The following is a 57,671-nucleotide window of genomic DNA, read 5'->3' on the forward strand; positions in this document are numbered from 1 at the left end:
GCATTCGAGCGCAGACCATACTTCTGTCCACCAATATATACAGCATCCGCCCCGTAGTGGACGGCAAATTTCAGCTTCTCCAGATTACCCGCCGGTGCCAGCAGCTCCGGCTTATCCAGGCGGTGGCGTTGTCCCTTATACACAGGCTGTGCCATAGCTTCCAAGATGCTCACTCCTTGCTTGATGTGTTTCAATGTCTTTGATAGACACCTGTTAATATACCTGCTCTTTATAGAAGAACCCGAATGACAGCTCACGCTCTGGATCCTGCACGCGGCGAATGTCCACCATCCACTGCTCCTGATACTCATATTGCTCCGGATTTGCCATATAAGCGTCAATGGCCTTGCGATACGTTCGCAGCACGATTTCATTATAGGTGCAAGGCTTCAGCAGCGTCTCCACCTTCAAGCTGTGAATCCCGGCCTGCAGCAGCAGATGCAGATCCTCCAGAATACAAATATCATCCGAGCTCATGATATGGGTGCCGTTCACGTCTTCATAAATCGGAAACTTCTCTTCCGCCCGTTCTGCTTCCACAAGAAACAAACCCCGGTCTTTCCCCAGGCTGCCTTCAGTTATGGGACGTCCTTGATGAGCCATATAGCTCTTTACGAGGCTTCGCTTGGAATGATAAATATTGGTCATCCCGTGCACCTGAACCTGTGCTTCTATCTCCAGAAGCGGCTTCATTTCCGTAATCTCATCCATGTTGAGCTCCCGGGCAAGAATGATCCGTGATGCTCCTCTCCGGCCCCAGTAGTTCGCTGTGGAGAAGTTGGTAGAGGTCATTTCAGCATTCCAGTACAGCGCAATGCCCGGTGCGTGAGCCTTCACCGCCTGCAGCACGGAAGGATCATTAAATTCTACAGCATCGACGCCAATGCGTCCCAGCTCTTTTACATATTGTGACATGACCTCAAGCCGATCGTTCGGCATCAGATTGTTCAAGCTTACGTACAGGCGGGCTCCCTGTTCATGGGCAAGCTCTGCAGCCTCCCGAATTTCATTCAGCTCCATACTGCCGGGGAGACGCATGCCGTAGAGATCCTCTCCCACCAGCACCGCATTTGCACCTGCAGCCAGGTATGCCTGCACTTCATGTATCGATCCCGCCGGAGCCAGCAGCTCTGGTGAATAATTCATATGGATGTCCTCCTACTGACCTTGTGCCATATTGTTGCTGATCTCAATATTTTTCAGATGCTCTTGATAAGTCTTGGCAAATAAATGCTCCTGCGTACCGTCCTTCTTCGTCACATAGAACAGATACTCTGACGCTTCAGGCTTCAGCACTGCCTCAATCGAGGCCAGACTCGGGCTGGAGATGGGACCGGGCGGCAGACCCGGATTGCGATACGTATTGTACGGACTCTCCACCTCTAAATCCTTAAACAGCAGCCTCGCTTTGGGCTTGTCCAGCAAATATTGAACCGTGGCATCGATCTCCAGCTTCATGCCTTGCTCCAGCCGGTTATAAATCACTCCTGCTACCAATGCCCGCTCCTGATCGGCCACAACCTCTCGTTCCACGAGGGAAGCGATCGTGAGCAGCTCGTGGATACTGAGCCCTTTTTCCTCTAATAAAGACTCCAAATTCGGGATATCCTCCAATCGCTTCTCCGTTTGGCTCAGCATACCCTGAATAACACTTAGAGCAGTGAGTCCTTCCTTCGGCAGCTCATAGGTTGCAGGGAAGAGATACCCCTCCAGCTGGTGACGCAGCTCAGCCTCTGCCGGTATGCCTTCTACAAGGGAGGAATCCCAGCCGTTGACGGAATCCATAAGCTCCAGCAGCTCCTGCTCCTCAAGGCCCGTAGCTTCAGCAATGGTTTGGGCGGTCTGCCGCACGGTATAGCCCTCCGGGATTGTAAATTTCACCATTTCCTTGGGCTTGACCTCTCCATTGTTCAGCATCGTAATCAGCTCTTGATAGGTCGTTCCCGGAGAAGCCTCGTAGGTGCCCGCCATAAAGCGGCTGCCTTCTTCATTCAGTCTCAAATACCCTTTGAACAAAAGATCATTCTTAATGAGTCCGTTTTCCTCCAGCAGCTCTGCAATCCGGGACGTGCCCGTTCCGGGCTCAATCGTAAATTCTACCGGCTGTCCGCCGCCCTCAACAGGCTGAATTCCATTCCACACATACCATCCTGCCCCTCCAGCAATTAGAAGCAGCAAGAACAGTGTGATGCCCAGTTTCTTCATGAAGCACTCTCCTCCATACCAAAAAGGGCGGACTGCTCCGCCCTTTCCTTAGCTGTTTGAAGCTGGGACATGCCGCGCCTCAGAGGCTAAGCATGACCCGCTCACTTCTTAGTACTCGTCTTCTTCCGGGAAGGTCAGCTCGTCGTACAGCTCCGAGATATTCTCCCATTCCTCGTCATCATCAATGGTTGCCAGCTCTAGACTGCCATCGCCAGCCTTCACGATTCGCAGCACTTCGTATTCTTCATCTTTACGGTCTGGCTGAACCAGAATAGCATAGCCTACCCCGTCCACCTCAAACTCTGCTGCGATGTCGAACACTTCTGTCTGACCGCTCTCATCCTGCAGCTCGACGCTCTCACCAAAAGCTTCTCTCAGCGATTGTGTCCAAACGACCTGCTCCGGAGAATAATTAGTCATCTAACTGGCTCCCGTCCATTTGCTCTACGAGCGTATTGAAGGTTTCTTCCACAATGCTCCATTCCTCGTCATCCTCAATCATATACAGCTTCAGATCGTCCCCGTCTTCCTCGTAGCGGAAGGCATACACCTCATCGCTATCCTCGTCGGCACCTTCCACCGGGACAACCATCATATATTTGGCATCGGAGTCATCCACTTCAAACTTCATGATGACTTCAAACTCTTCCTCATTGCCCTCTTCATCAGGGATATAAATAATTTCCGGTTCATCTTGCATGTTCATTTGTTCATTGGCCATTGTTATCACCCTCACCTTTACCTTTTAGAGTCCAAGTAGTTTTGCAAAATTAAACTTGCAGCCATCTTGTCTATGACTTGCTTGCGTTTTTTGCGGCTGACATCGGCTTCCAGCAGCGTCCGCTCAGCAGATACCGTGGAGAGCCGCTCATCCCAAAGGTGAACGGGCAAGCACAGGGATTCCCGCAGCAGGACTGCGAACTCCATGCAGATTTCACCCCGAGGACCGATGCTGCCATTCATATTCTTGGGCAGCCCGACCACAATTTCACTTACCTCATGCTCTTTCACCAAGGCAGTGATGCGATCCAACCCGGTGTCTTCTCCGCGCCGTTCAATGACTTCGAGCCCTTGTGCTGTCCATCCGAACACATCGCTGAGCGCCACACCGATTCGACGGTCCCCGTAATCCAATCCCATGATCTTCATCCTTGCACTCCTAACGGTGACTGGCTAGGTAGAACCGGACCAGCTCTTCAATCAATTCGTCTCGCTCTTTCTTGCCGATCAGGCTTCTGGCATTATTGTGCCGCGGTATATAAGCGGGGTCCCCGGAAAGCAAATAACCGACAATCTGATTGATCGGGTTATAATCCTTCTCGGTCAATGCGTCATATACCGACAGCATAATATCCCGGGCGGAAGCCTCCTGCTCATCACCTTTTACATTGAACTTGACTGTCTTATCCATTGAGTCCATGCGTGACACCTACCTTCTTCAAAGAACATGTTGCAGACCATCTTCGTTGAAAAAATATTTACCAGCTTGATCTAGTTCTATCATAACACACACGCCGTCGCCTTTGGAAATGCAGGAGCAAAATTTCAGCGGATTATTCCCGCTGGGATGCAGCAGGCGCCGCATTAAGCGCCCGCTACCAGCTCCTCCGCCCGCTTCAGGGCTGCCTGCAGCTTGGAAGCATCCTTGCCTCCAGCCTGGGCCATATCCGGACGGCCGCCGCCCCCGCCGCCGCAAACCGCAGCTACCTCTTTCACCAATTTGCCCGCATGAAGCCCTTTATCTACAAGCTCTTTCGGCACGGATACGACAAAGTTCACCTTATCACCCATAACTGCACCAAGCACAACGACCGTCTCGCTCAGCTTGCTCTTCAGCTCATCCGCTACCGTACGCAAGGCATCCATGCTTCCAGCCTGCACTTCAGCGGCCAGCAGCTTGGTGGTTCCCGCTGTGATAACCTTGTCGCTCAGCTGTCCGGCTTCGATCGCGCTCAGTTTGCCCTGCAGGGATTCATTCTCACGGGAAAGCTCCTTCAGCTGCTGCTGCAGAGCCTCCACCCGCTTCGGCACATCCTGGAGGCTACTCTTCAAAATAGCTGCGGACTGCTTCAGGATATCGACCTGGGATTCCGCAAAATGGTAGGCCGAGCGACCGGTGACAGCCTCAATCCGGCGAACACCCGAGCCAATTCCGCTTTCACCGATCAGCTTGAATATGCCAATTTCAGAGGTGTTCTGGACGTGACAGCCTCCGCATAGCTCCAGGCTGTAATCGCCAACCTGAACGACGCGGACCACTTCACCGTACTTCTCGCCGAAGAGGGCCATCGCTCCCATCGCTTTGGCCTCGTCGATGGATTTCTTCTCGATCACTACCGCAGTGCCCTTCCAGATTTGCTCGTTCACGCGGCGCTCGATATCCGCGAGCTCCTCCGGCGTAATGCTGCCAAAGTGAGAAAAGTCAAAACGCAGACGCTGCGGCTCTACAAGAGATCCGGCCTGATTGACATGATCCCCCAGCACTTCCTTCAGCGCTTTATGCAGCAGGTGCGTTGCCGTATGATTCTTCACAATGTCGCGGCGCTTGTCGGAATCCACCTGTGCTTGCACAGCGCCATGAACCTTCAGCTCGCCCGCTTCCACGGTGACCAGATGGACATGCTGACCATGCGGTGCCTTGAACAATCCTTCCACCCGCGCGCGGACGCCTTCGCCTTCCAGAACCCCCTGGTCGCTGACCTGACCGCCGCTCTCGGCATAAAATGGCGTGGCATCCAGAATGACCTGACAGGACTGGCCTTCACCAACCTGCTCCACAAAGCCTTCCTCTGTAACTAGGGCGATGACATTAGCAGCACAAACGGTGTCATTATATCCAATAAATTCACTTTTAACCGTGTAATCGGACAGCACACCGCCCTGCACCTTCATGCTCTCGGTCTCTTGACGGGCACTGCGCGCACGATCACGCTGTTCCTGCATCGCGGCATCAAAGCCCTCTCGGTCTACCGTCAGGCCATGCTCCAGTGCATAATCCTCCGTCAAATCGAACGGGAAGCCATACGTATCATACAGCTTGAACGCATCACCGCCACTGATTTGAGCTTGTCCCTGCTCCTTAGCACGTGCACTGATGTCCGCGAGAATACCTAGTCCGTCTGACAGTGTTCTGTGGAACTGCTCCTCTTCCGTTGCAATGACCTTCTCGATGAACTCGCGCTTCTCCACAACCTCCGGATAATACACGCCCATAATGTCTCCCACAACCGCCGTCAGGCTGTACAGGAATGGCTTGTCCAGGCCGATCACCTTGCCGTAGCGAACCGCACGGCGCAGCAGGCGCCGAATCACGTAGCCTCGTCCTTCATTGGAAGGCAGCACCCCGTCACCGACCGCAAACGCCACCGTCCGGATATGATCGGCAATCACCTTGAACGCAACATCGGTTTCTGTGCTGTGGTTGTACTTGACGCCTGCCAGCGCGGCGGTCTGCTGAATAATCGGCTGGAACAGATCAGTATCGAAGTTGGAATCTACATTCTGAAGAATGATGGCAAAGCGCTCCAGGCCCGCCCCGGTATCAATGTTCTTATTCGGAAGCGGTGTATAGCTGCCATCTTTGTTATGGTTGAACTGGGAGAAGACGAGGTTCCAAACCTCCAGATACCTTTCATTTTCCCCACCCGGGTACAGCTCAGGATCCGAAGCGTCATTCCCGTAAGCTTCGCCGCGGTCATAGAAAATTTCCGTACACGGACCGCAAGGCCCCTCGCCAATATCCCAGAAATTGTCCTCCAGCTTCACAATGCGGCTGGCTGGCAGCCCGATTTTCTCATTCCACAGCTTGTAGGCTTCCTCATCCTCCGGGTACACCGTAACCGACAGCTTCTCGGGATCAAAGCCGATCCATTTGCGATCCGTCAGAAACTCCCACGCCCATGTAATGACCTCTTCCTTAAAATAATCGCCGATCGAGAAGTTGCCCAGCATTTCAAAAAACGTGTGGTGACGGCGCGTTTTGCCGACATTCTCAATGTCATTGGTCCGGATGCATTTCTGCGAATTCGCAATCCGCGGATTGTCCGGCTTCTCACGCCCGTCAAAGTAGGATTTCAGCGGAGCCATACCGGCGTTAATCCACAGCAGCGACGGGTCGTTGTGCGGTACCAGGGAGGCACTGGGCTCAACCTTATGTCCTTTCTCTGCAAAAAACTCCAGCCATTTGGAGCGGATTTCACTTGCTTTCATGTTCTTCATCCTCCGTTTATTTAGGTTATTTAGGAATAAAAAATGGGATATGCCGGGTTTTGAGCATAAAAAAAGCCCCTGAATAGAATCAGGGACGATGTTTATCGCGGTACCACCCTGGTTATCTCCTTGCCTTCCAGCACTTCTTGTCCTTAAGAAGCAAAGCTTCGGACAGGCTAAAAGAGATCGCCTTGTTGCGGCATTAGATAACGGCTGCCAGCCGGTGAGGTTAGGCTCACACTCGGAAATCTGCTTTCGATCAGCGATGCTTTGAAGCTCTTGCACCCAACGCTGCAGCACGCAGCAGGAGCTTCTTCTCTGGTAAAGCATCCGTCAGATCTACTTCTTTCCCTCATCGATTTAGGTCATATGGACTTAATATTTTCAAGTATATCCATGCCCTCTGCTTCTGTCAATGAAGGGCAATCCCTTTTATAGGGTCAGGTTTTCCGGCGAACGGCATAGGCGAAAAAATGCTGCAGCAGCACCTTCATAACCGCAAAGACCGGTACCGCCAAAATCAGTCCCACCATGCCGGCAAGCTGGCCGCCGACGAGAAGCGCAAAGATAATTAACAGCGGATGCATATGAAGCTTTTTGCCGACAACCTGCGGAGAAATCACATTGCCCTCCAGCATCTGACACACAACATTCACCAGGGCCGCCAGCAGCAGCAGCTTCAGTGAAATGGTTGACGCCATCAGCAGGGCCGGAGCCGCACCGAAGAACGGGCCGACGTACGGAACAATGTTAAACAGAGCCACAATGCTGGCAAACAGCAGCGCGTACGGCATTCCGATAAGCATATAACCGATATATGCCAGCACTCCGATGATCAGGCAGACGATAAACTGCCCCCGAACATAGTTGCCCAGCGCTGTATCAATCTCCCGCAGCATGGTTACAATCGACTTTCTGCGGCTCCGTGGCAAATAAGAAACTGCCGTTCGTTGGAACACTTCGAAATCCTTCAAGATGTAAAAAATCAGAAAAGGTACCACCAGAATGTTAAACAGCACACCGATCGTCGTGCCGATATTGTCCATAAACTGCGAAATACTGCCAGCGACACGGGTTTCCATATGGTACAGCCAGCTGTTCATGCCCGTGCGAACACCGGGCGGCAGTATTTTGCTGTCTAGGCTGCTCATCAGGCTCTGGGCATGCATCGTAAATTCGGGAAGATGCTCATTGAGCTCCTCCAGCTGGCGGATCAGCATCGGAATCATGTTGATGATGATAACGGCCAGGCAGGTCAGAAATACGGCATAAATGAGCAGCACTGCTATGCTTCGAGGCATCTTGCGCTCCGAGAGCAGACAGACGATGGGATTTAACACATAGGATATGATCATGGCAATTAAAAAAGGCGCCAGCACGGCCTTTAAGAATCGGTATACGTCCATCAGCATCGGCCGCAGCAGCCATACGAAATATAAAATAATCAGGGAAAGCAGCACCCAGATCAGCAGCCTGAACCATTTGCTTGCACCCAGCTGATCCACAAGACATCCTCTCCTTCCACAGCTTTCAGAAGCCACCTGCCTTGTAAGTATATGTACGAGCCCTGCAAATTATAAAAAAAGAATCACACCCTGTGAGCGCTCATGCGCCATAAGGGTGTGATTCCCGTCATGATTCTATGTAAATCTGCGTCAGTTAGAAGCCTGCATGGGAGGAAAATCCTGCGCATATTCCTCGCCAAAGAACAGATCATCCAGCGAGCTGAGCGTTCCATCCTCTTCCACCTGATATACAGACATTTTCTCACCATTGACAGTTAATTCAATAAAGCATCCCCAGCAGTAAAATTGGTGCGAGCCAATCTTACCAATATCCTTGGAATTGCAATTTGGACATTTCAACATCCTAACCTCACCTATCCATTCACAGAATTAATGGCTTTCTCCAGTCGCTGTTCGCTGAGCGGGGGCACCATAACGGCACTTTCTCCAATACTCATCTCCGGGGTGCAAGGCAGCCATCTGCGGCCTTCAATCAAGTCCGATACAAATCCGTCTGAAATTTCGAGTCCTAGTACTTTATTGCCCTGTTCCTGCTCAAAATAAACATCCGAAATGCGTCCGAGCAGCATCCCGTCCTCTGTCAGCACCTGCATCTCTTTCAATTTCCGCCGCCCCAGCAGATAGGTATAGGGTATTTGGTCAGCATCCGTCTTCTCGATCACTTCTTCACTCCGGATCATGACGGCATCCTCTCCATAAGCCTCAATGTTGTCCCATGATACGGTTTTCACATGTGAGGAAAAGAGAGCCTTGCCTTCCAGCTCAAAACCGGTAATATTCCATTGTTCATCTAATATAAAATCGTGGATTTTCCCAATCTCCTTGCCGTTCTCCACGTCGAATACAGCGAGTCCAATCATTTCCTGAAGCTTCATAAGACTTGGATACCTCCTCATCCCTTTACGAATTCGCACGATGATAGCGATGGCCGCTGCTCGTGCTAAGGATGAAATGGACTACTGACACCTCCTGACCCATTTCAAGAGAGAATCCTTGAGGGTTATTTACGCAGCCGTTTCAGGAAGGTTCCAATTTTTTGTGATGTGTACTCCATTTCTTGAGTAGTATTACCCAAACCAAAACTAAAGCGAATCGCGGAGCGATAAACATTTTCAGGAAGGTTCATTGCCAGCAGAACATGTGAAATTTCAAGGGAGCCTGACGTGCAGGCGGAGCCGCTCGCCGCAGCTATGCCTGCCATATCCAGATTCATCAGCATCGTTTCTGTAGGGATGCCCGGGAAGCTGATATTCAGAATATGCGGCATGTAGTGCTCCTCGCTGCCATTGATGACGAACGCTTCTTCGCCGATTTCGGCGCGAAGTCCGGTTAGCAGCGTGCTGCGCAGTTCTTCTGCATGACCCCGGCGTTCGGAAAGGGAGGGCACGGCAAGCTCCAGAGCCTTGGCGAAGCCGGCTATGCCCGCCATATTCTCGGTGCCTGCCCGGCGCTTCTTCTCCTGCAGGCCGCCGTGCTGACGCGGTGCCAGGGAAGTTCCTCGGCGATGGACGAGCGCACCGATTCCCTGCGGCCCGTTCACCTTATGTGCCGAGAAGCTCCATAAATTCACCGGCAGCTCCCGGCACGAGATCTCCTCCATCCCCAGCGCCTGAACAGCGTCCGTGTGCATGACAATGCCGCGGCTGCGCGCCAGCTCCCCAATCTCGGCGATAGGCTGAAGCGTGCCCACTTCATTGTTGCCATACATAATCGTAATCAGCGCTGTGTCATCTTGAATGCTTGCTTCTACATCACTTACAGATACCCGTCCTGTCTTGTCCACCGGCAGATAAGTTACCTCCCAGCCCTGCCGCTCCAGCTCATGACAGGTGTGGAGCACCGCATGGTGCTCCACAGACGATGTGATGATATGCTTGCCGCGGGCATGATCTGCCGCCAACGTTCCCAGAATAGCCAGGTTGTCGCTCTCTGTACCGCCAGATGTAAAGATTAGCTCATCCGGATCACAGCCGAGCAAGGCTGCAATCCGGTCACGGGAGCCATTCACGATCTTTTTGGCTTCGCGGCCGAAGCCGTGAACGCTGGAAGCATTCCCGAAGTGCCCGGTCATGACGGACATCATCGCCGCTGCGGCCTCCGGGTGCATTGGAGAGGAAGCCGCGTGATCCAAGTAAATTTTGTTCATTCCTGCACCGCCTATATATAGAACATATAATTGTCCGAAGCGGACTGTTCCTGATAGTGAATCATGTTGTCCAGCGTTGTGGAGTCAAGCACCTCGGCAATACTGTCCCGAATGCGCAGCCACAAATCCCGCTTAGCCGGGTCATCCTCTTCCGTAAAATCGACCGGGGAAATCGGTCCCTCCAGCACGCGGATAATGTCACCGGCCGTTATGCTTTCCGGCTCCCGGGACAAAATATAGCCGCCGTAGGCACCGCGGATGCTCTTGACGAGCCCGGCATTGCGCAGCGGAGCAATGAGCTGCTCCAGATAATGCTCAGACAGCTGATTTTTCTCGGCAATGCTCTTCAGCGAGGTTGGCCCTTCTCCGAACTTGGCCGCCAGCTCCATCATAATCGTCAATCCATATCTGCCTTTTGTTGATATCTTCATTAAGGGGACACCTCTCTACAATGGTTGTTATATGTTTATTTCTTCCTTGATTTCATCGGAAAATGGAAAAGATTTCACACCCTCATTAACATAACCTCTTTATTCCGATCAAATACCTCTGTATATGGTAACATACCATTGCCGTTTGTGGGGAATTTTCAGGAGCTGTTCATCAAATTGTTCACCTGGAGTGGACAAATCATGTCCGTGTAGAGCTGGACAGGTTGTGATAGAATACAGGTATGGGCACAATTCAAATTAGAAAATGGTGATCAACAATGACAGAACAAGCAACTCGCAAGCGGATCGTCGTCGGTATGTCCGGTGGTGTCGATTCTTCCGTGACCGCGCTGCTTCTGAAACAGCAGGGCTATGAAGTGATCGGCATCTTCATGAAGAACTGGGACGATACTGATGAATTCGGCTATTGTACCGCAGAAGCGGACGCCGAGGACGTACGCCGTGTCTGTGAGCAGCTGGATATCCCGTATTACACCATCAATTTCGAAAAGGAATATTACGATAAAGTATTTTCCTATTTTCTGGATGAATATAAGGCAGGCAGAACCCCGAACCCGGATGTCATGTGCAATCGTGAAATCAAGTTTGGCGAGTTTCTGAACAAGGCTATCGATTTGGGTGCGGATTATGTGGCCACCGGCCACTATGCGCGTGTTGTGGAGAACGACGGAGTGTATTCTCTTCTCCGCGGCGTGGACAGCAATAAAGATCAGACCTACTTCCTGAACGCGCTCAATCAAGAACAGCTGTCCAAAGCGATGTTTCCAATCGGTCATTTGCCGAAGCCGGAGGTTCGCCGCCTCGCAGAGGAAGCAGGACTGTACACGGCCAAGAAGAAAGACAGCACAGGCGTCTGCTTTATTGGCGAGCGCAACTTCAAAGAATTTCTGGGACAATACTTGCCGGCGCAGGGCGGAGATATGGTCGATATTGTGACAGGGGACGTGAAGGGACGGCATGACGGGCTGATGTATTATACGCTAGGTCAGCGCCAGGGCCTCGGCATCGGCGGCTCTGGCTCCGGAGAGCCTTGGTTTGTGGCCGACAAGAACCTTCAGGATAACATCCTGTACGTCGTTCAAGGTGACCACCCAAGCCTGTATTCTACCGGCCTTGTTGCCTCCGGCCTGAACTGGATTGCAGGGGAAGCGGCTGTGCCCGCCGCGTCATTCACCTGCACCGCCAAATTCCGTTATCGTCAGCCGGACCAGGAGGTTACCGTCACCCGCCGGGAAGACGGGACTGCCCATGTGGCCTTTGCCTCTCCGCAGAAAGCGATCACGCCGGGGCAGGCCGTCGTCTTTTATGACGGAGAAACCTGCTTGGGCGGCGGAACCATTGAATTGTCAGAGAAAATCTCGTATTAACACAAAAGCACGGCCCGCAGATGAACTGCTGGGCCGTGCTTTTGTGTTAAGGATCATTTATTCATGCATCATCTGGGCGTTTTGGTACAAGAGGCAGAATAGATCATCCTTGTCTTTGGGCATATCATTCCCTCCGAAACAACACAGCGTCATAAGCTTCTGATATTACCGATGCAAAAAATCCGCACGATGCTCCCAGCCTTGCCCGGGATACATTGTACGGATTCTTCACTCCAGCTTTAAGAGAAACGCAATTTAGACCTTAGTAATTATTTTTCTGTTGGGTGGAGCCGTTAATGCTGATTGTGCCCTTAGTGTTCTTAACCCCATAAGTACCGGTTTGGATTGTGGCTCCCGTCATCGTAATATTCGCTGTTCCGCCAGATGGGTTTAACTGGAACAGTTTAGCGCCCGGAACCTGAATATCTACATCACTGATCGTGATGTTTTTAGTTGATGTGTTATTATTGTTCAACCAAGTAAATACGGCGAGATTGTAATAGTTGTTCGGACTTTTCCCGACCACCTTGAGGCCTGTAATGGTAGCAGTCACATTCTGATTGTCGTCATCATTCCATCCAAACTGGATGGGTGCGCCATTACGAAGCATGTGGATTTCAACATTTTCAATCGTCATATTGCGGTACAATTTAATGGAATCGTCGCCGGTTTTAATGAAACTGTTCTTGATCGAAGAACCATTAGATCCAATAAAACCGTCACTATTGTTCTGATCTCCACCACGATCATCAATCAGGCTTACACGGTCTGCATGGATCACTGTTGCAGATCCATACCCTGAAATATGATATCCTCTAGGATTCAGGGTCTTCAGATTTTTGACGTTCAGTGTCGCATTTGACATTAGAGCAATGGCATTATGCTCCCACGGATTCAGTCCGCGATTCTGAGTGTACTTTTGCTCCGGTGTACCATAAATGACCGAGGTGTTCTGGTTTTCCCCCTCAATTGTAGCATTGCCATAGAATTTAAAGGCGCCAGTAACCGTAACATTGCTTTTGATCACTACCTTCTTAACGGTAGTGGGCACGTCGTAATAAAAACCTTGGATGCTTCCTGTTCCTGTGAATGTCAACGTGCCTGTGGATGAATTCCAGGTTAATCCGCCCGAATAATTCAGTCCTCCCGGACCCGTAGCCGCATGAACATTTCCTGTAGCGCTCAACATGGATGCGCTGATCATAGAGAACACGAGGAACAATACGAGTGAATACCGGCTGTTTTTTAACAAAAACATCATTTCACCTCATCCTGTATAATTGAATGCGTTTTCACCGCGGCTGAAAACAACTTCATTATAACCCTCTTCCAAAATCAATATAAAGAGGAAAGATTATGTTTTGGAGGAAAATTGGTTGCTGCTTATAGAATCCTCATCCTTATAGATTGGTAATTTGAGAGTGACTCTGGCTCCATCTGCATAAGATGCATCCACCTCAAGTCCATAAGTATCGCCGTAAGTGAGACATATCCGTTCGTGCACATTAACCATTCCAAACCCATTGAGGTGCTCTTGATCTTGCTGGAAGGACGTATTCAAACTAGCAGGCTTGAATCCAGGTCCCGTATCTGTTACTTGAATAAAGTATGTATCCCCTTCAGCATAAACTTTAATTGTAATCTGCCCTTCAGGAATACTAGATTCCAATATGCCATGAATTACAGCATTCTCAATAATAGGCTGGAGCGTTAGCTTCGGCAGCATACAGGACAGAAGCGATTCAGGCACGTCTATTGATAAATTGCATGAATGCTCAAACCGGATATTTTGAATTTCTATATAAGCCTCAACATGTTTTAATTCATCCTTGAGACTCACCATATCCCTGCCCTTATTAAGTCCAAGCTTGTAATAGGTTGTCAGCTGCTTCACGGTATGTGATATTTCAGAAACACCATGCTCAGCAGCCATAATATTAATGACATCAAGGGTATTATACAAAAAATGCGGATTAATCTGAGCTTGAAGCGTTCTCAGTTCAGCATGCTTCAGAGCTTTACCAGCTTCAAATTTATCTTTCATCAACCTCTGGATCTGCTCAATCATATAATTATAATTGTCGATCAACTCTCCGACCTCATCCCTGCCGTGATATCCCTGTATGGAGAGAAACCGCCCCTCTGGCAGCCCTTTCATTCGCTGGATAAGCTTAGTAATACGCAACGTAGTAAGATTTGCAGTATATAAGGCCATTACATAGCCGATGACAGCAATGATGAGCATAGACCACAGCATTTGTTGGTTAAGCGCTGTGATATTCTTGAGGACACTGTTCATAGGAACAATGGTTGTCAAGTTCCAGGGTGTACCGCGAATACTAGCCTGGTTAACAAGCATCTGCTGATTATCATAAGTGTATGGTTCCCAAGACTGTTCGGGTTCAATTTTGCCGAGAAAGGAGGCCGCTTTGTCGATATCTGGCGTCAAAATCCCGGCTCTTAGTAGGATATGCCCTGGTGAATGCTCCAAGAAAACCTGGCTATCTTGATGAATAATGCTATTTTCAAGTATAGAGAGGACCATCTCCTCTTCTATTTTAATTTTGATAATGCCAACCTGACGGTTTAAATTGTTCAAGTCCCAGATTTTTCTGCTCACACTCAGGTACTTAACTCCGTTTTTAACATTTTGTTCGTTAAACCAGTAGGTGTTTAGTCCTTCACGCTCCATGATCTGGTACCAGTTTTCCTGCCGAGCACTGTAATATGTAAACGTATTCACATTATCAGACGTTTGCTCAAAAGAATCCTTCATATAGAGCTCAAGCCGAAGAGAGAACCGATTCGATTCGTATTCTTGAAGAGTATTCTCAATATAAAAATAATCCGCAATTTGTTGATACAATGTGGAATACTCATTTTTAGACAGAATCGTGTTAATCCCTTTATTAAGACTGACAGAGTTTAATATCTGATCCATATACTCTGTAATGTGATGCACCCCATTAACGGCCTCATCAAATGCCTGATCTGCATTTACAATAGTCTGATTTCTTAAGATTTCAGCAGCTTGATTGTATGAAATGACCGTGTAGATTCCCAAAGGTAGTACTAGAAACAAAGTAAAGCTAATAACCAGCTTGGTCCTTAGCTTTAGATTATTGGTAATTGACCTGATCCACTGGAGTACATACATCATGACCGCGCACGCTTCTGGTATTCCGAAGGGGTCACCCCTTCCGATTTTTTGAATACTTTCGTGAAATATTTAGGATCGTTGTAACCCACTCGCTCGGCCACTTCATGCATTAGCAGTTCCTCCTGAAGAAGCGCTTTAGCCAGCTTTATTCGAGCGTTCGTAATATAGTGATTGATTGTAACTCCTGTTTTTCTTTTAAAGGCTTGGCAAATATAAGATGGTGTCAAATAAAGCTCATGCGCCATTGTGCTGACACCCAGATTAGCATCTGAAATACGATGATTGATGATATTCAATACTGCGTCTGCCGTTTCATTAGATCCTGGCTCCTTGATTTTACCGAAAATCCAAGCGGTTAGACGCTCAACATAGTGTTTAAAATGATACATAGTAGGAAATTCAGCAACCATTTCCCACAAGTATTGATGCTCCGTATCCATGTCCTCTTCATGAAACTGTTTCAGATTTAACTGGTTACTATTGATATACTCTTGTATTTCAACCAATAACATGTAAAAGAACTGGCGAACCTGGGTCACTTGCTCCACTTCAGCTTCTCTAAGTACCTCAAAAAGCTGCTGAAAAAAAAGCTCTGTCTGCTCTGGCTGGTTTTGTTTGATGGAGGAGATAATGCTCTCGATCAACTCTTCGATGTTCAGGTTTGCCAGAGACCGCTCCCTTTCACCCCGCTTTTCTTGACCCGTTACACAGGCTTCCCCCAGGAAAAAGCTTTTACCCAAACCCTTTTGTGCTGCTGCAAAGGATTGCGGGAGGTTCTTGCAATCGGCAACCCGTGTGCCGACGCTTATAAACACGGAGGTCCCATGTGCTGATGCTTGCGTTAAGAGACGCCGACACATATCCTTTATATCCTCCATACTTATCGCAGAAGCCGCTGTGCAATGTACAACAATAACATCACCCTCTACAGCCGATGGAGCGAATATCATCTTTACATGGGCCATGAGACTTACAGCTTCTTGCGTAAGTATGCTCAATACTGCATGCGTATTGTTAGCCATTACTGATAAATGCTTCGCGGCCTGGAGCTGCTTGATCAAGATCGTTACACAGGGTACATCACCGGGAAACTGCAGCTTATTCAGAGCGCTGCTTAAAGAATGTCCATTGGCAGTCTCGTTACATAGATCGTTCACAGTTTTTCTCTGCAGAAGATTCAGATCCAGCTCATTCCGTTCTTGAATAATAGACTGTGCTGTCCTGGAGAGTAACGACGTAATTTCATCTCGATCAATAGGCTTTTCAATAAAATCGATAGCCTGCAGTTGGATAGCTGATTTCAACAGCGGCTTCTCTGAGTAAGCGCTTAAAAAAATAAGCTTGGATTGTATGTTGTTCTCTCTAATTCGCTTTGCCATGTCAATCCCGTTCATCTTGGGCATCATGATATCACTTAATATAAGATCAGGCTTAAACGTCATGGCCAGCTCTAGAGCCTGCAATCCATCCGGCGCAGTTAATACCGAGGTAACTCCAATGTCACTCCATGGAATATAACGCAGCAAAAAATCTCTAGTTCTTCTTTCATCATCCACAATTAATGCTTTGATCATACCTGCCTCCCACTGCTACTGGATTGGCCTTATTCAGGGTAGCAATATTATATATAAAAAAATCATAACAGTAAACTAACTCTTTAATAAAACATACTTAATACATATTTTTAACGTTTAAGAATAAATATACCTCTCAAGTTCAGAGCAATATTTTACTTTTCTGAATAGCAGCATTTTAGTCTTGAACCCTTCACCTACTCCATGTGATCATAAGATTATTAACGCTGCAAATGTAGCGATGATGAAAGGATGTTAACCATGACAGCTACAGTGGAAATCGCAAGCTCCCCGCCAATGGGTTGGAACAGCTGGGATTGTTACGGGGCTTCCGTAACGGAAGAAGAGGTCCTAGGCAATGCAGCATATATGTCAGAGCATATGAAATCTTACGGATGGGAGTATGTTGTTGTTGATATTCAATGGTACGAACCGGATGCAAACTCTTCCATATATCGGCCATTTGTACCGCTTGCTATGGATGATTATGCGCGTTTAATACCGGCCATCAATCGCTTTCCATCCGCTGAGCAAGGACGAGGCTTTGGGCCATTAGCTGATCAAATACATGGCATGGGACTCAAATTCGGAATACATATTATGCGCGGAATACCTAGACAAGCTGTTCACGCTAACACTCCGATCTTGGGAACATCACGGACGGCGCGGGACATCGCCTCTACTACGTCCATATGCTCATGGAATACGGATATGTATGGCATCGACGCCACAAAAGAAGGAGCACAAGCTTATTACAATTCAATATTTGAATTGTATGCCTCCTGGGGTGTTGATTTTGTCAAGGTTGATGATATTTCGTTCCCGTACTCGGAAGGTGAGATTGAATTAATCCGTAACGCTATTGATCATTGTGGTCGGAATATGGTTCTAAGCTTATCTTGCGGCCCAGCTCCGCTGGAGAAAGCTGAGCACCTTAAAACACATGCCAATATGTGGAGAATGACTGCGGACTTCTGGGATCGATGGGAAGATCTATTTGACGAGTTTTATAAATGTGCGCTTTGGCAGGAGCATGTCGGTCCTGGTCACTGGCCGGATGCAGACATGCTTCCGCTCGGACACATCGCACTTCGGTCCTATGAACATGCTGTGGGAGACCGATGGACTCGCTTCACAAAAGACGAGCAGGTCACAATGATGACTTTATGGTGTATCTTTCGTTCCCCATTAATGGTCGGGGGTGAATTGCGAGACAATGATGAGTGGACACTTTCTCTTCTTACAAATCCCGAGGTATTAAGGTTAATTACGCATTCTTTCGGTGGAAAACAGCTGTTTCGGAGCGGCAGCCACATAGCATGGACAGCTAAGGACCAGGATGGTTCAATGTATCTTGCTGTATTTAATACCGGGGTGACTGCTGATTATATTGAAATCCCTTTCTCAAAGCTTCAATTAGAAGGCGTTATCCATGTAAGAGATGTATGGGAGCGAGCTGAACTGGGTCAAGCTGAACATTCCATATCCTTAAGAACACTTCCTCACGGAGCAAGATTAGTAAAGTTAACGTAGTTGCAATAGCCGCCTCAGGAGATCATAGATCTCAGGGGCGGCTTATTTTATTTCTCATTTAATACTCAGATGATCGATAGGCATGAAATCCCTGCCTTTTCTAAACTTGCCCGGTGTAGTGCCTACCCATTGTCGAAATACCTTTGAGTAATAATTACCGTTGGAGTACCCTACTTCCTTTGCAATTTGCTCAATGTTCATATCGGACTTTCGCAGTAGTTCAGCGGATTTCTCAATTCTCACGCGGTTCAAATATTCGAGCGGGGTACAGTGTATATATTTACGGAACTGCCGCAAAAAATGATACTTTGAAATCCCTGCCATGCTCGAGATCTGATCTAAGCTTTCGATGTCCTTGAAATGAATATTCATGTATTGGAGTGCACGTTCAATAAACACCGGCATCTCGTCATGTTCTTGACTGGATGGCTGGTCTCTGAGAAGGGTCATGAAAAATTGATATGCCAGTTCAGCTGAATAATATATATTTTGAATTTGCTTGTTTCTAGCTTGTTCCAGCATCTGTCTTAGGCACCTGATGATTTCGGACTCCGAGTGATAAGCTTGAACGTTCCCTCGGTCCTGAGTGACCTGATCAACCCAGCGCGAGAGCTCCTTATCCATAATCATTACATAGATAAATTCCCAATGAGACACCGACGGCTCAAAGAAATATTCGTGCTCTCCCGGGATTCTCACCATAAATGCTTCCCCGGGCTGAAGTGTATGAACAGAGCTCTGAAGCATAAGCTTACCAGACCCAGATAATGTATATTGAAAAAGAACATGGTTGGGTTCTGCTCTATGCAGACCATGCCAGCGATAGTCGGGATCAGAAAGATGCTCCCATCCTATAGATGAAATTTGTGGAAGCGGAAAAGGAGGCGTATCCGTAAACAAAAAACCATAATTTTCACGATAATTAGTTTGGTAAGAAATGATTCCCGCCTCCTTTAAATCAATCCAGAATGATAAACAGAACATGATATACAGCATTATAACAAAATTTCAGACAGGCAGGGCAGCATGCGCATGGTTGCAGACGAGCAAGAGCCGGATGGAGGGCCATCCAGCTCTTGCTCGGTATATTATTGATAAGTTACACCAAATGCTTCTAACTGCTTCTGAGTTTCCTGAATGTATTCTTCAAAGCCCGCACTCTGTACCTTGGACCTTAGATTTTCAATACCTGCATCAATATCTTCCAGATATCCAAGCACTAAAGGCACGAAATATTGATCACTGATATCCTGAATAGCGGCTTCAATAGAAGCCATGTTTCCGATTGTTTTATCCATAGAGAACAGAGCTATATTGGATGGAACTGCTCGATCCTGTGCTTCTTTCAGTACACTCTCATACACCGGGAAGGTGTCCGCAGGCGTCAAATAAAATCTGGAGTCTCTCCATCCCCATGGACAAGCTGAATCCGGCGGGAAATTTGCGCTTTCAGGGAGTGATACCAGCCTGCCGTCTGAAGAAAGCTCCCAATGCTTCCCTTCAATGCCGTAAGTCGTCAATTGGTTATACCATTTATCGTTCCGGAGAAGATCTAGCAGCATTAATGCACGCTCTGGATTTTTGGATTTGGCATTGATCGCCATGCCGTTGTTGATATATGGATTCGCAACAATTGAGTTCGTAGTGATCGGGTAAAATTCCAGTTCCCAATCCGGCTGGGATTGCTTTAACGAAGTATAAGTTGAAGAAGCTTGAAGCAGATTGTCAATGAATGCTGCACTCTTGCCATTGACAAAAGAATCTCTAGCCGGGATTTTGTTCACCATAGCATTTTTCGACCAGTAGCCGTTCGTTCTCCATTCTTTCATTTTTACCAAGTAATCCTTCAGTTCCGGAATATCGAGGCTGCTTTGCACCTGAGCTCCCTCTTCCGTCTTTACAACGGTCTGAACACCACTCTCTTTACTCAGACGATTGTAATAGCCGTTATCCACGTATACTGCCGCTCTAAGCAAATAGTTGAAATCCTGTGCTCCAGTATCCCAAGGAATCATGTCAGGCTCGTTTTTCTTGATGACATCCAGGTAAGCACCAAAATCGTCCAAGCTCTTGATTTCGTTAATGTTATACTTTTTCCGGAGGTCACCACGGACGATGTAGCCGTCAACGGTAACCTCTTTATAGTTCATGGGCAAATTGTATAGCTTTCCGTCCACCATTGCGGAGTCGAGAACCTCTTGTGGCGAATTAGCTACAGTCTGGGGCGCATACTTATTCAAATTCTCTGGTGTGATTTCATAGAAGGCTCCGTTTTTCGCGTTTTTAAAATAATCCGACCATCTAGCTGAAGAAATTAAATCGTAATCCTCTCCTGAAGCCAGGATCAAAGGATATTTCTGTGCCCAGTCTGCCCAGGAAAGAAATTCTACCTTTACCGTAGCGTTTATATCTTCTTTTAATTTTTGATTCAGTTCATCATACACGACCTGCGCATCAACGGGTGTATCGCCCAGCAGAATCATTTTCAACTCCACTTCTTCTGACAGATCAGCTTCACCTTCATTTGTGCCTCCCGTTCCTTCTTTCTCGCTGCCTGTCGATGTCACAGACCCGTTGCCTTGCTGATTGCCTTTGTCAGGACTGCAGCCAAGGATGACGGATAGTAGAAGCAAAACCGATAACAAAATACTGGCCGTACGTTTTGTTTTCATTGCATTGACCTCCCAATTTGATTTATATATATAAAATTAGCCTTAGCCAATCCTATATCAGCCTTTTACTGCACCAACTGTCACACCGCCAATAATATGTCTTTGAACGAATGGATACACAAATATGATCGGAAGCACGACCAACGCCGTCATGGCAAGCTTCAATGTTTCTTTAGGCATCTGAGGAATAGGAACACCTGACATGGAGGCCATACGGCTTAAGGCATCCATGGAGTTTACCATCTTGTAAAGATAGTATTGCAGTGGCATGAGTGACTGATCTGTAATAAACAGCATTGCACTGAAGAAGTCATTCCAGTATTGTAAAGCGATAAATAAACCGATGGTTGCCAAGGCCGGGCCAGAGACCGGTAGAATAATTTTGAAGAAAATTCGCAGCTCGTTGGCACCATCCATTTTTCCAGATTCTATAATTTCAAAAGGAATGCCTGACATAAAACTCTTCATTACGATGATATAGAAAACGTTGAGCAGCAGCGGCAGAATTAACGCCAGGAAATTATTCTTCATATCGAGATAAGAGACCATCATAATATACCAAGGCACCAAGCCGCCACTGAATACAGACGTAAAGTAAATAAAGAAGGAAAAGAAATTTCGGTATTTAAAGTCCCGTCTCGACAAGACATAACCTGTCATAGCTGTCATTAAGAGTCCGGCCGCTGTACCGACGGCCACTACAGAGAATGAGATAAAATAAGCCTGGAACAAATCCTTGGGATTCTTAAAAGCTAGTTCATAGGCCTCCAGCGACCATTCTTTAGGAATGAGAGAAAACCCGTTGCGGATGACAGATTGTTCGCTTGTAAATGATCCTCCGAATATAAAAAGTAACGGTAGAACGCACAAAACAGCAAGGGCAATGAGAAACAAATAACCAGCTGAATGGAAAAGCTTCTGTTCTAACGATCTCGACATTAGCGCACCTTCTTTCTAAAACAAAGAATAATCGGAATTGTATTTTTTAATTGTAAAATTAGTTACAAGGATAATGACCAGACACAAAACGGCTTGATAAAGCCCTGCTGCTGCTGTCATCCCGATATCAGCTGATTGAATTAGAGAACGGAATACAAAGGTATCAATGACATCCGTTTGGTTGTAAAGCAAGCTGTTGTTACCCACCACATTGTAGAACAATTCAAAATTCCCTCTAAACAGCTGTCCCACTGCAAGCAGTAACAGAATCATAATTGTCGGCATCAGGAGCGGTAGCGTAATTAACCGAATACGCTGCATAATGCCTGCTCCGTCAATTTCTGCTGCTTCATACAGACTTTTATCAATGCTGTAGATGGCAGCCAAGTAGATCAGCGAATTGTAGCCGATGTACTTCCAATTATTGAAGAACACGATGATGTAGCTCCAGCTGCTGCTGCTGCTGTAAATATCAACCGGCTCCATACCCCAATCCTTCAAGTAGTGATTAATGATGCCATATTCAAAGTTGAATAAGTTGTAGATAAATGTACCCACGACAACCCAGGAGATAAAAAAAGGAAACAGCAGCGTAGTCTGTATATACTTCTTCACAAATTTCCGTCCTATTTCCGCAATGAATAACGCTGTTGCAAGCTGTAGTATCAGCCCGGTGGCCATAAATGCCAGATTATACAAAATAGTGTTTCTCGTAATAATCCAGGCCTTTCCGCTCCTAAAGAAAAAATCGAAATTATCAAATCCCACCCAAGGACTGTGAAAGATTCCTTTGTCAAATCTAAATTGCTTAAAGGCAATGACTATACCGCTCATTGGAATGTATTGAAACACAAAGAAATAAAGAATTCCGGGCAGCAGCATTAAAAACAACAGCTTGTTTTTCTTGAGCTCGTGCATCAAACCTTCTTTTTTCATTCTCTCTCTCCCCCATACGTGACTTGGTTTCTGTACTTGTCATAAATATAAAGCGCTTTCCGGATATCGTATAGAATGAATAATTGTCACTAGGTGGAATAAATATCACTGATTCAAATCATCCATCTTATCACTGCAAATAAGGTCTTTAGCCCACCACTTGTGGGCTAAAGACCTTATGTTGATTTAGCAGCTTACTCTATTCATTATTGATCTGCAACAAATTGTACAGGGCTTGCGCCGCTTCAGCACGGGTAACCTGATCTTTAGGTGCAAACCTTCCATTCCCCTTCCCCTGAAGCAAACCGATACTGATCGCCTCCGCAACGTTCTCAAATGCCCAGTCCGAAATTTGTGATACATCCTGAAAAAGCTCTCCGCTTACTGTTGGTCCAGATGCTTCACTGTGCCCACTCTGGTATTTATACCTGTACGCTCTTACCAGAACTGCAGCCATTTCTTCGCGGGTTAAGGGCTCATTAGGTGCAAAATGGTCATTTTGTCGTCCGATAATGATGCCGAGATCAGCTACGGCAGCAGCGTGAGCTTCGTACCAAATCCCTGCCTTTATATCGGAAAAGGAGTTTGCACTGGATGGAGGCAGTTTTAAAGCCCTAGAGATCAATACCGCTGCCTCTGCTCTCGTAATGGACGCCCCTGGCTTGAACTGGAGGTTGTTTACACCCGTTATGATATGTCTAGAACTCATTAACTGAACAGCAGGAAACACCCAATGCGTTGAAGGTACATCCGTAAATATTTTGGAGTACTCGAATAAACCATGCATTCCAAACTGGTTTAAGTACAGTGCCAGACTTTCTGCGTCATTCTTTGGCTCACGGTCCATATATGCCCATATACCGCTAGTCTCATCAAAATAGTATACTCCTGTGAGGTCGGCATTGACGTGATTGCCTTCCAGCGGGAGCACCACCCGGATAGCCTCCTTGCCAGGCTTCAATGTAATCATTTTTCCGTTATTTATTAGTGAAACGTTTAATTGGTAGACTGCTCCTGCTTTTTTTACAGCGGCTTGAAAATCCGTTTTCATCAGCATCGAGACTTTCTCTGTATCCAATGGCTGTAAAGTAATTTCCAACTTTGCATTCGTATCATTCGACCGTTGCATCGCCTTGATTTCCTCCAGCCACTTACGATCCAGCGTCATTGCTGCACTACCATTATTAATGGTTAGGGAACGCCCCTTTATCTCATGGAGAGGCACTTCAGCACGACCGGTACCAGCGTTTACCTGAATCACCCAGTCATCCCGATCTATCTCAGACTCGGGCTTTACGACCACAGGCTCTGTTCCAGACGGAGGAGCAGGGATTACTGGCGGAGTTACAGGAGCTGCAGTTTGACTGAAGAAAATAGTATATACCGAGCTCACAGCAGGGTCCTCCGCCGTTACTACAATTTCTGCTGTACCCGGTATACTGGCAGGCATATTGATCTTGACTGCAGCATTTGTATCGAAGAGGACCGGGACGACTGCGGGAATATTTATTCTGCCTGCTGGCAGTAAAACCTCGTATGCCGTCCTGCCACTCTCAAACCCGGGCAGATATGAACCGTCAATAAGAATATCCGCCAATGCTGCATCCGTAGACTTGGGACGTGATTGACGAAATACAATATCATCCACATACATAGGGGTGCCTTTTTTACCATCCACGTAAAGTTCAATGGTTGCTTCTCCTGATGTAACCTTAATCTCTTTAATACTTAGCTTGGTATAACTGTTAGTCGTATCTGTCAGCTCCACCTTAGCGTCATCACCGCCATAATTTTTGACTGCCGCGTATCCGGAGTTTAGACCGTATCCCTTATGCCAGACCTCAAACTCATACAATCCATCGGGAAGGTTATACACAGTTTGAGTTACCGTCACTTTATAAGCATCACTGCTGTAGAAATTTCCAAACTGAATGCCATTGCGATGGTTAGCACCATACTGGTTATCCATTGTATAAAAAGCTTTGGTATCGCCCGAAACAGACCAGCCGGTTGGTGGATTTTTGTAACCTTTATCCTCTTCAAACCCCGGATTAAATATCCGGTTTGGCATCACAGGATACTCTATGACCTTAAAGAGAATGGCATTTGTTTGTACGGCTGCTCCTTGAAGATGAATTGTTGCAGTAATATAAGCTATCCCTGGTGATTTAGCAACGACTGTACCATCATCTTGCACAGCAGCCACACTTGTGTCACTGCTGGTGTAAGAAAGATCGGCCGCGGCAATATTAGCTGCACGCCCATCCTCAAGCCAGCCTTTAATACGGATTTTCGTCGCATCCTGTCCTGGTTCACCAAGAACTAACGTCCTTTTCTCGCTATATATCTGTGCGGATTGAACTGCAGATTGCGAAGGCGGCCCGGATTGAAGTATAACGGTTCCAAGATATGAAGGTGTTGTGCTTGATAAGTTTTCAGAACCAGACCAGCCTGTTATGGATTGTCTGGATGCAGTGCCTTGGGTGCTGTCCAACTGAACATCAAACCCGATACGATCGCCTGCAGCATGAGGAAGCTTGAATGGTATTTTAATCATGACATGAAACCCCTCATCTGTGACAGCCGTGACGGATTCTACACCTTCCAGATCCATATTTTTAAAAGGTTGAATGTCATTCATATACGAGACAATGATATGTCTATCAAAGCTGCCGTAGCTCAAGCTCTTGCTATTATCTTCATCCACAAAAAACTCAGCTGCGTCCTTCTCCCAAATTTTTTGGTTCTCGTGATTTAAGACGTAACCGGCTTTAGCTTTAACAAGCGCATACAGATAGTCATCATCCCATAATAATTGAAACGTCCCGGGCAGTGGTATTTCACCCAGCCTCAAACGCTCAATGCTAACGGGCGGGGCAAGCGTCCATAATGGATCTATGGTTTCCGCATTCATATTTGGCGTACCTTGAACTGCAGATGCCTCAAATCCCACAAGCTTCAAGGTGCCCCACACGGCAGGACTTGCATCGGATAAATTCTGAGTTCCCGACCAGCCTGTAATGGAAACACGGTTCTGAGTACCCCCCGTACTGTTGATTTGACTGTCATAGCCTAATAGGTCACCCGCCTGCAGACCTGCTTCAACAGGAATCACTGCAAGCACCTTATAATTTGTGCCCTCAGCCTCGGCAACAGTGCGAATATTGTCTAATCCTACCTGGTCGAAGTTTTTAATGCTGTTTTCATAGTTCACAATAATATGACGATCTTCAGATCCATAAGAAAGCCTTCTGGATTTTACCGGATTTACAAAAAACTCAACGGAATCATTTTCCCAGATATTCTTATTTACTGCATTCAGCGCAGTATCTCCATAAACCTCCGCCAAAAGATACAAGTGGTGATGGTCCCACATCGCTTTGAGTGTACCTGGAGTTATGGAATTCCCCATCCGAAGCTGATCAATGTTTACAGCCGGCACCTCATTCCACTCTGAATCAATGATCTCACTTATAGTAGGCGTACCCATTATGGCTTCGGACTCGTATCCGATCAATTCAAGCTCTCCCCATACTGATGGAGTCTGATCTGATTGGTTCTGAGTTCCCGACCATCCACTGATCGACTGGCGAGAAGGGCTTCCGTTCGTACTATTGACCTGAACATCCATACCCAGGATGTCACCAATACGCGGTGTATCCGTGAACGGAATCTTTACTTCAGCAACATAGCCATTGTTAAGCAGTGAGGCAGCGGAGTCCATACCTGCAGTACCCAATACATCAAAGGCTTGAATTTGATTTTTATAGTCCATGATGATGTGTCTGTCATTGTCGTCATACGTCGGGGATTTTGAATTATCATGATCGAGAAACACTTCTACACTGTCACGATTCCAAAGGTCTGATGACTCTGCATTCAAGCTGCCGTTCACCGGAACCTGTGCCAGGATGTACAAATATTTCTGATCCCACATCATACGGAAAAATCCCGTATTCGATGAGTTACCCAGTCGCAGCTGATCACTCTTAATCATCGGTGCTTTTTCCCAAGCGGAATCAATCAGGCCATCTATAGCTGCAGTCCCCATAATGGCTTGTGCTTTATATGGAGAATCCGAAGAAGGAATCTGATACAAATATTGCTTGCCAAACACAATATGATCAAAATATATCCATTGCTCACCTATTGCTTGAGATGTGAACTTAATTTCTGCTTTTCCTGTTGTTACCTGAATATTTTTGATGGAAACTTTAGTCCATTCATTACTTTCCGGAATTTCCACAACCTGATTTTCACGTCCATGACCTGAGACAGACATCACCGCTTTTTCCTGTCCGCCACTAGACTTCACCCAAGCACTCAGAGTGTATTCTCCATCCTCGAGACCACTGATTTCTTGAGAGGTCTCTACATAATAATTTTCTGAGCTTTGATGAACAGCATATCGACTACCAAGCGCTGCTCCCAGCGGATTATAGACTTCCCGTCGTGCTTCACCCTGTTTCAGTTCTAGTCCGGGAGCCTCTTGAACAGAAAAAGCATTCTCATCCCCAGCATTAGACCACTCCTGAACAGACGAGTCTTGTTGCTCTTCAAAACTCCAATTCGCTGCACGGTTGCGGTCCACAAACACGATATCTTCCGAGGTTTGATCTGTCATGATTCCCGCTTCATTTAAACTGGTCACAACCTTCCCATTAATGACAAGATGGTCAAATACTAGATGGGACACTTTGCTGTCGGGGGCTTCCGAAGAAGGAAGACCGCTGATTAAATTACCACTGGAAGGCTGGTCAATCCGCAAGTCTTTAAAATACATATGCTCTATTTTCCCAAAATCTTTCCCGTTCGCAAATTGAGTCTTCGTAATGCTTAATCCAATGAAGCTTTTGGAGCTGCCATTAAACTCCTCCACCCTTACATCCTGTATCATAAAATTGCGAAGATCGCCTGGATTGCCGCCTCCATGCAGTGCAAGAATGACATGACCATTGTTGCCCCCATGCGTATCATAATGGATGACGTCAACATTGTTTACAGACACACGATCCGCATACTCTCCGTTCCAGCTAATAAGCAGGACCGATCCGTTCTTATGCTGCCAGGCAACCACGTCCTGGACATCCAGATAAGAAATACCTTGACCAATGTCAATGGCATCATCCGTTCCAAAAAAGAAGATGTCACGAACTGTACTGTTTCCGATCGGATGAATACCATCGGAATTGTGTCTCCAGCCAATCATTTTAATATTGTTATATACATTTAGATCAGCCGGATCTTCAGAGATTCCTGTATAGTTTGCAAGATTAAAACCCGGAGTATCGACAAGCGTTGGTCCATCCACATGAAAGTCATGAATGTTACGGAATACAAGCAGACCATCGACGCCCCACTTGCCGTCGTGTTTTTTATTCTCTCCCGAAATTATTCCTCGGCCCAAAATGGAGATGTTCCGCTGACCGTTACCTGTAAAGGATCCTTTAACGTAAGCACCGGGAGCAACATATATGGTCTGATTTGATCTCAAGCTGTAGGTCTTGTTATCTCCTAAATCATGGATCCCAGGCTCGAAATAAAGAGTTTTTCCTTCCGTCAATGCGTTATCCTGATCCAGATTGTGTGAACCGGATTCATATACCAGCACATGAGGATCCTGCTTATTCGGTATTAATTGCGGGTCCTCCGGAGGATCGGCGAAGATAAACATTTTATTCTTCAGGTCGCCGTCAAATTCTACAGATACTTTAGCGGGATTGTCTAGTGTAAATCGAACGGTATTGCCGTCTATAACCGGCGTAATGCCGAGATCCAAAGGCCTCACTACCGCTTTCTTCACAGGATCACCTGTCAACCTGGTCACTTCAATAGTGACAGGGCCATCTTCCATCGCAAAGCTAGTCCAGGAAGCATTATCTCCTTGTCCAGAAGTATACGTATCCGGATAATGATTAACACTTTGGTAGGTGTATGAATTCTTTCCGTTCACCATTACACTATAATAATTTGATGCAGGCAGTCCTTCCGGTGCCGGATACAAGGATATCGCCTCATGAAGAGGCGGCTGAACTGAAATTTCTTCTTCTGCAGCCTGTAGCTCGGCTGGCGTCCAAGGAAGCAAACTTACAATAAGCGCAATCACTAGCCATCGCACAAGCCCAGGCGCCCGTTTTTTCATTCTTGACATGTTTTCATCTCCCTGTAATTTTGTTAATCTACTAACCTTGGACCTCCCTTTTTATCATGGTATTTGGAAATGTGCTTTTTGTTGCTTTGTATGCGTTATCATTTCCAGCTTAGAACAAACATTAATATAAGGTTTCCGGTACTTCAATAGTAAATAAACGCTTATCTATTAGTCTTTTATTGCTCTGCAGGATTCATGAAAGTAACTTCCTAAGACCTGATTTCACTAACAAATATTCCTCCTCTTCCTATGATTTCTCCTCAATATGAATAAATAATAAAATCAGTCTCAAAGAGCTTGTGTATAAGCTATTGACGAAAGTTCAATAAGAAAGGCCGAAGCCACAGATTTATCTGCGGTGCGGCCTTTTCTTTTTTGATGAAGTAATGCAATTCCTAGAAATGTAAGTACGGATTAAAAATCAACAGCTGGTTTTTTCATCAAATCTTTTTGCTTTGTGGTGTAGAAATTATAAACGTCTTTCTTTAAGAATACGTCTGATTGTTTCTCTGAAGTAAACCACTGGTTATGGAATTCCAGAATCCGTTCACCACCGGACTTTACAAAAATATCCTCTGCATCCTTCAAGGCTTGATCTACCGTATAGGAAGCTCCGCTAACGATAGATTTATTCCTAATATCAGTAATTGTTTTGTTCATCGTCGACCCGATTTGATTGAGCTCTTTGGGCATTTGAGGCATGTAATTTCCATAAGTCAAAAAGCTCGGCTTGTGATCCCCGTTTAAATAAAATTCAGCAGCATCATTAGCAATTTGAATAAATGCTTCATCCATCGGATCTTCCGGATTTAACGTGCTGACGAAGTCCCGGCACGGACCGAATTCCATTTCTGGATACAGCCATTCAAAATACAAGCGATTCCATCCCACTTCTTCTGTATAAAGCGCAGAATCCAGGCTTTGTGGACATCCGTTCTCTCCGAGCTTCCAATGCTTGTCTTTAATTCCATAGCTCATTGTAATTCCAGTAGAATCTTTAATCAGAAAGTCTATATATTTCATGACCGCTTCCGGATTCTTCGCTTTGGAATTCACCATCACAAACATTTCAAAAGGTGGATTTAAATAAATCATATGTTTTCCAGTTGGAGACTCAGGAATTGGCATGGTCTGATAGGACCCATCAGGGTTATTGTTCTTAAAGGTTTTAAAAGTATCATACCCCATTGCTCTGGCTCCCTGATTAATAAAGGTGATGCCGAGCTTGCCATTCAGAAAATCTTGCTTTTCCTTATCCCCGCTAACATCGGTCAGGAAATCCTTGTCAACCACATTGTTATCGTACAGCTTTTTCATAAAACTCAGCGCCTGGCGGCTTGGCTCGTCATCTCTCGTTAGCTTGCCTTCTGTTTCATAATAGCTGGTAACGCCGAAGATATCATTGATCAGATTCCGGCTATTTTCGGATAACCCAATCCCATAAGTATCAGCTTTGCCGTTACCATCGGGATCTTCCTTCGCGAAAGCCTCTGCGACAGCGTATAGCTCCTCTGTCGTTCGTGGCATTTCAAGTCCGAGTTTTTTCAGCCAGTCGTCACGGATCACCATAATCCGGTTTGTTTTTAACCCGATAACACGAGTAAACTGATACATATTTCCGTCTGACTTGGTAGCTACCTTTTTAATTTCAGGATACTTTTCCATCAGCGCTTTGTATTCTGTGCTGTATTTCTCAATCAGCTCATCAATCGGCATCACCAGCTTCTGATCGATCAGTTGATTGATATATTCGTCACCAAAGGTCATGATGAGGTCCGGCGCATCCCCTGAAGCAAACAATGCATTATATTTTTCAATGCGCTGTGCCACAGGAATGTTCATAAATTCCACTTGAACAGGCGCATTCTCATTAATCCATTCCGTCCAGAAATTTTGCTCACCTGTACCCTGGCTGGTTGGAATGACTCCGAAATCTACAAAAGGGACTGTAATTGTAGGCTTATCCGTTGCTGCCTCGTTGTCTTTCACCGTTGGCGAAGGTGAATTGGCTTCATTCTGTGAACAGCCTACAAGCAGAAATGCGATCATAAGTACAAATGCCAATACTTTACTCAAAGAGACTGCCTTCCTTTTCAATTGCCCCACTCCTCATAGTGTAATCGTAAACGTTATACCAAAGTTGAGCTTATCCCTTTACCGCACCAAGCATCACCCCCTTGACAAAATACTTTTGCAGAAACGGATAGACCATCATCAATGGCAGCACTAGCACCAGAATGCCTGCCGATTTGATTCCAGCAGGTGTCAGCTTGATGTCAATGTTCGCAGAGTCCTGCCCTAATAAAGCGATCAGCTGCGTACTTTGAATCATTTGCTGCACCATTACGGTCAGATTGATTTTTTCAGACTCCGTAATATAGAGCAGAACGGGAAGAAACAAATTCCAATAATGTACTGCATAGAACAACCCCAATGTAGCCAGGACCGGTTTAGACAGCGGTAGAATCAGATGAAGCAATATTCGCCATTCCCCCGAACCGTCTATTTGTGCTGACTCGATCATTTCTTCCGGGATTTGTTCAAAAAATGTCCGCATGATCAGCATGTTGTAGGTGCTCACAATGCCAGGTAGCCATAAAGACCAATATGTGTTCATCAAATCCAGATTCTTGATCAGCATGAATGAAGGTATCAGCCCACCCTGAAATAGCATGGTGAAAATGATTGCCAATGTAAAAAATCTTCTGCCATAGCAATATCCTCGAGACAATGGATAGGCGGCCAAAATAGTCATGCCCAGGCTAAGCAAGGTTCCGACAACGGTCAAAATAACATTGTTTACGAGACCTTGTACGACCCGTGTTCCTTTAAGCAGCTGTCTATAATTATCCAGTGTAGCTTCAATCGGCCAAAAGCTTACTTTACCGGTCACAATTGCATCGTAGCTGCTAAACGAAACTGAAATAATATAAATTAAAGGCAGCAAGCACGATGCGCCTGCAAGGAACAGAATAAAGTAAACCATAATAGAGAACCAGCGTTCTTGCTTTTCATAAATCATCAGGTCATCCTCCTACCACAATTGTTGACCGAATTTTCGGGCGACCCGATTTGCGCTCAAGACCAGAACTAATCCGACGAATGATTCAAACAAGCCCATTGCAGTTGTTAGCGAATAATAGCCATTTTGAACCCCCATTGTGTAGATATACGTACTGATCACATCAGCCACATCTTTGACTGCTGAATTTTGAAGCACAAAAATTGGATCAAAGCCTACCTCCATAATTCGGCCCATAGCCAGAATAAGTAAAATAATCATTGTAGGCCTGATCGCAGGCAGTGTAATATGCCATATTTTCCTCAGCTTGCTTGCCCCGTCAATACTTGCCGCTTCATAAAGACTTGGGTTAATCGATGTTAATGCAGCCAAGTATATAATGGCGCTAAATCCCGCTTCTTTCCAAATTCCAGAGCCGAGAAAAATAGCGACCCAGCTCGTATTTTGGTAGAGGTAAGGGATTTCAATGCCAAATAGGTAACGAGTTACCGTGTTCACAATGCCAGTTTCCTGTGAAAATACGGTTAACACAATCCCACCGACAATAACCCAGCTGAAAAAGTGAGGCAGGTAGACCAGCGTCTGAACACTTTTCTTAAACCACTTCACTCTCGCTTCATTAAGCAGCAAGGCGATTAAGATCGGAAACGGAAAGCCGACGATGACCGAGAGCGTGCTGAGCACAAGCGTGTTTCTGATAATGTTCAGGCTTTGCGGATTACTGAACAGCAGTCTGAAGTTATCAAAACCCACCCAAGGACTTTTAAGAATACCATCGATTAAATTGTAATCCTTAAATGCAATGACAAGTCCCAGCATAGGAATGTACTTAAACACAATGTAGTAGATAAGAACGGGTGCAAGCATTACTAGCAGTGGAGCGGTTTTACTAAAGCTCGCTCTTCTTTTGAATGAACGATCTACAGCTTTCTGAGAATTACCGCGCATACGGATCATGCTCCGTGCCATAAGGTTTCCTCCTTTCAGTTATTGGTAGCCCTAATGTAAGGGGTTACAATAAATCCGGCAACATATAGTTTTCTGCTCACTTATACAAAAAAAACCACAGACCATAAGGGCCCGTGGCTGTTGAAAGAAGCAAAATATATGCATTAGTTTCAGTCGACCTCATTATTTTCAGAAGACTCCATACCCGTCAAGGATTTACGGTAATAGGAAGGAGAAATGCCATGAAGCTTCTTGAATGCCTGACTAAACGAGATTGCGTTTGTGTAACCTACCTGAATCGCAATATCTTGAATAGCTAAAGCAGTATCTCTTAAAAGCTCTTTGGCTTTCTCCATCCGAAGCTTTAACAATACGTCGATAAACTTCTCACCAAACGCTTCTTTAAACAATTGACTTAAGTACTTAGCATTAATATTAAAGCGGTCACTCAACACAATTAAGGACATATCTGCATCGCTGTAATGATTCTCAAGATATGCCCGCACGTCACGGATCACGGAATAGTGCTGTAGAGTATGAAGCCGGTCTGCAAAGCATAAACGGCATTCTTGCAAAATCGTGATCCACTCTTTCAGCAGCTCGTCAAGGTGCTCTGCGCGGTCCGCTGCCTGATTTAATCGTTCATACGCAGCCGTATTCCATTCCTGGTACCATTGTGGGGGCAGCTTACGCATCTCTCGTTCTAAGTAATAGATGAAGTAATTCAGGAGACTGCGCATGTCTTCAGATGAAAACCAGTCCACCTTCAGGCTGTCAAACAGCTCGGACAGCTTATTTTCCCAATGATCTTTTCCTAGACGATACAAGTCAACGGCACTTCTCAGCTGGATAAAGTTGTTATACAGTTCTTCTTTTTCACCCACCGGTACATCCCGATAAGAGATCAGCATACCTGTCCCTAGCACCAGCTTATAACGAGCAGCCTCCAGTGCTTGTTCATAAGATTCGACCAAAGCTCCGGGCTCATGAACAACTTCCCCTAAGCCAATCGTGACTGAAAAGCTCAAATGCTCTTGTGCCCAGCTTTGAAGCTGCTTGTAGACATGGAGCACATTTTCTTTTGCAGACAAAGAGTTAAACCTTACAATAGCCGTAATCCTCATCGGTGCGATCCATTCCTGCCATAGATGCAGCTGAGGCTCCTTTTGTGCGGCCTCTTGGTGGGCTGTTGCGAGCACATATTTCAGAAGCTGTTGATCTCTGCAATTATACTGTGTTTGGAAATCTGTATAATGATCAATTTCTACATTAACCACCAATGCAAATGACAATTGTCCCGGCATAGCATAGGTATGCATAGCTGCATTCCACTCGTCATGACCGATCCTCCGGCTCCCCTCAACAATCTCTCGGAAAAAATGCCGACGGCTCAACTGCTGGACTTCATTGGACTGATTCCAGTATTTTTTTGAAATGTCCACCAGCTCGTCCAACGACTTCTCAAATATACCATGATCGTTGACAGGGTCATCTGGCGGGTTAAGGTTGGTGCGCATATAAAAGGATCTTAATGTATCGCTTATTTTTCTAACCGGGCGATAGTTTCGAATCGAAGCATAGAAAATCAGGAGCCCTCCAGCAAAAATCAATAGCAGTGCACTGAACACCCACCGGTTGCCAACCGAGAACCACCACATCAATCCCCCTTCTGTAGAACGGGCACCACTCAATAGCTTCCATCCGGTATAGGAAGAGGACAGCTCTGTAATCGGCGGCTCTTTATGGCGATTCATATCGCTTTCAAATATTTGATTGCCCTTCGCATCATACAGTTCTGTGTAGCTTACTGTATCCTGCTGTGCTTCCATTAAGAACGACCTTAAATTTTGCTCACTGATATTGATCACTACACCGCCGTATTCTCCACTAAGTATTGGATATCTGCGGAACAATGAAACCACATTTTTTAACTTCTGCGCTTCTAGTTCGTGAAATTCTCTAAGGCTTGTCCAGTTCTGATTTACTTCAGATCTCATATTATTCATGAAAAATGCCGCGTCACCAAACTCGTTTAAGTAAGTACTCGTGCTGCTGGTTAAAGTCTTTCCATCCGTTACCCTCACAATATATACGCTGTCGATAAGCGGATATTGCAGCATCAATGAACGAAGCTTCCTAACCATTTCAAGGTGAAGAAGCGAATCATCCCCACTCGATTCAAAAAAACGTGTAAACAAGCTGCTCGTCTGAATTTCGTCAATGATGCCTTGATCAATGCTGCGCAATTGAAATTCAACAGCCTGCAGCACATATGCTGCGTAGCGGGCATTGAGACGCTCCATGTCCTGTTCCATCATCTGTCGAATAAAGATATAAAAGATCACACACAGCAAAAAAATGACACTCAGAAAAATAGAGATGTAGGATATGAACAGACGCTGAAACCAATTTCGCAGCATGAGATCACCACTTACTATCAGAATAACTCACACATATACCACTACAAAGATCGAGCAACCCGAAACCCGCAATTGCCTGTTGAGCTGTCCGGCGTGTTGGAGCTGCGCGCAGCCACCCGGTACCGATTGCAGTATGAGCGGTGACATAAGTAGGATCCGCCCCGCATGGAGCGCTTTCCGGTAGAACGACTATAGCGGGGGTTGTCCGCGGAAGTGGTCTGATGGTAATCCGGGCTGAACCAGTCACTGCACCACTCCCACACATTTCCTGACATATTATAAAGACCGTATCCGTTAGGCAAAAAGGCATCCACCGGTGCGGTGCCGACATAGCCATCCAGTTCACTGTTACGCACGGGGAATTTGCCCTGCCAGATGTTACAGCGATGCTCGCCGTCCACCTTCAGCAGATCTCCCCATGGATATGTTCTGCGCTCCAATCCTCCGCGGGCCGCATACTCCCACTCCGCCTCCGTAGGCAGCCGGACTCCCGCCCAGCGGCAATAGGCATCCGCATCATTCCATGAAATATGAATGACCGGATGATCCAACCGATCCTCCACATGAGACCCCGGACCCTCCGGAGCATTCCAGTAAGCCCCTTCCACGACATACCACCAGGGAACATCCCGCGGCACATGCTCGACATGCTGCTTGATCTCCTCGGGCACCAGCAGGTGAAACACATAAGACCAGCCAAAGCTTTCAGCCTCTGTAACATAGCCTGTAGCATCCACAAAAGCCTTATATTCCGCATTAGTGACCGCATATGGAGCGATCTCGAAGGCATCAAGCTGGACCTTGCGCTCTGGCCCCTCTCCGTCGGCCGGAAAGCCGTCCGTAGAGCTCGTACCCATCCAGAAGGCTCCGCCAGGCAGGCTGACCATCGCCCCGGCATGCTCTTTTCCTTCGCCTGGCAAAAGAGTGGCCTCTGTCACCACCTGCTCCTTAACGGCTTGATTGGCGTTGCTGCGGCTAGCGGCACAGCAGTTACCGGATGAACTCATATCTCTTCCCCCTTTAATATGGAAGCTTTAATTTAATTTAGAATAACACAATGCCGGCTGCAGCGGCTGCCAGAATGAGCAGCAGCGGATGCAGCTTGTAGCGGATCAGAAGCAGCAAGCTAAGGCCGCAGATGATCAGGGTGCCAATGCTGCTCCAGGTCACAGCAACCTCGCCGTTACCGAGAAAGCCGAAGTGCAATGCGGCATAAACGATCAGCCCGGTTACGATGGGTCTTAATCCATAGAATGAGGAGCGCACAAGGCTGTTATGGCGAACCCGGAAAAATAAAGTGGCAAGCGTGACAATAATCAGCAGCGAGGGCAGTACAATCCCGGCTGTGGCAGCCATGGCCCCGGCTGCGCCGGAGGTCTTGAAGCCGATCAGCGTCGCCGTGTTCGTGGCAATCGGTCCCGGCGCCATTCCGGCCAGCGCCACCGTACTCTGAAACTCGTCGTTCGACAGCCAGCCGTACTCGGATACCTCGAATTGAATGAGTGGAATGACGGCATAGCCTCCACCAAAGGAGACAAAGCCTATTTTAAGAAAAGTAAGAAATAATTGCAGCAGCATGCGTAATGAACCCCCTTTAATGTAAAGCCGTTACACCGTTAGATATAATACTCCGGACTGTAGGATTGAGGGGTTGCGTTCACAACGATTTCCTTCTCAGTTTGAATCGACAGCCCGATCCAGCGCTTGATCTGAATAAACACAATACCTGCCAGAATGCCGAATCCAATCATATAAATCGGACTGATCGGGAAGACGACGAGAATAATGACTGCGGAAGCCATCATGACGGCCGTTGATATATCAAATACCGACTGCTTTGCCATCCGATAAGCGGCTAAGAGGATAAGTGCAATGACGGCCCCTTGAATGCCCTGCAGCGCAGCCTGGGTCTTCTCATGGTCATGAAACATCAGGTAGAACACGCTCAGTAAAATGACAATGAGGAAAGTAGGAAGCGTAATGCCGATCACTGCTGCCGCTGCGCCGGGAACTCCAGCCTTGCGGTACCCGATAAATGCTGCTGCGTTAACGCCAACGCCTCCCGGTGCTGAGCCGGAGAGGGAAATCATATCTGCCATTTCCTTTTCATCCATCCATCCCCGCTTCACCATAATCTCCCGTTCAATGACAGGCAGCATGGCGTATCCGCCTCCGAATGTAGATGGTCCAATCTGAAAAAAAGCTTTGAACAGATCTATAATTAAACGACGCCGTTCGTTAGACAAGGAAGGTCACCTCCAAAGATGTTTGCTTTCATACCTCTATTGTAGCACCTTTATTCCATTTTGGAATTAAGTATTTTGACCATTCTTGAATTTAAAGCATTTTTCATTTTAATTCAGAGTAAGTTCATCAAATTTGTAGTTATTTAAACCACTTTATACATCTTTGGAAGAAAGACTTTTCTTGGAAAAAAAGGCCTGCTTTCGTTATAATCATACATAGAACTTCCACAAGGAGCCTAAATCGCTATGCAGACTGAAGATTTGTACACGCCATCATCCAAAATGCTCATATACTCTCTCATTGCAGAAGCCGGCTCCATCACTAAGGCTGAGCTCCAGCACAAGACCCTGATCAAGAGCAGCACCCTGACCCGGCTGCTGGATGAAATGCTGGAGCAGCACTTGATCGAGGCTGCGGATCTTGGTCCCTCCCGGGGTGGCAGGCGTCCCATACTATACCGGATCACACCGGATTATGGATATATTTTTGGACTGGAGGTATCCCGGATTCATTCCTCTCTCGGCCTGTTCGATATGCAGCTGAATCCTAAATCCTTGATTCACTGGCATATGGATGAGGGCATGACACCGGAGCGGTTCAAGGAATATGTGCTGCGCCATATGCGGATGTTTCTTCGGGACCATCAGATCGCACCGGAACGCATCCAGGGACTCGGGATCGGGGCCGTTGGCCCATTGAACCGGTCTACAGGAACGATTTTGAATCCGCAATATTTCCCGGCAAGAGGCTGGAGTGATGTTCCGATCTGCCAATGGTTCCAAGAGGAAACCGGCTTTCGGACGATTCTGGAGAACGGGGTCAATTCAGCGCTCATTGGAGAGCAGTGGTCACTGCGGCATGAGAACATCCAGCACGTGCTGTATGTTCACGCCGGCGTCAGCCTCCGCTCTGCCATGATGTCTCATGGCCGCATCGTTCATGGGGCCATGGATATGGAGGATGCCATCGGACAAATGATTGTCCAGGCAGGGGGATTAAGGCTGAATAATACGGGGAATTATGGAGCGCTGGAAGCCTACGCTTCCATTGAAGCCATGGAGCAAAAGGCTCAGTCCGATGCCAAAATGGGTCGCGCTCTGTTCCGGCAGCAAAAGGAGCTGCCCCCGGAGCAGATTAATTTTGATGTGTTGATTCAGGCGCTGAAGGCCTCTGAGCCCTACGCGGTGGAGCTGTTCAGCCAGTCCGCATCCTATTTTGGCATCGGGCTTAGCAACCTGATTCATATATTCCAGCCGGAAAAGGTCATATTGGGAGGCGCCCTGATCCACTCCAATACGATGTACTACAATACGGCCATACAAATTGCGGCTGCCAACACTGGCTATAACGCACAGTACAAGCCGCAGTTTACCAAGGGACAGCTGATGGAGGCTGCCTCTGTAACCGGCGCCGCGCTTCATTTAAGAAACTCCATTGAGCTGTAAGCTTCAGCCCCTCCACCCGCGACGGATCTGAGGTGCTGACAATCGTGTGCATAACAAAAAAGAGCTCCGGAAGGCGAGAATTCGCCCTTCGGAGCTCTTTTTACAATGATAGAAGACCGTTATGAGGCCGGCATCGGCGTCGGAGTTGGCTTTGCATAGCCGTTCTCGTATTTGGCATCCACAGCCTCGCGAATCTCACTCAGGCTCTTCCCTTCGGATTTCAGCTTGGCGGATTCCACAGCAATATCCAGGCAGACGCCGCAGCGCGTACCATGATCATCCCACAGTATGCTGCCGTCTTCCCGTACCTCTTTAATGAAGCAGTTCAGATTGCTCTCGTGTCCCGCGCTTTCCCCGCAGCCGCAATAGCACGGGATGTACGGAAGCACATCTGTAATTTGGGCAGCGATGCTGTAGACAGCGCGAATGTCATTGCTCTTGCCGTCCAGAAAAGAAGGCAGCACCTCACCCGATGACGTCAACTCTTGAAGGTCTCCATTACTCAACTTGTGCTGAGAGCCGTGCTCCTGCAGATGATGGTCAGCCTCATGTTCCGCTGCATGCTCTCCCGCATGATCATCTTGAGCCCCCCCGTTGCCGCAGCCGCTAACCAGCAGGACCGCTGTCAGCAGCCATAGAGCCCCTGATTTACGCATGATGATTCCCCCCTTTTGCATTGTAAAAACCGGTATACCCCTTTACAGGATCAGTCGTGAAGCATAATACCCTGCCGCCGCACCTGCCAGTCCCAAAATGAGCGTGACGGCCACGTAAAGCCCAGCCAGCCGCCTCTTCTTCTGCATCATCAATGTCACCGTCTCATAGCCAAACGTGGAAAATGTAGTGAACGCTCCACAAAAGCCGATGCCCAGCAGGGCATACAGCTGCGGAGACAGCGCCTGCTCATTCGCGACAATGACGCCAAGCAGCATAGATCCCGACACATTTACGACGGTCGTGCCCCTAGGAAAGCCCTTGCCTGAATACCCGAGACGCAGCCCGGCCGCATATCGTGCTGCCGCACCGAGCATGCCTCCTACCGCAATATATAGCGCAATCATCGGCGATCCGCCTCCCTCAGAGGCGTACTCTTTTTTCCCAGCCAGAGGCCTCCCCAGGATAGCAAGAGTCCGCCTATCAGACTACAGGCGATATAGGCTAGTGCAGACAAGTGCTGTCCGCTCTCTAGGAGTCGAAGTAACTGAACACTAAAGGTGGACATGGTTGTGAAAGCCCCCATTAAACCGGTTCCCAGCAGCAGCTTGGCCTCTGCCGGAAGCTTCACAGCAGCTGCGCCGCCGCCCAGCAGCCAGCCCAGCAGGAGGCACCCCGCCAGATTCACAAGCAGGATGCCCAGCGGAAAGCCGGAGGCGGGTGCAGGAATTGCGGCATCCAGACCAGATCTGGCGAGCGCCCCTGCGGCCCCGCCGACAGCGACGAGAAGTATATTTTTGCCCTTGCCCGGAATAGAGCCCGTCACGTTATTCTCCTTGGCGCAGGCGCTGATTGTGAGCAATCTTCTGCTCGCTTCCCTGCTCCGTTGCCCGGTAAAACACTTTGTTCTGGAGCTCCCTCGGGAGATACTCCTGCTTCACGTAGTGACCGGGATAGTCATGGGGATAACGATATCCCTCATGCCCGAGCTTCACGGCACCCTTGTAGTGGGTATCCCGCAAATGCAGCGGCACCTCCGCGGAGGAAACCTGCTCTATTGAAGCCATGGCCGAATGGATCGCGGTATATACGGCATTGGACTTCGGGCTTTCCACGCAAAAAAGAATCGCCTGGGCAATATTCAGCTTGGCCTCCGGCCAGCCGTTATTGCGGTAGGCCTCCAGTGCGCTCACGGCCTGAACCATCGCCTGGGGATTCGCCAGGCCAATATCCTCGCTGCTCGCTGCAATCAGCCTGCGAATAAAAGTCATGGGATCCATCCCAAGCTTCTCTACCGCATATAAGAACCAGAAGAGCGCCGCATCACTGGAGCCGCGAATGCTTTTGTGAAAGGCAGACAAGACGTCGTACTGGGTAGATTCGTCCGCCTTTACAATCGGGCGCCGGATGGATTCCTCAGCTACGGCCAGAGTAACATGCACAGTTCCGGTGGCGTCCGGCGGTGTGGTCATGGCTGCTAGCTCCAGCGCATTCAAGGCTCTGCGGATATCTCCGTTCGCCATAGCTGATATATGAGCCAGTGCGTCATCATCTGCCACAAGGTCCATAAATCCCAATCCGCGTTCGTTGTCCTTCAGGGCCCGGTGCATGGCCTCCAGTGCATGCTCCTTCGTAAGCGGCTGCAGCTGGAACAAGGTGGACCGGCTCATCAAGGCTCCGTTAACATAATGAAACGGATTCTCTGTCGTCGCCCCGATAAAAATAATCGTCCCCTTCTCTACAGCAGGCAGCAGCGCGTCCTGACGGGCGCTGTTAAAGCGGTGCACCTCATCCAGGAATAGAATGGTCTTGCTGCCGTACAGGGAGCGATTATTCTGGGCCTGCTCAATCACCTCTCTGACGTCCTTGACGGAGGCGTCCACAGCGTTTAATCGGACGAACGTCCCTTGGGTATGCCGGGAAATGATATGCGCCAATGTGGTTTTACCGCAGCCCGGAGGTCCGTACAGCAAGATGGACGAGACCTGATCCCCTTCCACAGCCCGGCGCAGCAGCTTGCCCGGTCCTATAATATGCTCTTGACCTATATATTCATCGAGGCTTTGAGGACGCATCCGATCGGCCAGCAGCCGTGCGGCCGCGTCCTCCTCCCGCCCAATGGAGAACAAATCCATGCGAACACTTCCTTTTGTACATCGTTGAGGTCATGCTGCATCTATCATAACACACTTACAGCGCTTCTAGCTCTGCCGGCCAGCCCTTCTCTCCAGCCGCTGATCCCAGGTATGCCGGCAGCTCTTCCTCATACATCAGCCATAGCTCATGCAGAGCACGCGTGCAGCCCACGTACATCAATCGGGCATCCCATTGCTTCTCCGGATAATGCCGTCGATCGGCATCCGCCAGGATGACGGCATCGAATTCCAGCCCTTTGGAGAGATACACCGGAAGAATGGATAAGCCGCCGTGATAGGTCCCTTCGCTTCCGTCGATCAGGTTGAGGTCACGCCATTCTGCTGCCAGCGCAGCATGAAGTGCTCCTGCCTCCTGCAAGGTACGGGTCAGAATGGATACGGTCCGGTAGCTCCCTTTTTGACTTAAATGCCGCAGCGCCCGCGCCAGCTCCTTTACTCGGCTGCTGGATCCCGGATTTCCATAAGGAATGAGCCGCACAGGATCTCCGCTTCGAAATACAGGCACCGCCAGGAGGGGACTGTGAACCCCTTTGTCCAGAATCATATTTCCGAACTCGATAATTTCCATCGTAGAACGGTAGCTTCGAGTGAGCGCAAAATATGCCTGATGCTCCTCGTCAAACCAGGAGCTCATTTCTTCCCAGGCATGCACGCCCTTATAGCCGTGAATGCCTTGCGATAAATCTCCCAAAATGGTGAAGGAATGGCCTTGCACAAATTGGTCCAGTAACGCGACTTGAAACGGCGAGAAATCCTGCGCTTCATCAATGACTACATGATGAAAACGCTGCTCTCCTTCGATCTCATGAAGCAGGGTATGAATGTACACCAGCGGCGCCAGATCCTCCTCCCGCAGAAGCCCTTTTTTCAAATCCTTGCGCGCCGCAGAGCGAGTGGCCTCCGGGATGCTGCTGGTCATATCCGCTTCCCAGAATAGAGCCTTTGTCACCCCGAAAATTTGCTTATACAGATTTAGCGGCTCCAGTTTCGGCCATTGGTTGGCATAGGACTTTTCTCGCTGCGAGGCTTTCTTCTTCCGCTCTTTGAGAGCGGCTGGCGATGGCGATTTCTTCAGCTCCATTTCTACCCAGCGATGCATTCTTGCAAGCACTCTTTCCTTGCGCTTCGCGAGCGGATACGGCTTATATTCAGCCTCATACCACTCGCGTATGGTTTCCTTACGGAGCAGGGCCCCTTCCCACGGTACGAAATCCATGTCCGGCAGCGCCGCATGCTCCAGCTGCTCTATACAGCGCTGAATCAGCTTCATGAACGAGATCGAGCCTTTGTACCGTCCACTGATCTCATCACTCAGCTCCCGCGTGCCTTTCCCTGGCTCGGTTTCAAACCAGTAGGCCAAGGTATCTGCACCTTCCTGCTCCGTCAGCGACATATCCAGCAGCTCTTGCGCCCAGCTGGTAAATGTTCGCTGCTGAATATCTCCAACGCCAAGCTCTGGCAGCACCTCTGAAATATAGTCCAGAAACATACGGTTTGGCGCGAAAATAATCATTTTGTCTGCGGACACCTGCTCCTTATACTGATACAGCAAAAAAGCAAGCCGATGCAGCGCCACGGTCGTCTTCCCGCTGCCCGCCACGCCCTGGATAATCAGAGCCGTGTTCTTGGCGGCACGGATAATCTTGTCCTGCTCGGCCTGAATCGTTGATACGATATCCCGCAGCTTGTTATCCTTGTTCTCCCCCAGACGGTAGACGAGAAATTCATCAGTGACAGCAGGCCCGCCCCCTCCCCGCTGATAGGTGTCAGATACTCGTTCCAGAATCTGCTTGCGAATCATGACGTTGCGTTTCAGATACACCAAGCCTTCGATCAGCCCCTCTGGAGCTTCATAAGAAGCAGGCTCGTCTCCACCGGTAAAGGAGTAGAACAGGCTCGCCACAGGAGCCCGCCAGTCAATGACCACGGGATATTCCCCGGCCTCTTCCCGGTCAAAGCCCGTCTTGCCTATGTATAATGCATATTGCTGCTCTTTGCCGTTCTCATGGAAATCAAGCCGGCCAAAATAGGGCTGAACTTGGCTCTTGGCAAGCGACTGCCTCCGTTCCTCCCGGCCGGCCTCCAGCAGCTGCTCTGTAAAATCATGTCCCGTATACACAGGCACACTGCGCAGCCGTTCCAGCTGCTGCTCAATTTCATGAAGAGTTTTGTTTAAATGCCGCTCTTCTTCTTGATAGGCACTTTGAAAAGCATCCGTCACCTTCAGTTACCTCCTAAGAATCTCAAATGTATCCTGACTTGTATCATGTATCATGAATCCTGATCAGGAAAAGGACACTCATTGTAGCACATGGACTTCACGGCGACAAACTTTTTTAGAACCGAGTAAAAGACAAGAAACAGGCGCTGGAAGTCCGCTCTGACACCTGCGGTCTTCTAACGCCTGCAATCCTGTGATGCTATGTTGAAATTCCAGCCTTCTCCAGCAGCTCCCGCACAGCTACCGACACCATAATCAGGCCGGCAACCGGGGGAACAAATGCATTGCTCGCCGGAGGCTGCTTTGCTTTGCGGATTTCCGGAGCATTCTCCGGCACAATCTTGTCGGTTACATCCTTCCGCGGCTTCATCGGCTCTTCCAGGGAGAAGACCACCTTGACGCCCTTCTTAATCCCGTCCTTCCGAAGCTTGGTACGGATCACTCGTGCAATGGGATCCATCGACGTCTTGGAGATGTCGGCCACCTGGAACTTGGTCGGATCCATCTTATTGGCTGCGCCCATGCTCGAAATGATCGGAATGCTGCGCTTCAGGCACTCCTTGATCAAATGAATCTTGTACATGATCGTATCTGATGCATCCAGGACATAATCCAGATCATATTTGAACAGCTCTTCATACGTCTCATCCGTATAGAACATATTCAGCGCAATCGCTTCGCACTCCGGATTGATCAGCTTCACCCGCTCCACCATCAAGTCGGCCTTCTTCTGCCCGACGGTCGAGGTCAGTGCATGAATCTGGCGGTTGATATTGGTAATGTCCACGACATCCTTGTCGATCAGAATAATGCGGCCTACGCCCGTGCGCGCCAGAGCTTCGACGGCAATCGAGCCGACACCGCCGATGCCAAGCACAGCTACCGTGCTGTTCTTCATCGTCTCCAGCCCTTCCGGGCCAATCGCAAGCTCGGTGCGCGAAAATTGATGCAGCATGGATTTGTTCCTCCTTCTTACATATGGTTAGAGCGCTGTATCTTCACAACGAGCAGCGCAATACTATCCGTTGCTTTCTTTCTTCTCTTCTACCGGCTTCTTGGCCAGCTTAATGTGCAGCTGCTCCAGCTGACCTCCATCCACCTCGGACGGAGAATCCATCAGCAGATCGGTTGCGTTCGCGGTTTTCGGGAACGCAATCGTCTCACGCAGGTTCGTACGTCCAGCCAACAGCATAACAAGCCGGTCAAAGCCGAAAGCAATGCCGCCATGCGGCGGTGTGCCGTATTCAAACGCATCCAGCAGGAATCCGAACTTCTCGTAAGCTTCCTCGGGAGACAAGCCGAGGGCTGCAAACATTTTTTCCTGAACGTCACGCTTGTAGATCCGCATGGAGCCGCCGCCAACCTCATAGCCGTTCAGAACCAGGTCATACGCCTGTGCACGAACACTGAGCGGGTCGCTCTCCAGACGCTCGACATCCTCATCATTAGGACGAGTGAACGGATGATGCTCTGCTACATAGCGCTTCTGCTCTTCATCGTAGCTTAGCAGCGGGAAGTCCAGCACCCAGGCAAATTTGAATTCTTTATCGTTGATCAAGCCCAGCTGACGGCCAATTCGCAGACGCAGTGCGCCCAGAACATCCGCAACGACCTTTTTCGTGTCCGCCGAGAACAGCAGCAGATCGCCTTCTTCCGCGCCAGTGCGCTCCTTCACCGCTTCAATCTCTTCGGGGGTAAAGAATTTCACGATCGGCCCCTTGAATTCGCCTTCCTTCACTTGAATCCAGGCCAGGCCCTTCGCACCGTAGCGGGCAGCAAATGGTCCAAGGTCATCAATTTCCTTACGTGTCCATGTACCGCAGCCTTTGGCGTTCAGGCACTTTACTTCGCCGCCTTTTTCGATCACGGAAGCGAACACCTTCACACCGCTGTCAGCTACGATATCATTCATTTCAATCAGCTCCATGCCAAAGCGCAGATCCGGCTTGTCCGAGCCGTATTTGCCCATCGCGTCCGCATGGCTGATGCGCTGGAACGGAGTCGCCAGCTCAACGCCAATCGTTTCCTTAAACAGGCGAACCATCAGCTGCTCCATCATCGACAGCAGGTCATCGCGCTCCATGAAGGAAGTCTCGATGTCGACCTGTGTGAACTCCGGCTGACGGTCAGCACGAAGATCCTCATCCCGAAAGCAGCGGGCGATCTGGTAATAACGCTCCAGGCCGCTGACCATCAGCAGCTGCTTGTAAATCTGCGGGGACTGCGGAAGTGCAAAGAACTCCCCTGCATGCACGCGGCTTGGCACCAGATAATCCCGTGCGCCTTCTGGCGTGCTTTTGGTCAGGATCGGCGTTTCGACATCTGCAAACCCTTCTCCATCCAGGAAGTCGCGGAAAATCTTCGACGCCTTGGAACGAAGCATGAGCGTCTGCTGCATTTCCGGCCGGCGCAGATCGAGGTAACGGTACTTCAAGCGCAGCTGCTCGTCCACCTCAACACCGTCTTCGATAAAGAACGGAGGCGTTTTGGCGGCGTTCAGCACTTCAATCTCGGTAACCTGAACCTCAATTTCACCTGTAGCCAGGTTCTTGTTTACGGTTTCCGGATCACGCTGAACGACTTTACCGGTTACTGCCAGCACGTACTCACTGCGAACCTTGTCAGCCACAGCCAGCGCTTCGCCGGAGAAATCCGGATTGAATACCACCTGCATAATTCCGCTGCGGTCGCGCAGATCAATGAACAATACGCCCCCCAGGTCACGGCGGGTTTGTACCCAGCCGTTCAGTGTTACCGTCTCTCCGATGTTTGCAGCCGTCAACTGACCGCAATGATGCGTCCTTTTTAACATGATTTCATCTACCCCTCTTCATATAATTAAAGCCATTATGGCCGGGTTAACCTAACACAGTTCTCTATGCAGCTCATCAAGCCTTACCGTCCGCTGCTCTCCGGTTTCCATCGATTTCAGGGCAATCTCGCCTTTGGCCAGCTCATCGTCCCCCAAAATCGCCGTATAGCGCGCCTGCAGACGGTCTGCTGATTTCATCTGCGCCTTCATCTTGCGTCCCTGGTAATCCCGCTCTGCGGAAATGCCGGCACTGCGGAGCTGGAAAATGATCTTCGTAATTTCCTTCTCCGCCGCTTCTCCAAGCGCTACAAGATACACATCCAGCGGTTTAACCGCATTCAGCTCAATGCTCTGATGCTCAAGGATCAGCATAATCCGCTCCAGCCCGATGCCAAATCCGATACCGGTCTGATCCGGACCGCCGATCTGTTCCACCAGTCCATTGTAACGGCCGCCGCCGCCCACCGTATCAATCGCACCAATTCCCTGTGCTTTGAATTCAAACGCGGTATGGGTGTAGTAGTCCAGGCCGCGCACCATTCTCGGGTTGACCTCGTAGTTGACCTCCATCGCATCCAGATAAGCCTTCACCTGTTCAAAATGCTGACTGCAGGCTTCATCCAGACTCTCCAGAATGGAAGGCGCTCCGTCAAACTTGTCCTGATCCTTCTTGCAGTCCAGCACCCGCAGCGGATTGCGGTCCATGCGGGATTGACAGTCACTGCACAGCTGATCCTTCATCGGCGTCAGGAAGGACAGCAGGCGCTCCCGGTAAGCCGCCCTTATTTCCGGTGTGCCCACGGAGTTGATTTCTACCTTGACACCGGACAGCCCCAGCTCCTTCGTAAACGAGTAGCCCAGAGCAATAACCTCCGCATCAATAGACGGGTCCGCAGCTCCGAACACCTCGATGCCGAACTGGTGAAACTGGCGGTATCGGCCGGCCTGCGGACGCTCGTAGCGGAACATCGGCGCAATGTAATACAGCTTTGTGACATCGGGCTCGCCATACAGCTTGTTCTGAACGTACGCACGAACGACACCAGCCGTGCCTTCCGGACGCAGGGTCATGCTGCGGTCTCCTTTATCCTTGAAGGTATACATTTCCTTCTCTACAATATCCGTCGTTTCACCTACGCCGCGCTCGAACAGCTCGGTCTGCTCGAACAGGGGTGTGCGGATCTCCCGAAAATTGTACCGCTGACAGAGGTCTCTTGCTTTGCCCTCCACGAACTGCCATTTCTCGACTGTACCCGGCAGCAGATCCTGGGTTCCGGTCGGATTCTTGAACTTCATCTCCGCCATGTTTCATATCCTCCAATTCATCTTTCTGTTCTCTAGAAATCAAAAAATCCCCCGCCCCGTTGTAACAAACAACAACAGGGACGAGAGATTGTCATCAATTAAATCACCCGTGGTACCACCCACATTCCGAAAAATCCCTTATACCGCGTCTGGATTCTTCGCTCATCCGGATAACGCCCGGCCTGCGCAGAGCGGCTACTCTTGCTTGCAGCAAGCATTTCGCCGTCTGTTCTCGGGGAAGTCATTCGTCCATTCATCACGGAAATCCTTGCAGCCTGGAGGGATTTCTCTCTGATCGTGTGGGGATGGATTACTTGGTCCCGTCATCAAATCATTATGACATGCAACCCTGTTCTCTACAGTGTTGCCTAAACATTATATTTTAAGATTGTAATGAACCGCCACGTTAAAGTCAAGAAATTCCTGACGAAATGAAACGATAGAGGTTGCAAAAGCTCAAAAAAAAACCTGCGATCTCATATCGCAGGTCCAAAAGAGTATATTAAAAGGGGGTCATGCTGTTATTATAAACCGCATATATTATCAGAACATGTAACTCATATTACAGTTATATTACAGTGGTGAAAGCGCTGCTATATTATAAGGATATCATGAAGGACAGCAAAAAAGCCGCCATTGCTGGCGGCTTTATTCCAAAGCATACTATTCGTTCTCAAATTTCTCGATGAAAGCGTGGTTGGAGCGCAGCTTGTGCACGATCTGATCAAAATCAGCATCGCTGACCTTTGCTGTCAGCACATATCTAAGCTCATCGAAATCAACGTCATCCAGATCAGCCTCGCGGTAATCGTCTGCATGTCCGTCCTTATCGCCCACAGGAGCATCCTCATGGTCACGATCCTCAGGCACACCCTGTACGTTTACAGCCGCACCCGCGCCTGCCGTATATCCGCCAGCGTAGCCTGTTCCAGTTGTGTTGCTGCCGGCGTTAGAAGTACCGAATGGAATTAGCGGCACCAGGATATCAACCCGGCGTCCCACTGTTTCTTGCAGCTCACTGACTTCAAGCTGATCGGTCTTGTAGGTTAAAAGCGTTGTTTTAGCGCTTTCTGCTTCGTCTTCAGATCTGAAATAGGCTTGGAGATGCTTGGACATCATAAATTCCTCCTTTAGGATCAACTAGGATTATCGCTGTGATTGTAACGCTTTCCTTGCTTCCTATTACCCGCATCCCTCCATTTTCTAACATGACAATGCATCCCCGAAGGATGAAAAAGAGCTATTCCACAAGATCATTTTCGCGTAAGAACGTTCCTGCCCTCGCTGTTTCTCCAAATTTCATCCTTAACGATCAGATAATATAAATAAACCGCTCTCGGGTTAGATGGGAAGTGACTAGCCACCATCTAAAAAAGAGCGGTTTTATTTCTTCATTACATATACCGTGGATCAGCTTGATCGGCCGTTTGCTGCTTCAGGGATGACTAGCTGTTTACCTTCGGATTAACAGGTCTTTCCCGCTTGCTCGTCGATCCGGACCGCCGGGCTGGGCGGGGGCATGCAGCAGGCGATGTATGTGTAAAGCCTCGTGCATACCGGATGTCATCCCTAAAGCTGACTGCTTGCTACGCAGAAATTGAGGTGAATGCCGCATGAGATGCTCCTTTTTACATAAAAGTGCTTCTACACAGCATGCCCCTGTCTTCCCCGCACTATACCTACTGCTGCCGATTCTTCCAAGACTCATCTTAACTGCGACTGTCTAAGATCAGCGTCACCGGTCCCCAATTCGTAAGGGACACATCCATATCCGCTCCAAAAATTCCGGTTTCCACGCTAAGCCCTCTGCTTCTGAGCTCAGCATTAAACAGCTCGTACAGCTTCTGCGCCGCCTCCGGCCTCGCAGCCGCCATAAAGCTGGGCCGCTTGCCTTTTCGGGAGTCACCATACAATGTAAACTGAGACACCGACAGAATGGAGCCGCCCATATCCTGCACACTCAGGTTCATTTTGTGATCATCGTCCTCAAAAATCCGCAGTCCTGCTACCTTTTCCGCCAAATAAACGGCATCCTTTGTCTCATCCTCATGGGTAACACCCACGAGCACCATGAGTCCCTGCCCGATTTCGCCGGTAACCTGTTCACCGACAACGACCTGGGCATGCTTGCATCTTTGAATGACAACCTTCATGCCTGTTCCCCCTGGTAAAGTCACTGCATAATCCGATGGACGGTGTACACATCCTTCACACGCTTAATCCGCTCCACCACCGATTGAAGATGGTCCGTGTTGCGAATCAGAATGGTCATATGAATCATGGCCATCTTGTTCTTGTCCGATCGGCCGGTCACTGCTGAAATATTTGTCTTGCTCTCAGATACTGCCTGCAGTACTTCATTTAGCAGACCATTGCGGTCATGTCCCGTAACTTCAATATCTACGCTGTAGCTAGCTTCCACCGTTGATTCCCACTCGACCTCAATCACACGTGCCGCATCTTCCCCATCACCAGTAGCAGGAATGTTCGAGCAGTCTGCCCGGTGCACAGATACCCCGCGACCGCGCGTCACATAGCCGATGATTTCATCGCCTGGCACCGGGTTGCAGCACCTGGCAAAGCGCACCAGTAAATTGTCAATGCCTTTAACCGTAACGCCATTGGTAGGACGGCTGCGCTTCTCGGGCGCCTTGATCTCCTTCATCTCGGAGGTCAGCCCGATTTGGTTCGCCTCCTCCTGCTCCTTGCGAAGCTTCTCTGTGAGCTTGGTTGTAATCTGGGCGGCTGTAATGCCTCCAAATCCGACGGCAGACAGCATGTCTTCGATATCGTTGAAGGCAAACTTTCTCGCCGCATCCATCAGCTTGTCATCACTCAGAAATTCAGAAGCCTCCAGACCCTGCCGTTTCATTTCCCGTTCCAGCAGGTCCCGGCCCTTTTCAACATTTTCTTCGCGCTTCTCTTTCTTGAACCATTGCTTGATCTTACTCTTGGCGTGGGAGGACTGGGCAATCTTCAGCCAATCCTGGCTCGGGCCATAAGAGTGCTTCGAGGTTAAAATCTCAACAATATCGCCGGTCTTCAGCTGATGATCCAGCGGGACAATTCTGCCATTCACCTTCGCCCCAATCGTCCGGTTTCCAACCTCGGTATGAATGCGGTACGCAAAGTCCAGCGGGACGGAGCCAGCAGGCAGCTCAATGACCTCCCCTTTAGGCGTAAACACAAAGACGAGATCTGAGAAAAAGTCCATTTTGAGTGATTCGACAAACTCCGAAGCATCCTTCGCCTCATGCTGAAGCTCCAGAATCTCGCGGAAGAACGTAATTTTGTTATCAAAATTAGCCGCCGCCGAGCCTTCCTTATATGCCCAGTGAGCCGCGATCCCGAACTCTGCGGTACGATGCATTTCCAGCGTCCGAATCTGTACCTCTGTCGGCTCTCCGTTCGGACCCACTACGGTGGTGTGCAGAGACTGGTACATATTCGCTTTCGGCATGGCGATATAATCTTTAAAGCGCCCCGGCATTGGCTTCCACAGCGTGTGAATAATGCCCAGGGTTGCATAGCAGTCCTTGATGTTGTCTACGATAATCCGGATGGCCAGCAGATCATAAATTTCATTAAACTGCTTGTTCTTGACGGACATCTTGTTAAACACACTATAGATATGCTTCGGACGACCCGACAGGTCCGCCTGAATTCCCATTTCATCCAGCTTCTCCGCAATCCGTTCAATGACATTGTCGATGAACTGCTCCCGTTCAGCCCGCTTCTTGTGCATCAGATTGGCAATCCGGTAATACTGCTGAGGATTCAAGTAGCGGAGCGCAATATCTTCCATTTCCCATTTAATAGCGGATATCCCGAGACGATGAGCAATAGGACAGAAAATCTCCAGGGTCTCATGCGAGATTCTCCGCTGGCTTTCCTCCGACTGGTATTTCAGCGTGCGCATATTGTGCAGCCGGTCCGCCAGCTTGATAACAATCACGCGAATGTCCCGAGCCATGGCTATGAACATTTTGCGATAGTTTTCATTTTGCTGCTCTTCCTTGGAGCCGAATTTAATTCGCTCCAGCTTCGTCAGTCCATCCACCAGCATCGCACAGGTCTCGCCGAACCTCGACCGGATCTCCTCGAGCGATACAGTCGTGTCCTCAACGACATCATGAAGCAGGGCAGCAATAATAGACAACGTGTCCATCTGCATGTTGACGACGATGTCTGCTACCGCAAGCGGATGTAAAATATACGGTTCTCCCGATTTGCGAATCTGCCCGTGATGAGCCTGCTCTGCAAATTCAAAAGCTTCCTGAATTCGAAGAAGATCGGGTTCTTTAATATAGGCGCCTGCCTTTTCAAGTAATCGCTCTATGCCCATTGAGAAGTCCTTTCTGATTGCGACGATGACTTTCTATATAAAACGAAAACCCGCCCAAGTCAAAACGCGCAGGTTGTTCTTCCGTGATGATTTTCCTTCCATTATGACGCTTTGTGCCGTATACGTCAACACTAGCAGCCAGGTACATTCAGGGCGTCACAGCCCTTTATGATCCATATCATGACAAACCTATCATGAATTGGAGCAGATATGAAAATTGTGATTGAAAAAACGAACATTTCTATATAATCTAGATAAGATCATAAAGAAATGAAGCTATGGTTAAACAGATCTTGAGGAGGAATTGGTTTGCAACGCGAAATTCAAGTAGATGAGAAACTGCCCTTCGGACCCGGCTTTCTGCTGAGCCTTCAGCATTTATTCGCCATGTTCGGAAGTACAGTGCTCGTCCCGAACATCTTTGGCGTCGATCCGGGTATGATACTTCTAATGAACGGAATCGGCACCCTGATTTATATTCTGTTATGTAAAGGAAAAATACCGGCGTATCTGGGCTCAAGCTTCGCCTTTATTACTCCGGTCAGTCTGGTGCTGATGGGAGATCCAGGTGCCAACTATGGCAAAGCGCTCGGAGCCTTTATCATTACAGGTGTGATCTTCTGCGTAATTGCGCTGATCGTTAAATATGCCGGCACCGGATGGATTGATTTCGTCTTCCCTCCTGCGGTTATGGGAGCAATCATCGCCATGATCGGTTTGGAGCTCGTTCCGGTGGCAGCGAATATGGCGGGGCTGTTGCCGCCGTCGAACCCGGTAGAGGCGGAAGGGTGGAGCATGAATCCTGAGGTCGTTACCGTCTCGATGGTGACCCTTGGCGTGACCGTGCTGGGTTCGTTGCTGTTCCGGGGCTTCCCCAAGATCATTCATATTCTCATCGGGATTGCATCAGGCTATGCGCTTTCCTTCTACCTGGGACTTGTAGAGACTGATAAAATTTCCGAGGCTGCGTTCTTTACCGCGCCTACGTTGACGACGCCGGAGTGGGATATAGCAGCTATTTTTACCATTATTCCGGTTTCGATCGTCGTGATTGTAGAGCATATCGGTCACCTGCTGGTTACGAGCAACATTGTGGGCAAGGATCTGTCCAAGAATCCCGGGCTTCACCGCTCCCTGCTGGGCAACGGTATTTCAACCATTCTGTCCGGCTTCGTCGGATCGACGCCAAACACCACGTACGGGGAGAACATCGGCGTAATGGCCTTGACCAAGGTATATTCCGTTCGTGTCATTGGCGGCGCGGCTGTCATTGCGATCGTGCTCTCCTTCTCAGGCACCTTCTCTGCCATCATCGCCAACATTCCAGCTGCAGTGATGGGCGGCGTCTCCTTACTGCTGTTCGGCGTCATCGCAGCCTCCGGTCTTCGGATATTTGTCGAGAAGAAGGTCGATTTCTCTAGAGCCAGCAATATGATTCTTGCCACGCTTGTCCTCGTTGTCGGCATCAGCGGAGTAACCGTGCGATTTGGCGATGTTGAGCTGAAGGGCATGGCACTATCCACCATTGTAGGTATGCCGCTTGCAATCCTGTTCCGCCTGTTTGATATTCTCGGCCTCTCGAATGAGAAGCCAGAGGAGCAGCCGCTCCCGGAAAAAGTAACCGAATAAATCTAAAGGACCCCGGACTGCAGCGCAGCTCGGGGTCCTTCGTTATTTCCCGGGAAACTCCCGGTCCATGTTCTAGTAGTTCATGAGCGTGTAGACATCAATATCTGGAAGCTTGTCACGTCCATTCAGATCTGACAGCTCAATCATAAAAGCAGCTCCTACGACGTTTCCACCCAACTGACGAACCAGGTTCACTGAAGTCGAAATCGTTCCGCCGGTAGCAAGCAGATCATCGGCGATAAGGACGTTCTGCCCTTTCTCGACGGCATCGATATGCATGGCAAGCTGGTCTTTTCCGTATTCCAGATCATAGCCTACTTCAATCGTTTCGTAAGGCAGCTTTCCGCTCTTACGGATCGGCGCAAAACCGACCCCCAGTGCATAAGCCAGCGGCGCACCGACAACAAATCCCCGGGCTTCCGGACCTGCAATAACATCAATGTGCAGATGCTCTACCATTTTTTTCAGCTCATCAATCGCTTGCTTGTATACGCCGCCGTGCTTTAACAGGGTCGTAATGTCCTTAAAGCTGATTCCCTCGTGGGGAAAGTCAGGTATAACGCGAATGTAATCCTTGAAATCCAATACAATCTCCTCCTGTATCTCAGTTCTAATGGCTTGTCTTTACCTAAGATGCGCCTGCTGTACGGCTGTACATCCAGTGTCTCACTTGATCAGCGCTTCCGAATTTCATGTACTGCTCCATCTCGGCCAGACGGGTCAAGGATCTGAAGTGAGCCGAGGCTTCCAGCGGCTTCTTCTCCGGCTTGGGCACGAAATAAATATGTCCCTCCGACACCTGAATAAATGCCAGCTCCTCAAACACCTTCAATACCTGAGATAGCATGGCGTCCGACAGAGCAGAGTGTTTCTTCATTGAAGCCACGACATCTTTGCTGGAAGCAGGACGAGAACCCAAGCCGGCTAATACGGCATAGAGCGTTTTGAACTGCTCTCGGGTCGGCACCTGAAGCCGCTCCTGCGGGTCCCGAGCCGAATGCAGCAACACGATGTTGGGAACATCCCGGAATGCCGCCAGCAATGAATCCAGCTCATCTAAAGAATCCGGTAAATCCACCATGAACATGACCGATAGATCCTCCAGGCGGCTCTCTTTCGCCAGAGAGCTGCCTGGACGAAATCCGGCTGTTCTATCATATACCCAAAGGGATAGATTAGACAATTCCTCTTTCACTTCTGACAGCCGGCTTTCTTTCATAACCACCGCACAGCGGGGCTCCGGACAGCGAAGCTCTCTTTCCCATTGTGCCCGAAAGCGCTGCAGCTCTCGAATCGGTTCTGCCGTATTCCGCAGATCAAATACCTGCTTCTGCGGGACAGCCAGATCCTGAATCAAAAGCTGCGGTTTTCGGCTGCCGTTCCATTCGTTGACTGACATTTCTCCCAGAACACTGATTGAGGTTCCAGAGGGAAGCACGTCAGCCAGATGGCCGTAGCCGAAGCCAACAGCTTCAAGTACGCCTTGTTCCTGCTGCAATCGAAGGCGGAGATGCCGGCTTTCCTTGCCCATTTTTCGGGCCTCGATGACCGTAACCTCCCGAAAAACCATCTTAGGAACCGTATTGGACATACCATAGGGACCTAACAGCTCCAGCTCGTCCAGACCCGCCAAAGTAATCTCACGGATGGAGCATTCCAGATCCGCCTGCTGTACGGGAATCAGGTGATCGTCAGTCAGTACCTGCTTCGCAAAGCTCCATAGCCCTTCTTCCAGCATTGGCAGCCGGTCCCGGTGCAAACTCATGCCGGCTGCTGCGGGATGACCTCCAAAATGCTCCAGGACATCCTTGCAGTGATGCAGCGCCTCATAAATATCCAAGCCCGGGATCGAACGGGCGGAGCCCTTACACTGGCCGGATTCAGGATCAATCCCCAGCACAATGACCGGACGATAAAACTTCTCCAGCAGCCTGGAGGCTACAATGCCGACGACACCTACGTTCCAGCCTTCACCTGCAACGACAAGCACCGGCGGGAGCTGTTCCGGGCTAAATCTGGATTGAATCAGCCCCAGCGCTTCATCAGCGATGTTATCTACCGTCTGCTGACGCTTTTTATTCAAAGCATCGAGCTCCCAGGCCAGTCGCTCTGCGTCTTCACGGTTTGAGGTCGTCAGCAGGGTTACTGCCTTACCAGCATGATCCATCCGGCCGGCGGCATTAATGCGAGGAGCCACCGAAAAGGCGATATGAACCGATGTCACCTGAGGAACATCAATGCCGCTCACCGACAGCAAGGAACGAAGACCTTCATAGCGCGTCGTCCGCATGGATTCCAAACCTTGTCGTACCAGCATCCGGTTTTCCTCCAGCAATGGCATTAAATCCGCAATTGTACCGATGGCAACAATCTGAAGCCATTCCTCCGGCGGGTCCTCTACCAGAGCCTGTGCCAGCTTGTATGCTACGCCTACTCCCGCAAGGCCCTTGAAAGGATAGCGACAGTGTGGCAGCTTGGGGTTAATCAATGCGTAAGCGTCTGGCAGCACCTCTGGAGGCTCATGATGGTCAGTGACAATAACATCTATACCAAGGCGGTTTGCATATGCAATCTGCTCTACGGCACTAATTCCGGTATCTACTGTAATGATCAGGGATACTCCCTGCTGGTATGCCCAATCAATCGCATGATTATGAAGACCATAGCCCTCGTTCGAACGATGCGGGATATATATATCATAGGATGCCTCGAGATGGCGCATAAGCTGAATCATCAGCGTAGTGCTGGACACGCCGTCTGCATCATAATCCCCGTAGATGAGAATATGCTCCTGCTCCTGAAGTGCTTTTCTTATTCGAGGCACAGCCTGCTCCATCCCATGCAATAGCATAGGATCATGGCTGTGCTGTGCTGAGCCATGCAGAAACTGCTCTGCAGCTTCTATGCTCTCGATCCCGCGGACCGCCATCAATGAAGCGGTCAGCGGAGAGATGGACAGCTCCTCGGCCAGCCTTCGGGCTGCTTCTTGATTCGGCGGGGGCACCCGCCATTCATACTTGGGGTACAGCACGATTGTCTTCACCTTTCTTCCCTGCCTGCTTTATGCTTTCACAGCGGATGTTATTTATTGCGGCAATGTCGGCAGGTTATTATCATTTAAGTCCATATTCGATTTATAAGGATATCCCGTTTCGTAAGGTGCCGTGATCATCTGGATCTTGGTAACCTGGGGAAACCGCTGCTGAAGCAGCCGCGACGCACGATCGGCAATTTCATGTGCCTCAATCACTGTAATTAAAGGATTCACGCTGACCTTGACCTCCAGCTGGATCTGCGCTGATCCCAGAGGCTGCACCTTTAGCTCCTCTACGGTAATGACACCATACACGCGTTGGATGGTCTCTACATAGTCCATCCCGTGATCTTCACATAAAGCCTCCACCAGGATGTCCTCTTTATATATCGCCTCTCTAAGCAGCTTCAAGCCTCTCCAAATGACAAGAGCATAGACCATCAAAGACGCTGCCAGATCACAATACAGCAAGACAGGGACCTCGCCGTACTCCCCTGCTAAGGTCAGGCCCGCACCCGCAATGACAAGGAGTGAGGAATAAATGCCTGCCCGATGATTCCGGG

General features: G+C 48.7%; 46 protein-coding genes (2 of these 46 only partly in view). 4 read left to right on the plus strand and 42 right to left on the minus strand.

Going from position 1 to position 57,671, the window contains the following annotated elements:
• The 13 genes from JJQ72_RS05165 to cymR form a co-directional block, all read right to left on the minus strand.
• Window positions 1–155, minus strand: the start of a protein-coding gene (locus JJQ72_RS05165; protein ID WP_208203009.1) for a peptidase U32 family protein. 1,168 nt of this gene lie to the left of the window's left edge; only the first 155 of its 1,323 coding nucleotides appear in the window; its start codon is at window positions 153–155; its stop codon lies off the left edge, out of view.
• A 58-nt stretch (window positions 156–213) separates the two neighbouring features.
• Window positions 214–1,146: a peptidase U32 family protein gene (locus tag JJQ72_RS05170; protein ID WP_208202971.1), complete on the minus strand. Its 933-nt coding sequence runs from the start codon at window positions 1,144–1,146 to the stop codon at window positions 214–216.
• A gap of 12 nt (window positions 1,147–1,158) precedes the next feature.
• Complete coding sequence (mltG, locus tag JJQ72_RS05175) at window positions 1,159–2,205, minus strand: endolytic transglycosylase MltG (RefSeq protein WP_208202972.1); 1,047 nt, start codon at window positions 2,203–2,205, stop codon at window positions 1,159–1,161.
• A 108-nt stretch (window positions 2,206–2,313) separates the two neighbouring features.
• Window positions 2,314–2,625: a DUF1292 domain-containing protein gene (locus JJQ72_RS05180; protein WP_138225139.1), complete on the minus strand. Its 312-nt coding sequence runs from the start codon at window positions 2,623–2,625 to the stop codon at window positions 2,314–2,316.
• Window positions 2,618–2,926: a DUF1292 domain-containing protein gene (locus JJQ72_RS05185; RefSeq protein ID WP_138225138.1), complete on the minus strand. Its 309-nt coding sequence runs from the start codon at window positions 2,924–2,926 to the stop codon at window positions 2,618–2,620. Before JJQ72_RS05185 ends, JJQ72_RS05180 begins: the two co-directional genes overlap by 8 nt.
• A 17-nt stretch (window positions 2,927–2,943) precedes the next feature.
• Complete coding sequence (gene ruvX / locus JJQ72_RS05190; RefSeq protein ID WP_138225137.1) at window positions 2,944–3,354, minus strand: Holliday junction resolvase RuvX; 411 nt, start codon at window positions 3,352–3,354, stop codon at window positions 2,944–2,946.
• Window positions 3,355–3,364: 10 nt separating this feature from the next.
• A complete protein-coding gene (locus tag JJQ72_RS05195; protein ID WP_138225136.1) occupies window positions 3,365–3,625 on the minus strand; it encodes an IreB family regulatory phosphoprotein in 261 nt (86 codons plus the stop codon).
• Window positions 3,626–3,789: 164 nt separating this feature from the next.
• Window positions 3,790–6,414 (minus strand): alanine--tRNA ligase, encoded by a 2,625-nt coding sequence (alaS, locus tag JJQ72_RS05200; RefSeq protein WP_279591688.1) that lies wholly within the window; start codon window positions 6,412–6,414, stop codon window positions 3,790–3,792.
• Window positions 6,415–6,854: 440 nt separating this feature from the next.
• Window positions 6,855–7,919, minus strand: a complete 1,065-nt coding sequence (locus JJQ72_RS05205; protein ID WP_138225134.1) for an AI-2E family transporter — start codon at window positions 7,917–7,919, stop codon at window positions 6,855–6,857.
• Window positions 7,920–8,069: 150 nt separating this feature from the next.
• A complete protein-coding gene (locus JJQ72_RS05210) occupies window positions 8,070–8,282 on the minus strand; it encodes a hypothetical protein (RefSeq protein WP_208202974.1) in 213 nt (70 codons plus the stop codon).
• An 11-nt stretch (window positions 8,283–8,293) separates the two neighbouring features.
• Complete coding sequence (locus JJQ72_RS05215; protein ID WP_138225132.1) at window positions 8,294–8,815, minus strand: PRC-barrel domain-containing protein; 522 nt, start codon at window positions 8,813–8,815, stop codon at window positions 8,294–8,296.
• A 125-nt stretch (window positions 8,816–8,940) separates the two neighbouring features.
• Window positions 8,941–10,086: a cysteine desulfurase family protein gene (locus JJQ72_RS05220; protein WP_208202975.1), complete on the minus strand. Its 1,146-nt coding sequence runs from the start codon at window positions 10,084–10,086 to the stop codon at window positions 8,941–8,943.
• 11 nt (window positions 10,087–10,097) lie between these two features.
• Entirely contained in the window at window positions 10,098–10,517 is a 420-nt protein-coding gene (gene cymR, locus JJQ72_RS05225; protein WP_138225130.1) for a cysteine metabolism transcriptional regulator CymR, read from the minus strand.
• Window positions 10,518–10,795: 278 nt separating this feature from the next.
• Between cymR and mnmA the strand changes: the two genes are divergently transcribed.
• Window positions 10,796–11,905, plus strand: coding sequence for a tRNA 2-thiouridine(34) synthase MnmA (gene mnmA, locus JJQ72_RS05230; RefSeq protein WP_138225129.1), 1,110 nt, complete (start codon window positions 10,796–10,798; stop codon window positions 11,903–11,905).
• A gap of 262 nt (window positions 11,906–12,167) precedes the next feature.
• On the opposite strand, the gene JJQ72_RS05235 is transcribed toward mnmA, so the two are convergent.
• The 3 genes from JJQ72_RS05235 to JJQ72_RS05245 form a co-directional block, all read right to left on the minus strand.
• Window positions 12,168–13,166 carry a hypothetical protein gene (locus JJQ72_RS05235; protein WP_138225128.1) on the minus strand — a complete coding sequence of 333 codons (999 nt, stop codon included), beginning with the start codon at window positions 13,164–13,166 and terminating at the stop codon, window positions 12,168–12,170.
• Between the two features lie 93 nt (window positions 13,167–13,259).
• A complete protein-coding gene (locus JJQ72_RS05240; protein ID WP_208202976.1) occupies window positions 13,260–15,065 on the minus strand; it encodes a sensor histidine kinase in 1,806 nt (601 codons plus the stop codon).
• On the minus strand, window positions 15,062–16,639 hold the full coding sequence (locus JJQ72_RS05245; protein WP_208202977.1) for a response regulator: 1,578 nt from the start codon (window positions 16,637–16,639) through the stop codon (window positions 15,062–15,064). The genes JJQ72_RS05240 and JJQ72_RS05245 overlap by 4 nt, the downstream gene beginning before the upstream one ends.
• Window positions 16,640–16,900: 261 nt before the next feature.
• On the opposite strand from JJQ72_RS05245, the gene JJQ72_RS05250 reads away from it, so the two are divergent.
• Window positions 16,901–18,172, plus strand: coding sequence for a glycoside hydrolase family 27 protein (locus JJQ72_RS05250; protein ID WP_208202978.1), 1,272 nt, complete (start codon window positions 16,901–16,903; stop codon window positions 18,170–18,172).
• A 54-nt stretch (window positions 18,173–18,226) separates the two neighbouring features.
• On the opposite strand, the gene JJQ72_RS05255 is transcribed toward JJQ72_RS05250, so the two are convergent.
• The 12 genes from JJQ72_RS05255 to JJQ72_RS05310 form a co-directional block, all read right to left on the minus strand.
• Window positions 18,227–19,168 carry a helix-turn-helix transcriptional regulator gene (locus JJQ72_RS05255; RefSeq protein WP_208202979.1) on the minus strand — a complete coding sequence of 314 codons (942 nt, stop codon included), beginning with the start codon at window positions 19,166–19,168 and terminating at the stop codon, window positions 18,227–18,229.
• A gap of 92 nt (window positions 19,169–19,260) precedes the next feature.
• Entirely contained in the window at window positions 19,261–20,844 is a 1,584-nt protein-coding gene (locus tag JJQ72_RS05260) for an extracellular solute-binding protein (protein ID WP_208202980.1), read from the minus strand.
• 57 nt (window positions 20,845–20,901) lie between these two features.
• Window positions 20,902–21,783: a carbohydrate ABC transporter permease gene (locus JJQ72_RS05265; RefSeq protein ID WP_138225122.1), complete on the minus strand. Its 882-nt coding sequence runs from the start codon at window positions 21,781–21,783 to the stop codon at window positions 20,902–20,904.
• A gap of 15 nt (window positions 21,784–21,798) precedes the next feature.
• Complete coding sequence (locus tag JJQ72_RS05270; RefSeq protein ID WP_138225121.1) at window positions 21,799–22,719, minus strand: ABC transporter permease; 921 nt, start codon at window positions 22,717–22,719, stop codon at window positions 21,799–21,801.
• A gap of 199 nt (window positions 22,720–22,918) precedes the next feature.
• The gene (locus JJQ72_RS05275; protein WP_208202981.1) at window positions 22,919–28,870 is read right to left on the minus strand and encodes a sugar-binding protein; all 5,952 of its coding nucleotides are present in this window, start codon (window positions 28,868–28,870) and stop codon (window positions 22,919–22,921) included.
• Window positions 28,871–29,284: 414 nt separating this feature from the next.
• The gene (locus JJQ72_RS05280) at window positions 29,285–30,946 is read right to left on the minus strand and encodes an extracellular solute-binding protein (protein ID WP_208202982.1); all 1,662 of its coding nucleotides are present in this window, start codon (window positions 30,944–30,946) and stop codon (window positions 29,285–29,287) included.
• Window positions 30,947–31,016: 70 nt separating this feature from the next.
• Complete coding sequence (locus JJQ72_RS05285) at window positions 31,017–31,892, minus strand: carbohydrate ABC transporter permease (RefSeq protein WP_208202983.1); 876 nt, start codon at window positions 31,890–31,892, stop codon at window positions 31,017–31,019.
• A gap of 12 nt (window positions 31,893–31,904) precedes the next feature.
• Window positions 31,905–32,861, minus strand: coding sequence for an ABC transporter permease (locus JJQ72_RS05290; protein WP_233281170.1), 957 nt, complete (start codon window positions 32,859–32,861; stop codon window positions 31,905–31,907).
• Window positions 32,862–33,010: 149 nt separating this feature from the next.
• Window positions 33,011–35,143, minus strand: a complete 2,133-nt coding sequence (locus JJQ72_RS05295) for a helix-turn-helix domain-containing protein (RefSeq protein WP_208202984.1) — start codon at window positions 35,141–35,143, stop codon at window positions 33,011–33,013.
• Between the two features lie 158 nt (window positions 35,144–35,301).
• Window positions 35,302–36,147 carry a formylglycine-generating enzyme family protein gene (locus tag JJQ72_RS05300; RefSeq protein ID WP_233281219.1) on the minus strand — a complete coding sequence of 282 codons (846 nt, stop codon included), beginning with the start codon at window positions 36,145–36,147 and terminating at the stop codon, window positions 35,302–35,304.
• A gap of 157 nt (window positions 36,148–36,304) precedes the next feature.
• Entirely contained in the window at window positions 36,305–36,838 is a 534-nt protein-coding gene (locus JJQ72_RS05305; RefSeq protein ID WP_138225115.1) for a chromate transporter, read from the minus strand.
• Window positions 36,839–36,876: 38 nt separating this feature from the next.
• A complete protein-coding gene (locus JJQ72_RS05310; RefSeq protein WP_138225114.1) occupies window positions 36,877–37,506 on the minus strand; it encodes a chromate transporter in 630 nt (209 codons plus the stop codon).
• 246 nt (window positions 37,507–37,752) lie between these two features.
• Between JJQ72_RS05310 and JJQ72_RS05315 the strand changes: the two genes are divergently transcribed.
• Window positions 37,753–38,952: an ROK family transcriptional regulator gene (locus JJQ72_RS05315; protein ID WP_138225113.1), complete on the plus strand. Its 1,200-nt coding sequence runs from the start codon at window positions 37,753–37,755 to the stop codon at window positions 38,950–38,952.
• 119 nt (window positions 38,953–39,071) lie between these two features.
• Here JJQ72_RS05315 and JJQ72_RS05320 read toward each other — a convergent pair whose 3' ends face one another.
• From JJQ72_RS05320 to JJQ72_RS05370, 11 genes are all read right to left on the minus strand, one after another.
• The gene (locus tag JJQ72_RS05320) at window positions 39,072–39,608 is read right to left on the minus strand and encodes a PCYCGC motif-containing (lipo)protein (protein ID WP_208202985.1); all 537 of its coding nucleotides are present in this window, start codon (window positions 39,606–39,608) and stop codon (window positions 39,072–39,074) included.
• A 42-nt stretch (window positions 39,609–39,650) separates the two neighbouring features.
• Entirely contained in the window at window positions 39,651–40,013 is a 363-nt protein-coding gene (crcB, locus tag JJQ72_RS05325) for a fluoride efflux transporter CrcB (protein WP_208202986.1), read from the minus strand.
• The gene (gene crcB, locus JJQ72_RS05330; protein ID WP_347880722.1) at window positions 40,010–40,432 is read right to left on the minus strand and encodes a fluoride efflux transporter CrcB; all 423 of its coding nucleotides are present in this window, start codon (window positions 40,430–40,432) and stop codon (window positions 40,010–40,012) included. The genes crcB (JJQ72_RS05325) and crcB (JJQ72_RS05330) overlap by 4 nt, the downstream gene beginning before the upstream one ends.
• A gap of 1 nt (window position 40,433) precedes the next feature.
• Window positions 40,434–41,741, minus strand: coding sequence for a replication-associated recombination protein A (locus tag JJQ72_RS05335; protein ID WP_138225110.1), 1,308 nt, complete (start codon window positions 41,739–41,741; stop codon window positions 40,434–40,436).
• Between the two features lie 55 nt (window positions 41,742–41,796).
• A complete protein-coding gene (locus JJQ72_RS05340) occupies window positions 41,797–43,983 on the minus strand; it encodes a HelD family protein (RefSeq protein ID WP_208202987.1) in 2,187 nt (728 codons plus the stop codon).
• Between the two features lie 199 nt (window positions 43,984–44,182).
• Window positions 44,183–44,938, minus strand: coding sequence for a tRNA threonylcarbamoyladenosine dehydratase (locus JJQ72_RS05345; protein ID WP_138225108.1), 756 nt, complete (start codon window positions 44,936–44,938; stop codon window positions 44,183–44,185).
• A gap of 63 nt (window positions 44,939–45,001) precedes the next feature.
• Window positions 45,002–46,795, minus strand: coding sequence for an aspartate--tRNA ligase (aspS, locus tag JJQ72_RS05350; RefSeq protein ID WP_138225107.1), 1,794 nt, complete (start codon window positions 46,793–46,795; stop codon window positions 45,002–45,004).
• 51 nt (window positions 46,796–46,846) lie between these two features.
• Complete coding sequence (gene hisS / locus JJQ72_RS05355; protein WP_208203011.1) at window positions 46,847–48,091, minus strand: histidine--tRNA ligase; 1,245 nt, start codon at window positions 48,089–48,091, stop codon at window positions 46,847–46,849.
• A gap of 672 nt (window positions 48,092–48,763) precedes the next feature.
• The gene (locus tag JJQ72_RS05360) at window positions 48,764–49,219 is read right to left on the minus strand and encodes a hypothetical protein (protein WP_243895878.1); all 456 of its coding nucleotides are present in this window, start codon (window positions 49,217–49,219) and stop codon (window positions 48,764–48,766) included.
• A 590-nt stretch (window positions 49,220–49,809) separates the two neighbouring features.
• Window positions 49,810–50,253, minus strand: coding sequence for a D-aminoacyl-tRNA deacylase (gene dtd, locus JJQ72_RS05365; RefSeq protein ID WP_208202988.1), 444 nt, complete (start codon window positions 50,251–50,253; stop codon window positions 49,810–49,812).
• A gap of 20 nt (window positions 50,254–50,273) precedes the next feature.
• Window positions 50,274–52,445 (minus strand): RelA/SpoT family protein, encoded by a 2,172-nt coding sequence (locus JJQ72_RS05370; protein WP_138225104.1) that lies wholly within the window; start codon window positions 52,443–52,445, stop codon window positions 50,274–50,276.
• A 309-nt stretch (window positions 52,446–52,754) separates the two neighbouring features.
• On the opposite strand from JJQ72_RS05370, the gene uraA reads away from it, so the two are divergent.
• Complete coding sequence (gene uraA, locus JJQ72_RS05375; protein WP_208202989.1) at window positions 52,755–54,074, plus strand: uracil permease; 1,320 nt, start codon at window positions 52,755–52,757, stop codon at window positions 54,072–54,074.
• 72 nt (window positions 54,075–54,146) lie between these two features.
• Here uraA and JJQ72_RS05380 read toward each other — a convergent pair whose 3' ends face one another.
• The 3 genes in view from JJQ72_RS05380 to JJQ72_RS20710 are tightly spaced (at most 54 nt apart) and all read right to left on the minus strand, a layout consistent with a single transcriptional unit that may run on beyond the window.
• Entirely contained in the window at window positions 54,147–54,659 is a 513-nt protein-coding gene (locus JJQ72_RS05380) for an adenine phosphoribosyltransferase (protein ID WP_138225102.1), read from the minus strand.
• 43 nt (window positions 54,660–54,702) lie between these two features.
• Window positions 54,703–57,105 carry a single-stranded-DNA-specific exonuclease RecJ gene (gene recJ, locus JJQ72_RS05385; protein ID WP_208203013.1) on the minus strand — a complete coding sequence of 801 codons (2,403 nt, stop codon included), beginning with the start codon at window positions 57,103–57,105 and terminating at the stop codon, window positions 54,703–54,705.
• Window positions 57,106–57,159: 54 nt separating this feature from the next.
• On the minus strand, window positions 57,160–57,671 hold the 3' portion of the coding sequence (locus JJQ72_RS20710) for a cation diffusion facilitator family transporter (protein ID WP_208202990.1). It continues 439 nt past the right edge of the window; the window shows 512 of its 951 coding nt (coding positions 440–951); its start codon lies beyond the right edge, outside the window — the gene reads right to left on this strand; it ends in the stop codon at window positions 57,160–57,162.

This window comes from Paenibacillus sp. F411, assembly GCF_017582705.1.
In the GTDB taxonomy this organism is placed as follows: Bacteria; Bacillota; Bacilli; order Paenibacillales; family Paenibacillaceae; genus Paenibacillus_AQ; species Paenibacillus_AQ algicola.

Bases quoted from the DNA above. Each gene is read 5' to 3' on its own strand.
- JJQ72_RS05170 (WP_208202971.1), bottom strand. From the start codon at position 1,146: ATGAATTATTCACCAGAGCTGCTGGCTCCGGCGGGATCGATACATGAA.
- mltG (WP_208202972.1), bottom strand. From the start codon at position 2,205: ATGAAGAAACTGGGCATCACACTGTTCTTGCTGCTTCTAATTGCTGGA.
- JJQ72_RS05180 (WP_138225139.1), bottom strand. From the start codon at position 2,625: ATGACTAATTATTCTCCGGAGCAGGTCGTTTGGACACAATCGCTGAGA.
- JJQ72_RS05185 (WP_138225138.1), bottom strand. From the start codon at position 2,926: ATGGCCAATGAACAAATGAACATGCAAGATGAACCGGAAATTATTTAT.
- ruvX (WP_138225137.1), bottom strand. From the start codon at position 3,354: ATGAAGATCATGGGATTGGATTACGGGGACCGTCGAATCGGTGTGGCG.
- JJQ72_RS05195 (WP_138225136.1), bottom strand. From the start codon at position 3,625: ATGGACTCAATGGATAAGACAGTCAAGTTCAATGTAAAAGGTGATGAG.
- alaS (WP_279591688.1), bottom strand. From the start codon at position 6,414: ATGAAAGCAAGTGAAATCCGCTCCAAATGGCTGGAGTTTTTTGCAGAG.
- JJQ72_RS05210 (WP_208202974.1), bottom strand. From the start codon at position 8,282: ATGTTGAAATGTCCAAATTGCAATTCCAAGGATATTGGTAAGATTGGC.
- JJQ72_RS05215 (WP_138225132.1), bottom strand. From the start codon at position 8,815: ATGAAGCTTCAGGAAATGATTGGACTCGCTGTATTCGACGTGGAGAAC.
- JJQ72_RS05220 (WP_208202975.1), bottom strand. From the start codon at position 10,086: ATGAACAAAATTTACTTGGATCACGCGGCTTCCTCTCCAATGCACCCG.
- cymR (WP_138225130.1), bottom strand. From the start codon at position 10,517: ATGAAGATATCAACAAAAGGCAGATATGGATTGACGATTATGATGGAG.
- mnmA (WP_138225129.1), top strand. From the start codon at position 10,796: ATGACAGAACAAGCAACTCGCAAGCGGATCGTCGTCGGTATGTCCGGT.
- JJQ72_RS05235 (WP_138225128.1), bottom strand. From the start codon at position 13,166: ATGATGTTTTTGTTAAAAAACAGCCGGTATTCACTCGTATTGTTCCTC.
- JJQ72_RS05240 (WP_208202976.1), bottom strand. From the start codon at position 15,065: ATGATGTATGTACTCCAGTGGATCAGGTCAATTACCAATAATCTAAAG.
- JJQ72_RS05245 (WP_208202977.1), bottom strand. From the start codon at position 16,639: ATGATCAAAGCATTAATTGTGGATGATGAAAGAAGAACTAGAGATTTT.
- JJQ72_RS05250 (WP_208202978.1), top strand. From the start codon at position 16,901: ATGACAGCTACAGTGGAAATCGCAAGCTCCCCGCCAATGGGTTGGAAC.
- JJQ72_RS05255 (WP_208202979.1), bottom strand. From the start codon at position 19,168: ATGCTGTATATCATGTTCTGTTTATCATTCTGGATTGATTTAAAGGAG.
- JJQ72_RS05260 (WP_208202980.1), bottom strand. From the start codon at position 20,844: ATGAAAACAAAACGTACGGCCAGTATTTTGTTATCGGTTTTGCTTCTA.
- JJQ72_RS05265 (WP_138225122.1), bottom strand. From the start codon at position 21,783: ATGTCGAGATCGTTAGAACAGAAGCTTTTCCATTCAGCTGGTTATTTG.
- JJQ72_RS05270 (WP_138225121.1), bottom strand. From the start codon at position 22,719: ATGAAAAAAGAAGGTTTGATGCACGAGCTCAAGAAAAACAAGCTGTTG.
- JJQ72_RS05275 (WP_208202981.1), bottom strand. From the start codon at position 28,870: ATGTCAAGAATGAAAAAACGGGCGCCTGGGCTTGTGCGATGGCTAGTG.
- JJQ72_RS05285 (WP_208202983.1), bottom strand. From the start codon at position 31,892: ATGATTTATGAAAAGCAAGAACGCTGGTTCTCTATTATGGTTTACTTT.
- JJQ72_RS05290 (WP_233281170.1), bottom strand. From the start codon at position 32,861: ATGGCACGGAGCATGATCCGTATGCGCGGTAATTCTCAGAAAGCTGTA.
- JJQ72_RS05295 (WP_208202984.1), bottom strand. From the start codon at position 35,143: ATGGAGCGTCTCAATGCCCGCTACGCAGCATATGTGCTGCAGGCTGTT.
- JJQ72_RS05300 (WP_233281219.1), bottom strand. From the start codon at position 36,147: ATGGTCAGCCTGCCTGGCGGAGCCTTCTGGATGGGTACGAGCTCTACG.
- JJQ72_RS05305 (WP_138225115.1), bottom strand. From the start codon at position 36,838: ATGCTGCTGCAATTATTTCTTACTTTTCTTAAAATAGGCTTTGTCTCC.
- JJQ72_RS05315 (WP_138225113.1), top strand. From the start codon at position 37,753: ATGCAGACTGAAGATTTGTACACGCCATCATCCAAAATGCTCATATAC.
- JJQ72_RS05320 (WP_208202985.1), bottom strand. From the start codon at position 39,608: ATGCGTAAATCAGGGGCTCTATGGCTGCTGACAGCGGTCCTGCTGGTT.
- crcB (WP_208202986.1), bottom strand. From the start codon at position 40,013: ATGATTGCGCTATATATTGCGGTAGGAGGCATGCTCGGTGCGGCAGCA.
- JJQ72_RS05335 (WP_138225110.1), bottom strand. From the start codon at position 41,741: ATGGATTTGTTCTCCATTGGGCGGGAGGAGGACGCGGCCGCACGGCTG.
- JJQ72_RS05345 (WP_138225108.1), bottom strand. From the start codon at position 44,938: ATGCTGCATCAATTTTCGCGCACCGAGCTTGCGATTGGCCCGGAAGGG.
- aspS (WP_138225107.1), bottom strand. From the start codon at position 46,795: ATGTTAAAAAGGACGCATCATTGCGGTCAGTTGACGGCTGCAAACATC.
- hisS (WP_208203011.1), bottom strand. From the start codon at position 48,091: ATGAAGTTCAAGAATCCGACCGGAACCCAGGATCTGCTGCCGGGTACA.
- JJQ72_RS05360 (WP_243895878.1), bottom strand. From the start codon at position 49,219: ATGATGTCCAAGCATCTCCAAGCCTATTTCAGATCTGAAGACGAAGCA.
- dtd (WP_208202988.1), bottom strand. From the start codon at position 50,253: ATGAAGGTTGTCATTCAAAGATGCAAGCATGCCCAGGTCGTTGTCGGT.
- JJQ72_RS05370 (WP_138225104.1), bottom strand. From the start codon at position 52,445: ATGGGCATAGAGCGATTACTTGAAAAGGCAGGCGCCTATATTAAAGAA.